Raw genomic sequence first — 57,671 nt, 5'->3', positions numbered from 1 at the left:
GACCTGGTGGCGGCCAGAGCGCCGCTCGAAAGCGTGAGCGCGCCCGAGACCGCGCCCAGGTTTCGGTCGTCCACGATCACCACGGCCGCATGATCAGTGACGAGGGTCCCGCCCGAATAGGTATTGATGGCGGTGGGAAAGAAAACGCTTGAACCCGTGAGCGTCAGGGCGCCTTCCCCGGAGATGACGCCCGAGGCCGTGATCCATTTGTCTGTAGCCATTTGGATGGTGCCACCGCCAGCCTGGATCTCGATGGCACGGTCCGTGGTGACGGCGTCGACGAAATGGAGCGTGCCGCCGTTGAAGGTGAGGCCACCCGATTGGGCGCCCAATTGGCTGTCGGCGGCCACCTGCAGCGTGCCGGCGGAAAGGATGGTTCCGCCCTCATAGGTGTTCGCGCCGGTCAGGATGACGGTGCCGGCGCCGATCTTGGTGAGCGCGCCGGTGCCGGTGATGGGCGCGGAAATGGTCGCCGTCACGTCCGCGCCCTCGGCCCAGACGCGTCCGCCGGTGCCGAGATTGAGCGATCCCGCGGATCCGGCCGCAACGGTGTAGCCGGTGGTGAGGAATTCGAGGGTGTAGAAGGCCTGCGCTCCGTCGACCGTGACCGCGCCCGCCGTTCCGTCGAACACGCCGGTCTGGCCAGCCCAGGGGCCCGCGGGACCACCGGTATTGAGCCAGGGGTTGCTGGACGTCCAGGTCCCGGCGCCGCCGCGTTCGGTTCCGTTGGCGCTCCAATATTGGACGGAATTGTCGATCTGCTCCACCACCACGTCGACCGCCCGGGAGGAAACGTCGAGGGTGTTGTAATAGTCGCCGCTCACCAGGGTCCCGAGAACGAGGCCGTTGTCGGTCAGGTCGCCCGGGCTGGAGAACACGCGGTAGACGCCGACGCCGTATCCCGGAAGATCGGTGATGTTCAGCGTGCCGTTGACCGTCCCGCCAGACCCGCGCGCGAAGAACAGGCCGTTGTCGTCGGGCGCGGCGAGACTGACATTGATGACCGCGCCGCTGGCCAGCGAGAATGTCTGCGCGGTCAGTCCGCCCTCGCCGGCGACCGCCGAAAGAATGCCGCCCGCATTCACGATCACTTCGCCGCCGATGCTGCCGCCCTTGCCCGCCAACGTCGCGCCGTTTGCGACGGAGACGTTGCCGCCGAACGAGCCGGATGCCGCTTCCGACATGCCCATTGCCAGTGTTCCGGCGTTGACGGTCATGGCGCCGCTATAAGCGCCGCCGTCGCCGGTGAGCGTCAGCACGCCGGTGCCACTTTTCGTGAACGTGCCGCTGCCGCTCAATGCGCCCGCATACACGCCGTCGGCGGATTGCGAGACCTCGATATTCGTCGTGCCCCCGACAATCGACGCCGTGGCGGAAGTGCCCTCGAGAGTCTTGAGGGTCACGTCCAGTGTGGCGGCAGAGACGTCGAGCGTCCCCAGAACCTCCGTGCTGGCCGCATTCGCGAGCGCGCCGGTGCCGCTCAGGGCCAGCGTCGCGCCGTCGCCAATGCTGAGGTCTCCGCCGAACGACGTCGAGGCTCCGGTCAGCACCAGCTTTTCGGTGCCCGTCACCGAGAGATCGAACGCTCCCACCAATTGGCCGGCGAAAATGGTGATGGCCGTCTGGTTGACCGTCAGGTCGGAAGACAGGGTGATGAAACTGTCGGTGTAGCTTCCCGACAGATTCTTCACCGTGGCGGCGCTGGTGGCGGAGGTGGCGAAACCCGTCAGGGGCCCGCCCAGCGTGAGGCTGGCCTCGGCGATCGAGCCGGTGCCGCCGAGCAAGATCCCGCCCATTTGGATGATCACCGCGCCGGTCAGATCGCTGGTGCCCGTCAGCGTGAGTGTTTGCACGCCCGATTTGTTGAAGGTTCCGGTTCCGGAGATGACGCCGGCATAGGTCTTGCTCACCGATAGACTGACGGTCAGCGCGTTGGCGCCCAGCTCGATGGTGCCGGCGGCGTCCGCCCCCGACAGGTTTCTGACACTGAGGCTCGTGGTCAGCGCCGACATGTCGAAGGTGCCGGCCTCGACGGTAAGGATGGGCGTGCCGCCGAAAGAGGCGTCCGCCGCGAGCGCGAGCGTGCCGCTGGAAACTTTGAGGGAGGGCGCTCCCGTGGTGGCGCCCGCGAGGGTCCAGGTGCCCGAGCCGGAGGATTCGAGGGTTCCGAAGCCCGCGAGGAGCCCGCCGGCATTCAGATCGCCGAGCGCGAAGCTGGTGGTGCCGCTGCCGCCGAGCCGCAGCGTGTCGCCGGCATCGGCCCCGACGACGTTTCCGAGGAGAATGACGGGGCCCTGCTCACCGGCTGCGTCGCCGAGTTCGAGCGTATTGTTCCCGCCGGTAAATTTGATCGCGGGTGCCCGTGTGTTATAGCCGTCGCCGTCCCAGCCGCCGGCCACGACGGCGCCGGACGACAGGACGATGCTGAGGTTCGCGCCCTGAATACCGGCGCCCCCTGCCCCGAACGACCCGGAGGGTGTGCCGTCACCGCCCGCGCCGCCGGTGCCACCGAAGACCAGCCCGTCGCTGCCGACATTGATCGTCGTGACTTTCGAAGTCTGTGACGGGTCGACATATATGGCGACGCCGCCCGCGCCGCCCGAACCGCCGGTACTGTCGCGGGACGCCCCGCCGGCTCCCGCATCCTGGCCGCGAATCAAGGCCCCGATGGTAATCACCCACGCATCGGTGGGAACCACATAGAGCGCGACGCCCCCGTCCCCGCCGGTCCCGCCCACCGCCCCGGTCCCGTCATCGACAAAGCCGCCGTCTCCGCCTCGGCCGCCATTGAGGGCCCGGCTGATGGTGGTGGTCAGGGTCCCGGCCCCGGACATGCTCAGATAGAGCCCGATCGACCCCGCTCCGCCCGCGCCGCCGGTCGCATCCGAGCCGCCGTTCGACGCGCCGCCATTGCCACCGCTCCCGCCGTTGATGGACGTCGCGATGTTCAGCGTCTTGACGTCCGTGGTCAGGTCCAGAAGAAGGCCGAGCCCCCCCTGCCCGCCCTGGCCAGCAATGTAGCCTGCGCCGCCATCTCCGCCGCTTAAGCCCCAGATGCCGGAGGAATGATCCAGCGTGACCGTTTCGGTCGAAACCCCCGTGATGATGGCGCCATACCCGCCGGCGCCGCCGCCGCCGCCGCCGCCATAAGTGCCGGCCCCGTCTCCACCAGCGCCGCCACCGCCGCCAAAGGTGAACGATCCGGGGATGGTGGACCCGACATAGCCATGCGCGCCGCCACCGCCGCCCGATCCGTTTTGGGTACTCTGATCCGTGCTGCCGGCCTGCCCGTAGGGCGAAGCCAGGCCCGTGCTGACGCCACCGACGCCACCCGGCGTTGTGCCCGCAGTGCCGCCCGCGCCGCCGGTCACGCCGGCCCCGCCGCCGCCGGCGCCCGAACCGCTATTGCCGACGCCGCCCGTACCGGCAGGCTCGATGGAGGTGACGCCGCCGCCGCCGCCGGAGCCGCTCCCCCCGATCGTCTCATAGGGTTCGAGACCAGTGGCGCGGGCGCTCGTTCCCGCAAGCAGCGTCGAAACGACCGCCACGGAGGCGAGGAGCGCCGTCCGCGAAAAGGTTGGCTGGCTCGCGCAGACAGAGCCGCGCGCCGAGCGCTGAAAATGGATCACCGGTGCCCCCGAAAAATCACGCCCCCCCGGGGTCGGCGTCGGTCCAACTTCGGACCCGGCACCATTCTACCCCGTCTAAAACGGTTTTAGGGCGCGCAGGCCGGCCTTCGCAACGGCTGCAACCTCAGATCATTACATTAACTTGCATTCATCTGGCCTTGCGTCATTTTTGTAACAGTTCTCGGGCCGAAGCCTCTCGCAGCACCCTGGCGGAAGCCCGGCATCGCCCAGGCGGGCAGGCGACGCGCGTCTCGGCACAAAGCCGTCGGCGCCCATTCCCCCGGCCCTCTGATCGGACCGAGGGAAGGAAGCGCGGCCAGTCGCGGATTCGGGACGTGCCCCCGCCCGCATCTCAGCCTTGGATGAAGCTCAGCAGGTCGGCATTGACGAGATCCGGGTGCGTCGCGAACACGCCGTGCGAGAGACCCTCATAGGTCTTGAGCGTGCCGTTCCGCAGCAGCTTGATCGCCTTGTGGGCGGAGTCCGCGATCGGCACGATTTGGTCGTCGGTGCCGTGCAGCAGCAGGACCGGCACCGTGATGGCCTCGAGGTCCGCAGTGAAATCGGTCTCAGAGAAGGCGGCGATGCAGTCGTAATGCGCCTTGGCGCCGCCCATCATGCCCTGGCGCCACCAATTGTCGATCAGCCCCTGGCTGACGGCGGCACCGGGACGATTGAAGCCGTAGAACGGACCCGCCGGCACATCCCGGAAGAATTGCGCGCGGTTGGCGACGAGGGCGGCCCGAAAGCCGTCGAACACCGCCATCGGAAGGCCCTCGGGATTGGCTGCCGTCTGCAGCATGATGGGCGGCACGGCGCCGATCAGCACCGCCTTGGCCACACGGCCCGGTTCGGCGCGGGCGACATAGCGCGCCACCTCGCCGCCGCCGGTCGAATGGCCGATATGCACCGCGTTCCGCAGATCCAGCGCCCCGGCGAGTTCGGCGACGTCGGCGGCATAGGTGTCCATCTCGTTGCCGGTGTCGGTCTGATCGGAGCGGCCATGGCCGCGGCGATCATGGGCGATGACCCGATATCCCTTCGCGCGGAAGAACAGCATCTGGTTGTCCCAGTCGTCCGCGCTCAGCGGCCAGCCATGGTGGAAGACGAGGGGCTGCGCATCCTTCGGACCCCAATCCTTGTAGAAGAGGCGCGTGCCGTCGCGGGTGGTGATCGTGCTCATGGCGAAAATCCCTGTCTGCCGGGACGGCCCCTTGCCGCCCGACCCATGGACAGAATGGACGGACCCGCGCCATGGTACGCGTGGCGAAATAGACAATCGCAGAGGCAAAACCGACAATGACGCCCGATATGAAGATCGTCGCCGAGATCGGCCTCCTGATCTATCCGGGCGCCCAGCTCGCAGCGGTCTACGGTTTGACGGACCTGTTCCGCATCGCCGGCGAATGGGCGGCGCCCGGCGCGGGCGGGGCGCACGCCGCGGTCCGCGTCAGCCATTGGCAAGGCGGCACCGACGACGCCGAGGTCGGGTGCGTCTGGGACAGCCATCCAGGCCCACCGCACAGCCTGACCTATGCAATCGCGCCGCCGAGCATCATCATGCCCGAGAAGATGCCGCCGATGCAGGTGCCGGCGGAATGGCTCGCGCGCCGGCACCTGGAGGGCGCGACGATCTGCTCGGTCTGCGCCGGCGCTTTCGTCCTCGCCGAATCCGGGCTGCTGAACGGCCGCCGCGCCACGACCCACTGGGCCTTCGCCCAGGCGCTCGCCGCACGCTTCCCCGCCATCGACGTCGCGGTCGAGCGCATGGTGATCGACGACGGCGACATCATGACGGCCGGCGGCATCCTCGCCTGGACCGATCTCGGCCTCACCCTGGTCGAAAAGCTCATGGGGCCGAGCACGATGCTCGCCACCGCCCGCTTCCTGCTGATCGAACCTCCGGGCCGGGAGCAACGCGCCTTCGCAGCCTTCGTCCCGCGCTTCGACCATGGCGACGCCGCGGTCCTGCGCGCCCAGCATCATCTGCACGCCACCCGTGCCCAGGCCTACGACCTGACGGATCTGGCGGCGATCGCCGGGCTCGCGCCGCGCACCTTGCTGCGCCGCTTCAGCAAGGCGACGGGGCTGCGGCCCACCGAATATGCCCAGGAGGTCCGCATCGCCAAAGCGCGCGAGCAGCTCGAAGCCACCAGCGAGCCGGTGGAGCAGATCGCCTGGCAGGTCGGCTATGCCGACCCCGCCGCCTTCCGCAAGGTGTTTCAGCGCATCACCGGCATGGGACCGAGCGCCTACCGCCAGAGATTCGGGATCGCCTGAATCCAGCGGACCACGAGACGATCGGCCGGCCAATCCGCGGAATGGAGGGCTCAGAACCGGACAGCCATGCGCAAATTGAGCTCCTGATTGAGGAAATAGTCCGCGATCTGCGCCCGGTACTCGCCGCGCAGCTCATATTTGTCAGCGGACATGAGCTGCAGGCCCGCGCCCAGGTCGAGAAGCTGGTCGGGCATCGCCGACGTGGATGTGAAATTGATGCCCGTCCCGCCGCCGTCGGAGAATGAAACGTCCTGGGTGAGGGCGTTGCCGCTGACGAATGTCATGCCTACGACCGCGAAGGGACGCAGCCATGCCTGCTCCCCAAGATCGATGCGCGTGCCCAGCTCCATCGCCGCTTCGAAGGCCACGCTCGTGCCTTCCATCGAACCTGCATGGAAGGTCGCGCCATCGCCGGTCAGGGTGTAGCCGGGCATATAGGTGTAGAGCACATCCACATCGGCATATGGCCGCAGATACCAGTTCGAGAACGTGAACTCATAGGATGCGCGCAGCCGGAGGGCGGCGGTCCAGACGTCCGAGCTATTCTCGGCTTGCCACGTGTCGCTTCCCATCACGAAATAATTGTTCGAATCGAAGTTTCCGTAGCCGCCGTGGAGCGCCCCGGCGAACAACCAAGCCCCGGCCTGATGCTTGAGCGCAATGGATGCGTCGCCGCTGTCTCCATTGGTGGAGTTGAGGCCATCGGCGGTCGTGGACCAGGAATTGTTGAAAGCGGCCGTGGCCCCCACGAACCAATCGGGGGCAAACTCCCATTGCCCGCCCATGCGATAGCTCACCATGTTCTGGGTGAAGGCTTCAGAGCTCCCGCCATCGAACTGTTGCATGCGCGAGCCGGTGACGCGGGTCCACAGACACTGGGTTTCCCGGATCATGACGCCCTCGCCCTCGAACACCGGGCAGCTCAGGGCCGCGTTCAGCGATCTGCGGGCCCCCAGCGTCTGGGTCACGGCCGGCTGGCCAATGCTCTCGGTGGTGGAGAGGCTGGAGATCGCGAGCTGATACTGGGAGACCGTCGTGACGTTCGCCATATCGGCAAACGTTCCGGCCATGCTCGCGTCGGCCGAATTCCAGGCCGCCTGAAGGCTGTTGAGCGCCGAGCGTTCCGTATTGGTGATATTGCCACCCGCCTTGCCGATGAAGTTTGCCGACGGGGTGATCGAAATGGCGGTTTGGCCTTGCGAGACGGTCCAGGAGATGGGGCTCGCCGAACTCGCCCCGGAGACTGCCTGCGTCTGGTTCGAGATGTCACTCGCCGTGACGACCGTGAACGATCCCGGAAGCAGCCCTTTAACCGCATGGGGCGCGATCGCTACGCCTCGGACTTCGAGCGTCTCGGTGATCAAGAGATCGCTGTTCCGCGTCCCGGCCGCAGCAACGCTCGTGACGTCCGTCAGAAGCCTTCCGCCCAGTTCCGTTCTGCCGTTCTCGACGGTCGCGGTTGCGATTGTACCGACGCCGCCAATATCAAACGTTCCCACATTGTGGAACAGTCCCCTGTTCTTCACATTGCCCAGCCTGATCGTTCCGGTCCCGCCACTGCGATAGATGCCGCTGGACCAATTGCTGAACGAATTGAATTCGGAGGTGCGGCTGACGCTGAGGTCGATGTCGCCGACCACCGTGCCGTAGTTTCCGACCTCCTCCACACCGAACGAGGACAGGATCGCCGTTCCCGACAAAGCGCTGATCGTGGAGCCACCATAGATCGTGATCGTGTTGCCGTTGCCACCATCAACGCCGATTGCGGCACCTCCGCCCGTACCACCGACAAGCGTTCCCTCATATTCGATCTTGATGTGCTCGCCATACCGCGTCGGGTCGAGCGCGCCCTCGAGCGTCTGGAAACCGCTCTGGGCGAAAAGGCCGAAGGAACCCGGTCCGGTCGCGGAGATGTTGCTGCCCCGAAGCAACATGGTGATCGGTCCGCCCGTTCCCTGTGACGCGCTTCTCCGGTCGAGCATCTCCTTCAACGTGGCGATGGCGTCGTCGACGGTGTCCTTGTCGTTTCCGAGCAATCGCACGACGCCCTGAAGGCTCTCCGGCACCTTGTCGATGTTCTCAATGAGGGTTTTTCCCGTCTTCTCTTTGGAAATTCCCGTCAGAATTTCGGAGACCTGCTGCAAGGTCGCTCTCACGGACGGATCGGTCTTCAAAAGAGAACTCACAGACCCACCGCCACCCCCGAGCGACTGGGCGAAGATGCCATGGGACAGCACGCCAGTGGTCGAGATCGACAGGCTCGCGTCCTTGTCGGTGTAAATGTTGACGGGAGCGCCCGAACCGCTCGAACCGCCCTTGCCGCCGATCAATTGGATAGTTTGGCCCATTGCCACGGACGAGCCTCCATAGCCGCCGCCGCCGCCAATGGATTGCGCCAACACCGCTGGGGCATAGTCGCCCGCGGTTCGGACTGAAGCCTTGTTCTTGAACGTGACCTCGACCCGCCCGCCATTGCCGGCCCCGCCGCCGGAGCCGCCCATCGAGAACGCAAACTTCACGCCGCCCGTGCTGCCGGCGGCGTTGGAAATGCCGCCGCCACCGCCGATCGACTGTGCCAGGATGCCGATGGCCCCCTCGCCGGACGTCACGATGCTCCCGGAATGGATGACCCGAGCCATGTCGCCGTCGGCGCCTGTGCCCCCCGATCCGCCGAGGGTGAAATTGCCGGATTTGTTCGACGGCTTCTTGTCGGGGTCCTCAGGCAGCGCCGGAGGCACCTGCTCTATGCCCACCGCCTTCAGCAGGTTCATGGCGGTGGCTTCCGAGACCTCCTCCGACGCCTCGCCCTTGGTCGGCGCCCCGCCGTGCGCGCTGGACGTGTCGCCAGTGGCGGGGTTCATGATGAAGGCCCCGCCACCGCCGCCGACGCTCTGCACCACGATCGCATGGGCCTCGTCGCCGAACGTGGTGATGCTGCCGCTATTGGTGACTTCCGCAAGCTTGCCCTTATTGCCGCTGCCGCCTTTGCCGCCGAGGGTCGCGTTGATCACCAGGTTCTTGTTGTCGCTGCTGGTGGCACCAACCCCGATGCCGCCGCCGCCACCCACCGATTGGGCATAGAGTCCGTAGGAATCGTCCCCCAGAGTGACAATTGATCCGGTATTGGTGACCTTCACCTCGCCACCGGTATTGCCCGACCCGCCATTGCCGCCGAGCGTGCCACCAATGTTCGTCTTGTTGCTGCCTGAAGAATAAGCGAGACCGCCCTGACCGCCACCGCCGCCGATCGATTGCGCGAAGACGCCATAGGACATATCGCCTTCCGTTCTGATGAGCCCGAAATTGTCGACCTTGACCGTGCCGCCGACATTGCCGGCGCCGCCCTCACCCCCCAGCGACACCGTGAGCGAGGCATCGCCCTTGCGCTTCACCGAATTCTTGCTCTGCTCCTTCAGATAGTCCGACGCCCCCTTCCAGTAGCCGTTCATCTCCTTATAGAAGGCCGAGTTCTTGAAGGACTCCGCAAGATCCTTGTAGGTCTGCGTGTTCTGTATGTCCTTGATGAATTGTTCGAGGTTTTCCTTCGTCTCGGCATTGCCCTTGTCGGCGGCCCACTTCTGATAGGCGTCCGCGCTCACCGCCTGTTTGAGCACCCCCCACAATTTTCCGACCGGATCCGCCGGCTTCGCCTTATCCGCGGTCAGGCTGCCGCCGGTGCCACCGCCGCCGCCGACGCTCTCGGCGAAGACGCCGTGGGAGACATCGCCGTAGGTTTCGATGGTGCCTCTGTTATCGACATTCACGACGCCGCCGCTGCCGCCGCCGCCGCCTTTCCCGCCGATGGAGAGAGAAGCACTCCATTTGCCGTTCGCGGCGACGCTCCCGCCGCCCCCCGTTCCGCCGCCGCCGCCGATGCTTTGTGCAAAGACGCCATCCGCCTGTGAACCATAGGTCCGGATCACCGCACCGGCCATGATATCGGCGCGCGCTTCCCCGCCGCTGCCGCCGCCGCCGCCCTGGCCGCCGATGGCCGTGGTGGCGGTGATGGCATCCGCCAGGGGCAGCTGCTGGATCAAGCTGTTGAGGGTCTTGTCGAACGAAAGTCCGGATTTGGCCGAGGCGCTGACGGAACCACCATTGCCGCCGCCGCCGCCGATGCTCTGCACGCCGATGCCCATGGCGCCATCGCCGTCGGTCTGGATGAGGCCGTGATGCGTGACATAGGCGGTCTGTCCGTTGCCGCCGTTTCCGCCGGCACCGCCGATGGTCTGGCCATAGGCGATCGTCTTCTTGAGGCTCACGGCATCCGAGGTGGCCGTTGCCGAGCCGGCATTGCCGCCACCGCCGCCGATGCTCTGCGCCAGGATACCGAAGGCCTGATCGCCATAGGTGAAAATATCGCCCTGGTTGGTGACCTTGGCCATGTAACCGCTGCCGCCGGCTCCCCCCTTGCCGCCGATGGTCGATGTGAGCGTATAGGATTCCGCATCCGGCGCAGAGATCGCAAGACCGTAGGCAAATGCATTGCCGCCATTGCCGCCGCCGCCGCCAATGCTCTCGGCATGGATGCCGATGGACCCGGTGCCCAATGTCTCGATGGTCGCGCCGTTGACGACGATGGCAGCTCGGGCGGAGCCGCCGAGCGCACTCGCGCCGCCGAGCGCGCCGGTATAGGAGACGGACGGATAGGACTTCCCGTTCGGATCCTTCAAGGGCAGTGCGATGGCGTACGCACTGGCGTTGCCGCCATTGCCGCCGCCGCCGCCGATGCTCGAGGCGCGGATTGCGTCCGCATTCTCGCCCCAGGTCGAGATCGACGTCTGGTTCGTGATCGTGACGTCCTTGCCATTGCCGCCGCCGCCGCCGGCCCCGCCCACGGCGCTGGCCATGGCGAGGCCCGGGCTCGCAGCGATCGTGGTGGCATATCCGCCGGTCCCGCCGCCGCCGCCGACGGACTGCGCGAGGATCGCGATCGCACCCGCACCCGTGGTACGAATATGGCCTCCGGTCCCGGAGAAGGTCACGACACCGCCGTCACCGCCGCCGCCGCCGCTGCCGCCGAGCCCCACGGACAAGAAGGCCCCGAGGTTCATTCCGACGCCGCCGGTGCCGCCGCCGCCGCCGACGCTCTGCGCCAGGACGCCGTACGCCCCGGCCCCGGCGGTGGTGACGGACCCGCTGTTGAACACCTGGACGACGCCGCCGGTGCCGCCGTCGCCGCCCGTCCCGCCGCTGCTGCCCGGCCAAATTCCGGCCCTGCCGCCCGCGCCGTCCTCATGGCTCAGGCTCGCGGACGTCGCCTCGAACGCATCCAACGCATTCCCGCCACCAATGCTCTGGGCGATGATCGCCGCCGCGCCCCTTCCCCAGGTCTGGATCACGCCTTCATTGGTGAGGGTCACGCCGCCGCCGGTGCCGGCTGCGCCTCCATCCGCGCCATCTCCGAAGGCAGCGGAAGATCCGCGACCGCCGACGCCGCCGACGGATTGAGCCATGATCCCGAAGCTATAGGCACCTGCGGTCTGCACCTGATTGAAATTGACCGCCTGGATGACGCCGCCATTGCCGCCCGCGGCCCCCGGCGCCGCGGCGCTGAATGCCCCGCCGCCGCCATTGCCGCCTTTGCCGCCTACGCTCTGCAGGATGACGGCCGAGGCATTGTCGCCATATGTCGCCACGCGACCGTGATTGAGGAAAACGACTCGCCCGCCCATCCCGCCTTCTGAGGCGTAATAGGTGCTCCGGTTGCTTGTGGCGTTGCCCCCGGCACCGCCATTGGCCGCCGCGAACACCGCAGCGGCATTCGCACCCTGCGTGGTCAAGGTGGCGGTGTCGGTAAGTGTGATGCTGACCCCGCCCGAGGCGCCCCCCGCGTCCTTCTGTATTCTGGTCCGCACCGTGCCGCTGTCGCTGATAATGCCATGGGCGCCCGCATCACCGCCCTGCGACACGGCATAGACGGCTCGCGTGAAATTTCCCGTGGCGTGAACGGATCCTCCGGTCTCGAAAACGACCTGCCCCCCTCTCCCGCCGGCGCCAATTCCGCCGCCATTGCTCGAATCGTCCGGATTGAAGAACGAGCGCTCCGCCAGTCCCGCGCCGCCGATCCCGCCGCGCGAATAAAGCAAGATGAGCTGCCCCGCCGCGGTCAAGTCCACACCACCGGTGATGGATCCGTACTGGTTCAGGCTGACATAATTGCCGTCCCCGCCCGGCTTGCCGGCGATGTTGCGCACGACGAGCGCGGAATCGCCATATCCGCCCTGGCCTCCAACGGAGCCCAATTCGATCGCATTTCCCGGTCCGGCCATCACGAGGTTGGAAGAGATGGATTCGCGAATTGAGCCCGCATCGGTGCCGGCCGTGGCCTCCGTGCGGAGGTTTAATTCGACGCCGCCATTTTTACCGGCTTCGCCGGTTTTGACGATCGGTGCCAGGCCCTCGGCGCGCACTGAGCTCAGACCCGCCGACGATGCCATGAGCAGCGCCGTCAGACTGACGCCCGTCGCGAATGACCGTACGCCCCGCTCTGGGCGAGCGCGCCGAGAAAGAAATGAAGGAAATGAAATATTTGAAATTCTCCCCTCTTGCTTCTCAAACACACCGACCTCCAAATAATACGAAGCAAAATCGCATCCTTAGTGGCTTCCGGTTTAGCATCAAAATTCGAATTTATTAGGTTAAATAATACCATGCACACCAACTCGATACGCAGCGCCACGTCTCCGGGGGATGTATTGGAGCCGCCAGCAGGACAATATTTCTTCCGTGTCGGCGACATTGGGTGAAGCCTGCCCGAGAGGACCATGGGCACATCCGTGCTCGCGGCCGAGGTCGAGCGTTGCGACCAACGAACATATCGCGCCTGCTGTTCTCGACGCGGCAGCCGAGTCTGTCGGACTTCCGGACCCGTGTGGATCAGGTGCTCGCCCCGTCGGGACAGCCGCTCACGGACCCTGATCTCGATCGTTTCAGAAGCTCCTCACGCGGAAGCGTGGATCAGAGCATGGTGCCCGGCGCCGTCGACACCGGGCGCGAGCGGCCGTCCCCGGCCCATCTCGTCACCAGCCGCAGGAGGGCACCGGCGGGCAAAAGTTGCGCCATACGCTGGAGATCCCCTAAAAGGGCGCACGATTCCTTCTGCGCCGCATCTGGGGAGCCAGGCGTGACGCTGGTGCCCGACCATCAGGGCAGCCAATTCAAGGCCTTAGCTCGCAAGCTGGAATGCGACGAGGGGGAAGCCCGATGCGATGGGTGGCTGAAACACGGCGGCGAACGTGAAGCCGACGCCGGAGAAAGCCGACGAATGAAAATTCCTCTTTGGTATATCGGCCAATGGGTGATCTGGCTGTTCACCGGCTTGCCGATCCAGTGGTTTTTCACGGCGTTCAACGGCTTGTCTTTCTTAACGCTACCGGACCCCCCCAATCCAGACGGAGTGTCACTTGCCTCCTGGGGAGCATTGCTCGTTTTCCTGTATCATCCCATTCTCTCGGCACCCTTCGCCGTGTGGTGGGCTTGGCGCCGCAGCAGGGGGAACAAGCGCCCCGTCCGATGACAGTTAATTCCCGCTCGATGACGTTGCGGCGGCGGTAGAGCACTTGGTGTCGTCCAGCCAACTCTTCCTCGGCTCTCCGGAGATTCTCTGCTTCTATCCCTGGCTGCTTTTTGACGTGGGGCTGCATCAAGGGAAGATCCGAGAAGGCGCTATGTTGGAGATGTCTCGCAACGTCGAGACTCCGCCCGCGCCATCTGCAGGCCGATGCGAATTTCCGCCGCGGCTTCCTCGCGTGACGACAGGTCCCGCACGTTGACCTCCTTCACCACCTGGCCGGGGCGGCCGAATACCAGGACGCGCTCGGCCACTTCTGCGGCTTCCGGGACCGAATGGGTGATGAAGATCGTGGTGGTGCGCTGCTCGCGCACCAGCCGGAGCAGATCGACGCGGATCACGCTCGCCGTGATCTCGTCGAGCGCAGAGAAGGCCTCGTCGGCGAGCAGCACGCGCGGCTCGATCGCGAACGTCCGGGCGATCGCCACACGCTGGCGCATACCTCCGGAGAGCTGGTGCGGATAGGCGTCGGCAAACTGCGACAGGCCGAGCCGCTCGAGCCATTCGCCCGCGATCCGTCGCCGCCGGGCCTTGGGAATGCGCAGCACCTGGAGGCCGAACTGGATGTTCTGCGATGCGGTCCGCCACGGCAGCAAACGATCGGTTTGAAAGACGATGCCGACTTGCCCACGCAGGGCATCGAACTCTTTGAACGGATCACAGCCCAGGACTTGAACCCGCCCTTCGGAGGGCTGCTGGAGGCCCAGCAGCATCTGCATGGCGGTGGACTTGCCGCAGCCGGTTTCACCGACGATGGCGATGGTCTCGCCTTCGGCGACGCTAAAGTTGAGATTGCGGCAGGCGAGGAAGTCTTCATCGCGTTGCGTGTAGCGCTTCGAGACGTTTTGAAAGGTAACGGGCAAATCTGGGTTCACGCCTGCTCTCCCTTGGGCCGCCAAGCCAGCAACCGGCGTTCAATCATCATGATGATGCCTTGGTAGAAGAACAGGACGAGCACCAAACTCAGCGTCCAAGCGATCGCGGCGGCCATGTCGAGGACGGCTTGGGCATTCAAGAGCTGAAAGCCTACGCCAGTTGTCGCGCCGATCAGTTCGGCCACGACTGCCACTCGGATGGCATTCCCGAGATTGACCGACCAGACGCTGATGATGGCCGGGACGATGGCGGGCAGTAGCACCATCGCGTAGCGCTGCATCCGAGAGGCGCGGAATGCCTGTGCGAGTTGAATAAAGTCGAGATTGACCCCGCGCACCGCGGAATCCACCTGAAGCGCGAAGGTCGGAATCGTCACCATGAGAATGATGAACGCGATCCGCACTTCCACCTCGGTGAACCAGATCACCGCAAAGACGATCCACGAAAGCGCGGGAATACCCTGCATCAGGTTCAGCAAGGGCCTCATATAATCGCGAAACCAGTCGGACCCACCCATCATCAAGCCGACTGCGGTGCCGATGATGAACGCGCCGAGCAGGGACACCAGCACCCGCAGGCTCGTATAAATGAGATGAATCCGAAGATCCGGTTCGATGAATATATCCAGCAGCGCCCGGCCGATCGCGGAAAGACCTGGGGCGACGATCGGTGGAAGAAAATAGGTGCTGACCTGCCAGACGACGGCAATCAGCACCAGATCGAGAACGAGCGCCGACTGGCTGCGCCAGCGCTCGCGCAATGCGCGGGGGACCGCCACAAATGCCTCCTCAGACCGGCTTGTCGAACAGGACGTCGGGCGCGGGCATGTCCTTCAGGAAGCCGATCTCCAAAGCGGCTCGAAACATGGCTTCCGTCGCCGCGCGCTGTTCGCCCGCCCAGTACATGTTGAAGCCGAGTCTTTTAGAGCGGATGAGATCGGCCATGGTCTGAGGGTCCGTCTTGCTCGCCTTGGCAATGATGGATCCGGCCTCGTCGGGGCTTGATTCAATGAAGTCCGCTGCTTGTGCGTACATGGCGTAGAGGCGCGGAATGAGCTGCGGATTGGCCTTTACCCAGCCTTCATGGGCAGCGATTCCTTGATAGGGCATTGCCGCAACCTTGTTGGACTCGCGCCATAAGCCGATGAAATCGAGGGCACGATAATCCCCCTTCGACGCCAGGATGGAATAGGCCGGCTCCCAGAGCTGGACACCATCCACGCGCCCGGAGACCATCATCGGCACAAGCGCCGTGCTGGAGGTGTTCATCACCTCGACCGTGGAGAGATCGAGGCCGGAAAGTTTCGCGAAATAGCGAAAAATGGCGTAGTTCGATGTCGGCAGGGCCGCGGCTAGCTTCTTTCCGGAAAGATCCTTGAGCGTTTTTATTGCGCTGGCGCCGGGAACAGCCACGGTTCCCCAATAATCATTGATATTGAACAGGTAGATGATCTTGGCGCCTTTTTCGCTCACGAGGCCGACATCGATCAAAAGGCTGCCGGATCCGCCGAGGGGGCTCGCGCCGGAGGCGAAGTCGGAGCGGTAAATACCGGCGGCCTTGGGCTGGAACGTCACATCGAGCCCATTCGCCTTGTCAAAACCCTTCTCCTTGATAACGGGGGAGGGAAAGGCGCCGAGGGATGGCATTGCCAGAGAGGGGATATCGAGTGCCGCGAGCTTGGTCTGAGCGAGCGCGGGGCGGGCCAGCGGCACCAAGGGGACGGCAGCACAGGCACCGAGGCCGGCGAGGGCCCGTCTGCGCGTCAAAGGGGGAGAAAAAATGGAATTTGACATGTGCTTGCTCCACGGTCTGGAAGGACGTGCGCTTTTTGCGCTGTTCTGTTCTGGAGAAGGCGGCACCGGGTCGTTTTTTGCTCAATCCTCGGCGCGCACCGGAACGTGGTCGTAGCCTTCCCAGGGCGAATGGATCAGCAGAAACAGCATGTCGTCCGTCTCGCTGGCATTGCGCACTTCGTGGACGACATTGGGGGGCATTGCGCAGAAGGAGCCTGTGCGCAGCGGCGCCGTACGCGCCTCGCCGTCCTCCGTATAATGAACGACACCGTCTCCTTGGACGCCGAAGAAGAGGTCCCAGACCTTCTGGTGATAGTGCGACTTGATGCGACCACCCGGCTTGACGCGGAACAGGCTGGTCTCTGCGTCCGGCACCTGGTGAAGCACCGCCTTGCTGGAGAGCTGGTGTTTGGATTCGCCCTGCACCTGCGTGACATCGGAAACCGAAACGACTGGATATTGCATGCTCATGAACTCCCACAATGGTTCGAATGTCAGATAAGGGCCTCGTCCTGGGGGCCGTTGAAATTGACCGCGCGCTTTTCGGCATCATCGACATGGAGCCGAAAAACGTCGGGCCGTGCGTAGTGCCCCACGGGATCGAAATCGAAGGCGCCTCGGGTGGTGGCCGCCAGGTCGATCTCGGCCGTCAGGATGCCCTCTCGGTCCCAAAGCGGACCTGCGAGCACAGTGCCGAGCGGATCGACGATGCAGGCCCCGCCACGGCAGACGACCGCTTCGGGATCGTCGGGCAATAGGGAGGCATAATCCGCAGGATAGTCGCTTCGCCGGCAGAACTGGTTGGTGGACAGGACGAAGCAGCGGCCTTCCATCGCGATATGCTGCATGGTCGGCAGCCAAGTGGAGCGTGCGTCCGCCGTTGGGGCGCACCACACCTGCACCCGCTTGGCGTACATCGCCGTACGCAGCAAGGGCATGTAATTTTCCCAGCAGATCACCGCCCCGAGCCGCCCGAGCGGCGTCTCGGGCACCGGCATGGTGGATCCGTCGCCGAAACCCCAGATGAGGCGTTCCGAGCCGGTAGGCATGAGCTTGCGGTGCTTGCCGGTGAGCCGACCCTCGTCGTCGAAGAACAAGACCGTGCAGTAGAGCGTCAGCCCGTCGCGCTCGATCACGCCGACGACGAGATGCACCGCACTCTGCTTCGCAACGAGAGCAAGTGCCTCCACGGCTGGGCCGGGCACGTCGATTGCGGCGTCGAAATATTGGCGGAACTGATCACGTCCCTCAGGGGTGCGCACGCCGACAACGGCTCCAAAATCGGCGCCCCGCGGATAGCCGCCGACGAAGGCCTCGGGAAGCAACACCAGCTTGGCTCCGTCGGCGGCGGCCTGGGCGACCAGATCGCGGGCCTTCTGAAGTGTGCGCCTCACATCGAAGGCAACGGTTGCAGCCTGGATGCAAGCAGCCTGATAGGGCGCGACGGGGGTGTCGGTTGCGCGCCTTACCGCCTCGTCGAACGGGGAAGGAGTGGTCATGTCGCATGCCCTTTTGGAGCTTGCGGCATATTGACATGTCAGATAAGCATGTCAAATAGATATTCAATAAAATCCGATCGCCAAGGGAGAGTCGGCGTCATGCGAATTTTGAGCCTGGGAGCCGGCGCGTTGGGGGGCTATTTCGGTGGGCGCCTCGTCGAGGCCGGAGCCGACGTCACGTTCCTGGTCCGCCAGCGGCGCCGCGCGCAGTTGCAGGCGCAAGGGCTTGCCATCCGCAGCGCGGCGTGCGGAGATTTCGTGTGTTCGAGCGTGAGGGCTATCGCGCAGGACGAACTCGACGATGAGGCACCGTTCGACGTCGCCCTCCTCACCTGTAAAGCCTACGACTTGGAAGACGCCATGGCGGCCATCGAACCCGCGATCGAAGGAGGGGCCGCCATCCTTCCTTTGCTGAACGGGCTCTCGCACATGGAGGTGCTCAACGCCCGGTACGGGCGGGAGCGCGTGCTCGGCGGTCTCGCCAAGATCGCCGCCACCGTGACCACGGACGGCACCATCCTGCACCTCAACGATTGGCGCTATCTGGTGTTCGGCGAACAGGACGGCAGCATCAGTGCGCGCTGCTCGGCGCTGAAGGCCACCTTCGACGGATCAAGCGTGGAAGCGAGCCTGGTGGACAATGTCGTCGGCCGCATGTGGGAGAAATTCGTCCATTTGGCGACGGTCGCCTCTATGACCTGCCTGATGCGCGCGAGCGTGGGTGAAATAGCCCGCACGCCACGTGGAAGCGCGCAAATGACGTCGATGCTCGAGACACTCGCCGGCCTCGCGGCAGAGGCAGGCTACCCCGTCTCGGAGGACTTCAAGACCGAATATCGTCGCCTTTTCCACGATGCCAGCTCGTCTTACACGGCCTCCATGCTGCGCGACCTTGAGTCCGGAAAGCGAGTGGAAGCGGACCACATCGTAGGATATGCGGCTGACCGCATGCGGCAGTTTGGCATCGACGCACCCTTGCTGGAGGCTGCCCATACACATCTGAAAGCGTATGAAGAAAGGCGTGCGGCCGGACGCCTCTGATCGAGGCCCGTCGGCGGCGCCAATGCCGGAGACACTGGCAGTCGGAGGAAGCATGGAAGAGACCGCTCCCATGGGCGGAGCCGCCGGGGATGGGATGCCCCAGATCGGCATGCCCCACGCGCTGTCCACAGTCAAACCGCCATCGGCGGCGGAAGCCGCCTATTCCGGAATTGTCGATCTCATTCTGGCCCGTGGCCTCCGACCAGGCGAGCGCACATCGGTCAATCTCCTGGCCGCGAGGCTGGGGCTCGGGCGCATGCCGGTGAAGGAAGCGGTGAACCGGCTGCAGACGGAAGGCATGTTATCGATCAAGGGGCGCAGCGGCACCACCGTCACCACCATCGGCCCCGACGCCGCCGCGCAAATGTTTGCGTTGCGCCGTGCCCTCGAAGCATTCGCCGCCGAAGGCGCAGCGCTTCGGGCGACGGATGACGACATGGCCCGGGTGCGGGCGCTCGTCGAGGAGATGCATGCCACGTCAATCGACGATCCGTACGGCGACGGGGCCGGGCCGCGTTTTGTTCGCGCGAACAGTGCCTTTCATGCAGCGGTTGTCGGGGCGGCCCACAACCCGTTTCTTGACCGCGCATACGGACAGTTGCAATTGCAGCTTCAGATCGTGTCCTATCTCAGTTATCGCGGTCACAATCCGGATGCCGCACGTCGTCGTCAGCGCGAGCATGAGGAAATTGCCGACGCATTGGCGGCGCGCGACGCTGAACGCCTCCGGGAGGCGCTTCGCCAGCATGGAGAGACGACCGAAAGCGCTCTGATTTCCCAGCTCCCCTAGGGCGAGCGGGGCACCATAGCGGACACATCGTCCTGCATCTTCAAGCTTTGATTTCACGGGGAGAACAGGGACTCGGTTGAGCAAAGAGGATCATAAAGGTGGACCTCTCAGAGCGGGTTCGCAGGTGCCGCGGCTGTGCCAAGAGATCTACGGCGCCTTGAAGGCCTTTTTGAACCGCCCAAGCGAGAGTGACTGACCGATCGCGGATCGACGCCACCGACCTCACGGCCCGGTGCGGCCGTACCGTGTCGGTCGCCGCAATGATCACCGTCGGTGTCAACACCGACGGCGGCGCACCGACGCCTCACGCACATGACATGACGTCTCCGACACCCTCCTGCTGGCTTCGCCGCAACCGCGATTGACGGCCTTGCGGCCATCCCCGCCGCGGCGGAGGGCCGATTCGGGGCTGAGGACGAGAATGCATCTTCAGGCAGGAATTCGCGCGTCGAGATTGCACCATCAAATCACGGGATCAAACAGCCTAGGAGGTCATGCTCCGCCTTCAGCTTGGCCCCTTGCCTGCGCAGCCGATGAATCTCGACGCTCGGGCCTTAACTGCCCGTGGCCGGGACACGGATGCTGGGGATCCGCATTCGCCTCGCGGATCCATTTACGCAGCACGGTCTCGTGGACATCCGAGTCGCGGGCAGCCTGCGCAACCGCGTCGCCCCGATCCTTCACCAACCTCACAGCCTCGAGCTTGAACTCGCGGCCGAACCTCCGTCGTCGCATTCCAGCTCCCCAGTCCCGCTGAACACCTTATCTCGCTGTCCACGAAACCGGCAGCAGGCCAGAGAGCTTGTTCCCCCGGCCGGAAGACCAAGTCCTCAATCGGATCGAGCACGTATCACCGAGGAAGTATTCTGTGAAAAGTTGTCCAGGGCAGATGAGCTAAAATACCTTGGAACGCAGCGCGACCATTGCGCTGGGGGCTTGATTGACATGAAGACAGGGGCGGGCTGGTTCCAGTCTCGGCTTGTCGCGGGCCTTTGAAGCACAATCCCGCGACCTCACTGAACGCGGGGCATCCCTCGCGCCTCACAGGAAGGTGTCTGGGAGCGCGGCGGAGACGAAGTCCATCTGGACGACGAGGTCATTGAAGTCGCGGTCGCCGCCGCCGTAGACGTCTTCCCAACCCCACGTATTGAGGCCGTAGTTCCACACGTGGTTGATGCCTTGCCCATCCACCGTCTCGTTGGCATTGGCGAACATGTAGAAGTCGTGTCCGCCGGAGGTGATCCGCATGGCGATGAGATCGCCGTCATCCACCCCGGCAAGGCGGGCTTCGCCATACCTGCCGTAGCCGGCACCGGAAATCGAGGTGGCGCCGGCATCGGTCTGGTAGGCATGGACACGGCTCGCCGCATCATAGCCGGCATCCCCGGGCCGCAGCCCGTCCACGGTGCCGGAATAATCGTCAACCTTGTAGAACATGAGCTCGACATCCTGCATACCGTTCTGGCGCATGCGGATGATCGCCTGTTGGTCGTCGGCACCCCCCAGTGTGCGGGCGGTGGTGACGAGGCGCGCGACCTCCACCGCGCTGCCGCCGTCGACGGCGATGAAGTCCGCGAGACCGAACGGGCTGGAGAGGGCGATATGGGGCGTGTCGGCCTCCTGCCCGTCGATCTTCACCGCGAGCGGCGCGCCGCTGGCCATGTCGCTCTGGAAGGCCGCACCCTGGCCGCCGCGGTCAAAGGCGACGACGCTGGCGGGATCGAAATCCGGCTGAAGAACGCTCTGCGCAAATGCCCGCGACCAAGCGTGAGCCCCCGCCGTGTCGCTGGCGAAGGAGGTCGCGCTGCCGCCGGCCTCGAAAACGATGGTGCGGCCCGCCCCCGAAATCGTCTGGATGGCCAGGCTCTGGGCGGTGGTGCTGGTCAACTGGCCCGAGCCAAGGTCGGTGACGAGGTCGGTGCCGTCCGTGTCGAACCCGAGAGCGACGGTCACCAGCTTATCCAGCAGGCCCTTCGTGCCTGTCAGGAGGCTGCTTTCATCGAAGCCGTAGCCCGCCGGAGGCACATAGCCCCCACCGGGGCCGTCCGTGTTGCCGGAGCCCACCAGGGCGCCAGGGAAGATCACGGAAATGACGGGCAGGAGGGCGGCGGGATCCCTGACGGCGTTGCCATGGGTCTCCAGTGCGGTCTCGATCCGGGGCATGAGATCGGCGAGGACGGCGGAGCTGGTGACCAGGGCGGAGGCGGTGCCCCCCGCAGGGTCGGCAACGGTGTAGCTGAAGGTGACGGAGCCGGGCTGGCCTTCGTCGGGCGTGAAGAGGAGGGTTCCGTCCGTCGAAAGCGTCACCCTCCCCCCGTCCACGCCCACCGCGCCTCCCACAGTGATGGCGTGGCCGTCAATGGCGGTGACGCGCAAGGGAGCACCCTCAGGGTCGCTATCATTGGCGAGCACGTCCAGGGCCACGGGGCGGCCGTCGGCGTGGAGGGGTAAGACATCGCTATGGGCCAGCGGGGAGGCGTTCTCCCCCGTAGGGCCCAAGACGGTGCCGGTGACAACGGCTGTGGCGATCCCGCCGGTGCCGTCCGAGACGGTGTAGGTGAAGCGGACCGGCCCGTCATAGCCGGGCTTCGGGGTGAAGCGCAGGAGCCCCGCCTCGGTGAGCGTCACAGCACCGCCCTCCACCGCGAGGGAGAGGCCGCTCGCGATAGCGCCGCCATCCACCCGCACCACGCGCCAGTCGCTTGGGACGTCCCCGTCCGCATCATTGGCGAGCACGTCGATGATGACGGCCTCCCCCGCCGCGGTGGTGAAGGTGTCATCCTCCGGCGTAGGCGCGGCGGCGGGCGGCGTCACAGTGACGGACACCGTGGCGCTGGCGGTCAGGGCGCCGTCGGAGACGGTGTAGGTGAAGACGACCAGCCCCTCGACGCCCGCCGCGGGCGTGAAGCTGAGCCGGCCGTCTGCCAGTAGCGTCACCGTGCCGGTGGCGACAGTGACGGGGCTGTCGACCGAGATCGCCTGGCCCTCCACCTGGGTGATGGTGAGCGCGGCGCCCTCCGGGTCGCGGTCGTTGGCCAGCAGATTGAGGAGGGTGGCTTCGCCTCGAATGGCGACGAAGGCGTCATCCTGCGCCGAGGGAGCGGAGTTAGGAGGCAGCGACGCGGCGATGGGCGCGGTGGCGGCGCTGGCGACGGACTCGACGGCGCCCTGGCCGTCGGTGTAGCGCAGCTCCGCGCGCACGCGATGGCCGACCTCCGCCTGGGTCAGGGTGTAGGTCGTGCCGGTGGCGCCAATGATGTCCACCCAGACGGCGCCGTCCTGCCGCTGCCACTGATAGTCGACCGAGGCTGGAAAGCCGTCGGCATCCGCCACCATATGGCTCGCCGTCAGCACCGCATCCTCGCTTGCCGTGCCGCTCACCGTCACCATGCCGGTGGGGGCATCATTGACGTTGGCGATGGGGGCGGTCGGGGCGCTGGCGACGGTCTCGACGGCGCCCTGGCCGTCGGTGTAGCGCAGCTCCGCGCGCACGCGATGGCCGACCTCCGCCTGGCTCAGGGTGTAGGTCGTGCCGGTGGCGCCAATGATGTCCACCCAGACGGCGCCGTCCTGCCGCTGCCATTGATAGCCGACCGAGGCTGGAAAGCCGTCGGCATCCGCCACCATATGGCTCGCCGTCAGCACCGCATCCTCCGCCGCCGTGCCGCTGACGGTCACAGTGCCGGTGGGGGCGTCATTGACGTTGGCGACGGGGGCGGTGGCGGCGCTGGCGACGGTCTCGACGGTGCCCTGGCCATCGGTGTAGCGCAGCACCGCGCGCACCGGATGGCCGACCTCCGCCTGGGCCAGGGTATAGCTGGTGCCGGTGGCCCCGGTGATGTCCACCCAGCCGGTGCCGTCCTGCCGCTGCCATTGATAGCCGGCCGAGGCCGGAACGCCATCGGCATCCGCCACCGTGCCGGTGGCGGTCAGCACCGCATCCTCCGCCGCCGTGCCGCTGACGGTCACCGTGCCGGTTGGGGCGTCATTGACGTTGGAGACGGGGGCGGTGGCGGCGCTGGCGACGCTCTCGGCGGTGCCCTGGCCGTCGGTATAGCGCAGCTCCGCGCGCACCGCGTGGCCCACATCGTCCTGGGTCAGGGTATAGCTGGTACCGGTCGCCCCAGCGATGTCCACCCAGTTCGTGCCGTCCTGCCGCTGCCATTGATAGTCGACCGAGGCGGGAAAGCCGTCGGCATCCGCCACCGTATGGCTCGCCGTCAGCACCGCATCCTCCGCCGCCGTGCCGCTGACGGTCACCGTGCCGGTTGGGGCGTCATTGACGTTGGAGACGGGGGCGGTGGCGGCGCTGGCGACGCTCTCGGCGGTGCCCTGGCCGTCGGTATAGCGCAGCTCCGCGCGCACCGGATGGCCCACCTCCGCCTGGGTCAGGGTGTAGCTGGCGCCGGTGGCGCCGGTGATGTCCACCCAGTTGGTGCCGTCCTGCCGCTGCCATTGATAGCCGACCGAGGCTGGAACGCCGTCGGCATCCGCCACCGTGCCGGTGGCGGTCAGCACCGCATCCTCCGCCGCCGTGCCGCTGACGGTCACCGTGCCGGTCGGGGCATCATTGACGTTGGCGATAGGCGCGGTGGCGGCGCTGGCGACGCGCTCGGCGGTGCCCTGGCCGTCGGTGTAGCGAAGCACCGCGCGCACCGGATGGCCCACATCGTCCTGGGTCAGGGTGTAGCTGGCGCCGGTGGCGCCGGTGATGTCCACCCAGTTGGTGCCGTCCTGCCGCTGCCACTGATAGCCGGCCGAGGCCGGAAAGCCGTCGGCATCCGCCACCGCATGGCTCGCCGTCAGCACCGCATCCTCCGCAGCCGCGCCACTCACGGTCACCGTACCGGTGGGGGCATCGTTGACGTTGGCGATGGTCGCGGTCGGAGCGCTGGTGACGCTCTCGGCGGTGCCTTGGCCATCGGTATAGCGCAGCTCCGCGCGCACTCGATGGCCGACCTCCGCCTGGGTCAGGGTGTAGCTGGTCCCGATGGCGCCGGTGATGTCCACCCAGGTGGCGCCGTCCTGCCGCTGCCACTGATAGCTGACCGCGCCCGGAACGCCGTCGGCATCCGCCACGGTGCCGGTGGCGGTCAGCACCGCATCCTCGGCTGCCGTGCCGCTCACCGTCACCGCGCCGGTGGGGGCGTCGTTGACGTTGGCGATGGTCGCGGTGGCGGCGCTGGCGATGCTCTCGGCGGTGCCCTGGCCGTCGGTATAGCGCAGCTCCGCGCGCACCCGATGGCCGACCTCCGCCTGGGTCAGGGTGTAGCTGGTGTAGGTGGCGCCCGCGATGTCCACCCAGACGGCGCCGTCCTGCCGCTGCCATTGATAGCTGACCGCGCCCGCAATGCCGTCGGCATCCGCCACCGCATGGCTCGCCGTCAGCACCGCATCCTCCGCCGCCGCGCCACTGACCCTCACCGTGCCGGTGGGGGCGTCGTTGACGTTGGCGATGGTCGCGGTGGCGGCGCTGGCGATGCTCTCGGCGGTGCCCTGGCCGTCGGTGTAGCGCAGCTCCGCGCGCACGCGATGGCCGACCTCCGCCTGGCTCAGGGTGTAGGTCGTGCCGGTGGCGCCAATGATGTCCACCCAGACTGCGCCGTCCTGCCGCTGCCATTGATAGCCGGCCGAGGCCGGAACGCCGTCGGCATCCGCCACCGTGCTGGTCGCGGTCAGCACCGCATCCTCCGCCGCCGTGCCGCTGACGGTCACCGTGCCGGTGGGGGCGTCGTTGACGTTGGCGACGGGGGCGGTGGCGGCGCTGGCGACGCTCTCGGGGGTGCCCTGGCCATCGGTATAGCGCAGCACCGCGCGCACCGGATGGCCCACCTCCGCCTGGGTCAGGGTGTAGCTGGTGCCGGTGGCGCCAATGATGTCCACCCAGTTGGTGCCGTCCTGCCGCTGCCATTGATAGCCGGCCGAGGCTGGAACGCCGTCGGCGTCCGCCACCGTGCTGGTGGCGGTCAGCACCGCATCCTCCGCCGCCGTGCCGCTGACGGTCACCGCGCCGGTGGGGGCATCATTGACGTTGGCGATAGGCGCGGTGGCGGCGCTGGCGACGCGCTCGGCGGTGCCCTGGCCGTCGGTGTAGCGAAGCACCGCGCGCACCGGATGGCCCACATCGTCCTGGGTCAGGGTGTAGCTCGCGCCGGTGGCGCCGGTGATGTCCACCCAGTTGGTGCCGTCCTGCCGCTGCCATTGATAGCCGGCCGAGGCTGGAACGCCGTCGGCGTCCGCCACCGTGCTGGTGGCGGTCAGCACCGCATCCTCCGCCGCCGTGCCGCTGACGGTCACCGCGCCGGTGGGGGGGTCATTGACGTTGGCGATGGTCGCGGTGGCGGCGCTGGCGACGCTCTCGGCGGTGCCCTGGCCGTCGGTATAGCGCAGCTCCGCGCGCACCGCGTGGCCCACATCGTCCTGGGTCAGGGTATAGCTGGCGCCGGTCGCCCCAGCGATGTCCACCCAGTTGGTGCCGTCCTGCCGCTGCCATTGATAGCCGGCCGAGGCCGGAACGCCGTCGGCATCCGCCACCGTGCTGGTGGCGGTCAGCACCGCATCCTCCGCCGCCGTGCCGCTGACGGTCACCGCGCCGGTGGGGGCGTCATTGACGTTGGCGATGGTCGCGGTGGCGGCGCTGGCGACGCGCTCGGCGGTGCCTTGGCCATCAGTATAGAGCAGCACCGCGCGCACCTTGTAACCCACCTCCGCCGAGGTCAGGGTGTAGGCGGTGCCGGTGGCGTCCGCGATGTTCAGCCAGAAGAAGCCGATCTGCCGCTGCCACTGATAGCTCACCGCGCCAGGAAAGCCGTCGGCATCCGCCACCGTGCTGGTCGCCGTCAGCACCGCATCCTCCGCCGCCGTGCCGCTGACGGTCACCGTGCCGGTGGGGGCATCATTGACGTTGGCGATGGGGGCGGTGGCGGCGCTGGCGACGGTCTCGCTGGTGCCTTGGCCGTCGGTGTAGCGCAGCACCGCGCGCACCGGATGGCCGACCTCCGCCTGGGTCAGGGTGTAGCTGGCGCCGGTGGCGCCGGTGATGTCCACCCAGTTGGTGCCGTCCTGCCGCTGCCACTGATAGCCGGCCGAGGCCGGAACGCCATCGGCGTCCGCCACCGTGCCGGTGGCGGTCAGCACCGCATCCTCCGCCGCCGTGCCGCTGACGGTCACCGCGCCGGTGGGGAGGGCGTTGGCCGGAAGGTCGGAGTTCGTCAACTGGAACGTGGACGTCCCGTCTTCCGCGCCCAAGGCGCCGTCAGCCTCCGTCATGGCGCGCCCGATAAGATTGGGCAATTGGAAGGTCGTGACACCATCCCCGCCGTATGTGGTGCCGAGAATGGCAAAGAGCGCTTCGTTCGAACTGATTTGCAGCGTGCTTCCGTCTGCGAGCGCCCATCCATTGGGAATAGTGTTGCCGGCAAATGCCCTGATCTCGCCGAGAAACGGCATATCATCTGGAACTGAGGAATCCGAGTTCGGATAAACGCCTTCGGTGGCAACGATGAAATTCAGCGCCATAGACGGCTGATGATTGTCGAACGAAGCGGCCAGGACGTCGGTGAGTGAGTTGCCCGTGATGGTAACGGTGTCGCTGCCGATCACCGTGCCCACCGCATAGTTCACAGCGCCCTGTCCGGCGCCGATAATGGTTTTGTCGCGCAAGTCGGGCAGCATGAATGTCGAGATGCCGTCACCGCCAAACTGGTTGCCAATGGCAGCAAACAGTTCCGGAAACTCCGCGACGCTTAAAGTGGCCCCGTCGGTGGCCAGATAGCCAGTAGGCGTGAAGTTACTGAGGAACGGCACGATCTGCCCGACGGTGCTCCCTCCCGCGCCGATCACAAAGCTTACGCCGAGCGAGAGCTGATCGTTGCTGAACGGCACGTCGGCGCCGCCCAAGGCCGTCGGCAGGTTGGCGCGCACGATCGTCACCGCCGACGACCCGAACGCCTCGCCAGCTGCCGTGTCATCGCCCACGCCGACCATCAGGCGGCCGTTGAGATCCGGCAATTGGAAGGTGGTTCGGCCGTTTCCGCCGTAGGTCGTGCCGAGGAGAGAGAAAAGGGCCGTGTTTTGGTTGATTGAAAGACTCTGGCCTTCGGCGAACGCGGTGCCGCCTGCAGCGAAATTCCCCGCGAACGACCGGATCGACCCCATGAAAACAGAATCTGTGGCGCCACCCGCGTCCCGTGAGGGAAAGACTCCCTGCAGCAAAACGAGGTGATGCACCGCAAGTGTCGGCTGATTATTCGTCGGCACAACAACCTCCTCTGGCGAGAGTCAGTCAATGTAATAAATATGTAATATATATTCGCCTAAACATCTCGATGAGATAACTAAATATCTCGATGAGATAAATAAACGAGCAAGCATTATTTGCAATTACAACTTTGATTTCAGATTGTCGAGCCGAGCACGATCTTTTTCCTCAGAGCGCCGGCGATGTCGCGGTGGGCCGCCCCGCGCGCCCGCAGGAGAAGAGCGCTCTCCCGAGGTGGTGAACGCCCGGACGCGCCGCCGCAGCCGCGACACGGGGCGCGGCCGCGATGTCCGACCAGATCGTGGATCCCTGCAGCGTTTGCGTTCGAGCGCCGAAGCGCCATCCTCGCCGAAGCGGGGGGCGCCCGGCTGGCGCGCGCATCGCGCGCGCGAATGGCAGGTCAGGGACGACCTGCCCCGTCCAATGCCGGTCGGGCGCGCGGAGATCGAAGCTCTGGAGGCAGCGCATCGCCCACTCAAGGCCGACCGCGATCAGGCCAAGGCCGCTCTCGACCGCGTCCATGCAGCGCAGCGGCCGCCCGCCACGATCGCCCCCGAGTTCGTGCGAGAGTTCGGCATGCTGATGCGGACGAATAGCGCGGCAGGCTCGGTGCCGTTCCGCAAAGCCTGGCCGCAGAGCATCGTCGACAGTGTCAAGTTCGACACCGACAGCGCCTGAATTGTCGGCGACAAAGCGATCTCGAGAAGGTCATCGCCGCCGCAAGCACGGGCACGCGATAAACTTGGTGTTCGCGGTTTTGTGCGGAAGTGGCGCTCCCAAGGGGAATCGAACCCCTGTTTTCGCCGTGAGAGGGCGACGTCCTAGACCGCTAGACGATGGGAGCGTCGCGGGAAGGCGATCCGTATATCCGCGAACCGCGTGGGCATCAAGCCTTTCCGGCCGCCGGCGAGCGGCCGCCGAAGATGGCGCTGCCGACGCGCACATGGGTGGCGCCTTGGCTCACCGCGACGGCGAAATCGGCACTCATGCCCATCGAGAGCCCGGCAAGCCCGTTGCGGGCCGCGATCTTTGCCAGCAGCGCGAAATGCGGCGCCGGCACGTCCTCCGCCGGGGGGATGCACATCAGCCCGGCCAGATCGAGCCCGAGCGTATCGCGGCACGCGGCGATGAAGGCGTCGGCCGCCTCCGGCAGCACCCCCGCCTTCTGCGGTTCGGCGCCGGTGTTCACCTGGACGAAGACCGGCAGGCGCCGCCCCTGGCGCGCCATTTCCTCGGCGAGCGCGCGGGCAATCTTCGGCCGGTCCACGCTGTGGATCGCATCGAACAGCTCCACCGCCTCGCGGGCTTTGTTGGATTGCAGCGGGCCGATGAGATGCAGCGCCACGCCTGGCGTCTCGGCCCGCAGATCGGGCCATTTCGCCCGCGCCTCCTGGACGCGGTTCTCGCCGAACACGCGCTGGCCCGCGGCCAAGACCGGCCGGATCGCAGCCCCATCGAAGGTCTTGGAGACGCAGATCAACGTCACGTCGGCGCGCGCCCGCCCCGCTTTGCGGCAGGCCGCGGCGAGGGCGTCCTCGACCGCCCTCAGGCCCTGCACCTCTGCCTCGTGCTCCACGATCGCCTCTCCTTCGTGCCGGGTCCCGCCGCTCGTCGCGCCCGCCTCGTTCTGCCGCGCAACGCGGCGGGAGGAAAGCCTCAGGAGAGGGATCCCGTGGCATGCGTGCGAATTTCGTGCGCCCTGCGGTCGGCGAACAAAAAATACCGCCCTGCCCGCGGGACGGAAACCACGCGATTCGCGGTCGGAGCGGACCCGGCGCGTCGACACGGTGCGGCGGCCGGGACCGGGTACCTTCGCGGCAAACATCGTGTTTCCATCCGACCGAATCGCGCTCTAGGGTGGGCGCGCCGGGTGCGCCGGCGGCAGGCTCTTGGACGGAATGGCGGATCAGCTGCACCCGAAAGCGCAGAGCGGCCGTTGGCGGCGGGTCAGCATCCGCCGGCGCGTCATCTCGCTGATTCTGCTGCTCGCGCTTCCCATCGCGCTGGAGCGCGGCGTCGCTTTGTTGAACGCACGAAACCAGCAGATCGCGGACACCATCGACCGGCTGCGCCAGACCGTGCAGATCGTGGCGCTCGCACAGAGCGAGAACATCTCGGCGGCAACCGCCGTGGTCCAGACCCTCGGCCCCCAGGCGACCTCGCTGATGGCCGATCCCGCAGCCTGCGAGGCGCTGTTGCGGCAGATCAGCGGCGAGGTGCTCGGCGTCCAGGGCGCCTGGATTGGCACGATCGAAGGTCGCGTGAGATGCACCAATGCTCGCGCGCTGTTGAATGTCGACCTGTCCGATCGGGACTATGTTCAAAAGGCGCTCAAATCGCCTCAGCCGGCCGTGTCCGATTTCTTCGTCACCCGCAACACCGCCCGGTCGGGGATTGCGATCGCCAGCGCCGAGCGTGACGCCAAGGGCGATCCGGTCGCCCTCGCGGCGGTAGGTCTCGATCTGCAATGGATGTCGCGATCTTCGGTCCACGCCGGCCTCTCCGGCGTCCATATCTGGGTGGTGGACGGCGCGGGCGCCGTCCTGGCCCGTCATCCCGTCCCCACGACCATCCCCGAAACCATGCCGAGCGCCGCACCCTTGCTCCAGGCCATGATGGCGCACGACGACGGTACGCTCCAGGCGCCCGGCCCCGACGGGGTCACGCGCTATTTCGCCTATGTCCGCCTGCCCGGCACCGCGATCCGGGTGCTCGCGGGGATCGATCCGGCGGACGCGACCCGGGCCATCGACCAACGCATCCTTGCCACGCTCGGCCTCCTCTTCTCCGCGCTCACCGCGCTCACCTTGATCGCGATCTATGCCGCCGACCGCCTGATCGTCGCTCCGATCGATCAGATGGCCCGCGACATCCTGGCAGCCGGGCGTGACGAGACGCGGGGGCTCGGTGAAGCCGAGGTGCGCGAGTTCGAACCTGTGATGCGGGCATTCGAGGCGATGAACCGGCGGCTCGACGAACGCACCGCCGGCCTGCGGAACATCAATCGGCGTCTCACCGCCCTCGCCTCCACGGACGGCCTGACCGGCCTTGCCAACCGGCGGACATTCGACGTGCAGTTTTCCGACGAATGGGTGCACGGGGCGGATGCCGGGCGGCCCTTGGCCCTGGTGATGGCGGATGTCGACAATTTCAAGCTCTACAACGACACGATGGGGCATCTGCAGGGCGACGAGGCGCTGCGCAGCGTCGCGCGCATGCTCGCGGCTGCCGTCGCCGGCACGCCCAATCTCGCCGCACGCTATGGCGGCGAGGAATTCATCGTCCTTCTGCCGGGTTGCGATGTTGCCGCTGCGGTCGAATTCGCCGAGGACGTGCGCCGCCTCGTCGCCGCACTCGGCATCGACCATCCCAAGACCGCGATGCGCCGGCTGACCGCCAGCTTCGGCGTCGCCGCGGCCGTGCCGAGCCTGCACGGCTCGCCCGATGCGCTGCTCGCCTCCGCCGACGGCGCGCTCTACGAAGCCAAGCGGCTCGGCCGCAACCGCGTGGTCGCCGCCCGGGGACCGGCGGAGGCGGTGCGGGTGTGATGCCGGCCGGTGCGGCGCTCAAGCGTCCCGGCTGCGCCGCGCTCGCCGTGGTCCCGCGCGCGGGGCGCGTCCTCCTGGTGCGCCGGGTCAATCCGCCCGATGCCGGCCTCTGGGGCTTTCCCGGCGGCCGGATCGAATGGGGTGAGACGGCCGCCGCGGCGGCGATGCGCGAATTGTTCGAGGAGACCGGCGTCACCGCCGTGCCGGGCCCGACGCTCCAGGTGCTCGATGCGTTCGACCATGCGCCCGACGGACGCCTGCTGCATCATTATCTTCTGGTGCCGGTGATCGGTATCTGGCGCGCCGGCGAAGCGAGGGCGGCCGATGATGCGTGCGACGCCGCCTGGTTCTCCCTGGCCGACATCGCCGCTCGCACCGGGGACTTCAGCGCCTGCGTCGCCGAGGTGGCGCGGGACGCCCTCGCTTACGCGGCCCATCGGTCGGGATCGGCGGACCGCTGAGCCGGTCTCCGCACCCCGGCAAGCACCCGCCGACACCGCGGCTACAAATCCTTTGCCGATCGGAGACGCCGGGCCGACCGGGGGGCCGACATGCGGGCGAAGGCCGGTTCGAGAGGCTCGGCGGCGACCATCATATGGAAGGCGTTGGCGTGGAGCAGCGTGTCGGGGTCCGCGACGATCCCGACATGCCCGGGCCAGAACAGCAGGTCGCCGCGCACGAAGAGCCCGGACGGATCGACCGGCATCCCCAATGCCGCCTCCTGCTGATCGCTGTCCCGCGGCGCGGCAAGGCCGCAAGCGCCGAGCGCGGTCTGCACCAGGCCGGAACAGTCGAGCCCGAAAGCGGAACGCCCGCCCCACAGATAGGGTGTTCCGACAAAGCGCTCGGCCACGGCCACGGGATCCGCCGCGAGATCCGCTTCCGGCGCGAGATGGACGCCTGCAAGGCAACCGTTCGGCGTCACGGCGAAGGTCCCTCGCGTCGCTGTGACGGCAACGCGCGCGCCGAATGGCAGGGTGGCGATCGGCGGAAGCTTGATATCCGGCCCGGGAAACAAAAATGTCCGAAGCGCGCTGATCTGGTGCGTCGGCGCCGGACCGATCGGACCGAGCGCATCTTCGGGAAGATAGCCGACATAGGAATCCCGTTCGAGCTGACCCCAGCACCAACCCTCGCCGTCGGTTTCGTAGACCATGACGGTCTCGCCGCACAGCGCCTCGGTATCGAGGGGTGCGCGCGCAGAGGGCGACCGGCGCACGGGGGCGACCGGCGCCACCACGCGGCGCCGCACCCCCGCGGCATAGGACGGCGCCTCCACCCGGCCACGCAAATGTTCGGCCGCAAGATCCGGGCGTGCCGGCGTGAGACGGGGATCGCCGCTCATGCCCCGTACCGCTCCACCAACAGGGCGTCCAACGCGCGAATGGTCTGGGCCTCGCCGCCTTCCGGGCGTCCCGGCCGGGCAGACGGGTTCCAGGCATAGATGTCGAGGTGCAGCCAGGATCGGGCGGCCGCGACGAAGCGGGCGAGGAACAAGGCCGCTGTTATTGAGCCGGCAAATCCACCGGCGCCCGCATTGTTGATATCGGCACTCTTCGAGTCCAGCATCCCCGCATAAGGCTTCCAGAGCGGCATGCGCCAGAGCGGATCGTTCTGCCCGGCGGCGTGGCGGGCGAGTTCCTCGGCCAGCGCGTCGTCCTCGGTATAAGCCGGCGGCAGCTGCGGGCCGAGCGCCACCCGCGCCGCGCCGGTCAGGGTGGCGAAGTCGATCATCAGATCGGGCGCCTCGTCGTCGGCGAGCGCCAATGCATCGGCGAGCACCAGCCGGCCCTCGGCATCGGTATTGCCGATCTCGACGGTCAGACCCTTGCGGCTCCGCAGGATGTCGCCGGGCCGGAAGGCGTCGCCCGCGATCGCGTTCTCGACGGCGGGGATGAGCACGCGCAAACGGACTTTCAAGCCGCGCGCCATCACCATATGGGCAAGGCCGAGCGCATGGGCGGCACCGCCCATGTCCTTCTTCATCAGCAGCATGCCGGCCGAGGGCTTGATGTCGAGGCCGCCGGTATCGAAGCACACGCCCTTGCCGACCAAAGTGAGCTTGGGATGGGAGGGATCGCCCCACGTCATGTCGATGAGACGCGGTGCGCGCGCCGCCGCGCGGCCGACCGCGTGGATCAGCGGAAAATTCGCCGCGGCCAGCGCCGGCCCGACGATGCTGCGCATCTGCGCGCCATGGCGCGCCGAAAGCCGGCGTGCGGCCTCTTCCAGCTCGGCCGGTCCGAGATCGTTGGCCGGCGTGTTGACGAGGTCGCGTACCAGCGTCACGGCCTCGACCGTGCGGCGCAGACCCTCTGCGTCGTCGGCGGGGTCCAGGCGCAGCCTGGGCAATTCCCCTGCCTTCTTGGCGCGGTACCGGTCGAAGCGATAGGTGCCGAGGCCGAAGGCGAGGGCCGAGAGCGGGTTTTTCTCCCCCGCAAGGTGAAACGTCCCCGGCGGGAGAAGACCCGGCAGCGCCCCGGCAGCGAACGGATCGCCGTTCGCCGGCAGTCCGAACAGGAAGCCTGCGAGCCTTTCGGCTCCCTCCGGCACGGCCAGGAGCTTGCCGGCGTCGGCCTTGAAGCCGGCCGCTTGCGCGAAGGCCCTGACCGCGGCCGGCAGATCCTGCGTTTCGAAGCCGGATGCGGTGACGCACCAGATGGGCAGGCTCGGGTCGGACGGGGGCGCGAAGCAGTCGGCCATAGGGATCTCCTCGATGCGCGGTAGCATGGCGGGGCCGCGCGACAAAGGCCAGAGCAGCCGCGGGACGTCTGTCCCTCCTTGCGTCGGCCGCTGGTTAAAGAAGGCCCGCCATCAGCGACGAATGGGGAAACAGAAGAAGGCCCGCACCGGCCAGCGCGACGCCGTAGGGCAGGCTCGGCGGCAGCGGATAGGCGCGCGCGCGCAGCGTCGCCCAGAGAACGAGCAGCGCCCCGAGCCCGCCGCAGATGGCTGCAAAGAGAGGGAACTGAGCCGGGTCGAGCCACAAGGCCAGAGAGGCGGCGAGCTTCGCGTCTCCGGCGCCGATCACGTCCTGCCAGAACAGCGCGAATCCGGCGGCCAGAACACCCGCGGCGAGGCCGAAGCGCGCCGGCAGTTCCGGCACCACCCCTGCCGCCGCCAGCGCGGCGAAGCCGGCGAGCAGCAGCACGATGACGGCGTTCGGGATGACGCGCCCGAACAGGTCGGCGACGATCGCCAGTGCCAGCGCGGCCGGAAACAGACCGAGCACCACCATGTCGCCGAGCGTCGGGATCATGAAAATCGGCCCGTCAGTTGCCGGCGGCGGCGCCCGCCGCTTTCAGGCGCACCAAGGTGAAGCCGACCTGCGTGATGACGGTGATGATGGCGATCGACAGACCCGCGGCGATCAGGCCGTATTCCAACGCAGTGGAGCCCTTTTCTTCCTTCACGAAGCGGGTCAACAGAAGCTTCATCGCCCATTCCTCGGCCGCGTGGCCCGAAGGCCACCCCGCCCGGCCCTCCACGGCCCGGACCTCGCAAGGCTAGATCCCGGCCGTTGCGCGCTGGTAAAGATCGCGCACCGCGCGCTGGTCGTCGCGCATCAGCGTGCCCGAAACGTTAACGCGCGAGATCTGCATCCGCCGCCCCGCCCCTCGCCATCGCGCCGCGGTCGAGGCGGAAGGAGAGGCCGGCCAGGCCCAGAGCGGCGAGCGCGAGGGCGGCGCCGACCAGCGGGAGATGCTGGTAGGACAGACCCCAGGTGATTGCCAGCGCGCCGACCCAGGCCCCGATGGCATTGCCGAGGTTGAACGCCCCCTGATTGAGCGTCGAGGCGAGCCCCGGCGCCCGGGCGGCGGTATCGACAACCCGCAATTGCAGCAGCGGCACGAGGGCGAAGGCGAGAATGCCCCACACCAGCAGCATGGCCAGAGCCGGAGCCGGAGCCCGGCTGGCCGGTACCAGCACGAGAAGCACCCCCACCAGGACGACGAGGACAGCGAGCAAGGACGGCATGAGGCGCCAGTCCGCGAGGCGCCCGCCGAGCATATTGCCGGCCGTGAGGCCGACCCCGAACACCAGCAGCGCGCCGGTCACGGCGGTCGGTGCGAGCCCGGTCACCTCGCCGAGCAGCGGCGCGATATAGGTGAACACGCTGAACAGGCTGGCCGAGCACAGCACGCTGATCACCATGGCGAGCGCGACCTGCGTCTCGCCGAGCACCCGGAACTCGGCGATCACCCCTCCCGCCGGGCGCGCCAGGCGCGCGGGGAGAAGAACGACCAGCGCTGCCAGTGCAGCAAGGCCGATCACCGCGACGGCCCAGAAGGTCGACCGCCATCCGAGCCATTGGCCAAGAGCGGTTCCGGCCGGCACGCCGAGCACATTGGCGAGCGTCAGGCCGGCGAACATCAGCGCGATCGCCTGCGCGCGCCGCGACCGCGGCACGAGATCGGCCGCCACCACGGAGCCGATGCCGAAAAATGCCGCGTGGCAGAAGGCGGTGACGACGCGCGCCGCCATCAGCAGCCCATAGCCGGGGGCGAGCGCACACAACACGTTGCCGAAGATGAACAGGGCCATCAGGCCCGCCAACGTGGCCTTGCGCGGCAGACGTGCGGTCGCGACCGCCAGCACAGGCGCTCCGACCACGACACCCAGCGCATAGCCCGTAACCAGCAACCCCGCCGCGGGGATCGAGACACCGAGGTCCCGCGCGACCTCGGGAAGAAGGCCCATGATGACGAATTCCGTCGTGCCGATCCCGAATGCGGCGACGGCGAGCGACAAGAGAGACAGCGGCATCGGAGCATCCGGTCGAGGCGAGGCGCGGCAGCCTGCCGTTTGCGCTGCACCGCAGCAAGGGTCTTCCCCGCAGCCCTGCCATGCGGGTTCCCCGCCGCCGCGGCACCGGCGCGACCGGCACGTCGCATTTCCGTTGCCGCCGCTCCCGGCCTAAAGTCCTGAGATTGCACGCCGGAGACCGCGACCGTGGGCCAGTTCTTCAAGGACGAGATGTTCGACGCCCAGTTCTATCGGGCCTTGGGCATGACCTATTACGGTGCTGCCGACATCGGCGAATGCCTCGCTTTGGCCCGCCGGATTCCCGACCGCGACCCCGAACGCTGGTACGTGGAATGGACCGCCTTGGCAGAGCGCATCTACGATGCCGGGCAAGCGAGCCTCGTCGCCGGGCACCGGGTCAGCGCGCGCGACGCCTTCTTCCGCGCCTTCAATTATTTCCGTGCCTCCTACACGTTCCTGTTCCAGGCCCCGCTCGACCCCCGCGCGGTGCGCGCCTATGAGCGGCAGGAGGAGGCCTTCGCACGCGGCATGGCGCTGATGGAGACGCCGGGAGAGGCGATGCAGATCCCCTTTGCAGGCAGCCCGTTGCGGGGTCTGTTCTTCCGCCCCGACATGTCGGGAAAGGCGCGCCGCACCCTCATCATCAATAACGGCTATGACGGCACGGCCGAGGAAGTGTTCTTCTACAGTGGTCCCGCCGCTCTGGCGCGCGGCTACAATGTCCTGGTTTTCGATGGACCGGGCCAGGGCCGCGCCTTGATGAAGCACGCAATTCCGCTGCGGCCGGATTGGGAAAACGTCATCCGGCCGGTGATGGATTGTCTTCTGGCCCGGCCAGACGTCGATGCGCAGCGGGTGGCGCTGCTCGGAGTCAGCCTCGGCGGCTATCTCGCGCCGCGCGCCGCGAGCGGCGAGCCGCGCCTTGCCGCCTTGGTCGCGGATCCCGGGCAAATGTCGGTGCTGGAGGAAGGCCGCGCCCAGATGCCCGGCTGGATCGCCCGCCAAGTGCCGGACGGCAACCGGCTGATCCTCGCCCTTCTCGGGCGCATGCTCGAAAAGCGGGCGAAGGACGTGTCGGGCGGATGGGGCCTTCGACGCGGCATGCTGGTCCATGGCTGCGCCACGCCGCTCGCTTATCTGAAGGATACCGCGACCTATACGGTCGCAGGCCGGGCGCACGAGATCGCCTGCCCGACCATGATCTGCGTGACCGAAGGCGAGGGCATCGGCCGGACCGCCAAGCGCCTCTTCGATGCGCTCACCTGCGAAAAGCGCTTCCATGTCTTCGCTGCGGCCGACGGCGCCGCCGCCCATTGCGAGAGCGGCGCGCGGGCGCTGTTCAACCGCGAAATGTTCGACTGGCTGGATACGGTCCTCGACCGCTGAACGGCGGGGCAGCGTCCCCCCGATCGCGCCGCGCTAGCGCACGATGATGTTCTTGAACTGCCAGGGATCCTCGAGGTCGAGGTCCTCGGGGAACAGGCGCACGCGTTCGGTGAGGGGTGTCCAGTCGGTATAGGTGCCGATCACCGGACCGAGATAGGGCATCTGGATCTCGAGGCAGCGGCGGAAATCCATCTCGTCGGCCTCGACGATGCCGGCGGTGGGATTTTCCAGCGCCCACACCATGCCCGCGAGCACGGCCGAGGTCACCTGCAGGCCGGTCGCATTCTGATAGGGCGCGAGCTTGCGGGTCTCTTCGATGGAAAGCTGCGAGCCGAACCAATAGGCGTTCTTGGCGTGGCCGTAGATCAGCACGCCGAGCTCGTCGATCCCGTCGACGATTTCGTGCTCGTCGAGAATCTTCCAGTCGCTCTGCATGCGCCCGCCGGATCCGAACATTTCGTGCAGCGAGAGAACCGCGTCGTTGCTCGGATGGTAGGCGTAATGGCAGGTGGGCCGGTAAATCACCTGGCCGCCGTCGCGCACCGTGAGATAATCCGCGATCGAGATCGACTCGTTGTGGGTGACGAGGAAACCGAATTGCGGCCCCGGAGTCGGCGTCCAGCTGCGCACCCGCGTGTCGGCACCAGGATGCATCAGATAGATTGCCGCGCCGCAGCCGGAGGCGTGCGTACGCCCGTCCGGCGGCACCTGCTTTTCGTGCGTGCCCCAGCCGAGTTCGGCGGGCTGGAGCCCCTCCGAGACGAAACCTTCCACCGACCAGGTGTTGACGAAGACGTCGTGCGGCTTGGGATCGCGGGCGCGCTGCGTGTCGCGCTCGGCGATGTGGATGCCCTTGACGCCGAGCGCACGTGCGAGCTGCGCCCATTCCTCGCGGTTGCGCGGCTCCGGCCGGTCGAGGCCGGTATCGGCGGCGATGTTGAGCAGCGCCTGCTTGACGAACCAGGAGACCATGCCGGGATTGGCGCCGCAGGTCGACACGGCGGTCGGACCGCCGGGCGCCCGGCGGCGCGCATCCAGCAGGCCCTCGCGCAAGGCATAGTTCGACCGCGCCTCGGGCCCGAGCCGGTCGTCGAAATAGAAGCCCTTCCAGGGCTCGATCACGGTGTCGATATAGAGGCAGCCGAGCTCGCGGCAGAGTTCCATCACCGCCACGGAGGACACGTCGACCGACAGGTTCACGCAGAACCCCTGTCCGCCACCCGCGGTGAGGAGCGGCGTCAACAGATCGCGATAGCCTTCGGCGGTGACCTCGGCCTGGATGAAGCGGATTCCGCGCGAATCGAGCAGGGCGCGGTCGTCGTCGACCGGATCGATGACGACGAAACGGGAGCGATCGAAGCTGAAATGGCGCTCGATGAGCGGCAAAGTCCCCCGGCCGATCGACCCGAAGCCGATCATCACGATGGGGCCGTCGATGGTCGCGTGAACCGGCCATTCGCTCATGATTGCGTCACTCCTCGGCAAAGCCCCCGCTCTCGTAGGGCGGGCGCACCATGAGGACGGCCGGCGGCGGCGTCAACACGCACGGCATCGAAATGGTCGCGTGCGGGGTAGAGAGCGGGTCGACGCAGGGCAATCTCCCGCCGGCCGAGGGAAGCCGACACATAAGCTTCACATTTCGCAGCAGAAGCCTGGGCTTAAATCGCAGACTGCGGGAGATTGGCGCCCGATACCCGCTTCGACATCCTGCCGCGATCGGCCGATGTCATGCCCGATCGCCGGATCTGCTTTTCGATGCTGCCGTCAACGCGCCGGGTTCCACGGCCTCGCTTGGATCAGCGCCGCGTCGTCGATCGCGACCGGCGAACCGGGCGACGGCCGGGTCGGCAGATCGAGCGCCGCGCGCCCGTCAGTCGCTGGCGAGGATGTGGTTCTTGACCAGGGGATAGACCTGCCCGGCCCATTTCTTCCCGCTGAAGACGCCATAATGGCCGACACCCGCCTGCATGTGATGGCGTTTGCGGTGCGGGCGCAGATTGGCGCAGATTTCCTGCGCCGCGACCGTCTGGCCGAGCGAACAGATGTCGTCGCGCTCGCCCTCGACTGTCAGGAGCGCGGTGCGGCGGATCGCACCGAAATCGATCTTGCCGCCGCGATACGTCAATTCGCCCTTCGGCAGCCGGTATTCCTGGAACACGTACTGCACAGTCTCGAGATAGAATTCCGCAGCGAGATCGAGAACGGCGAAATATTCGTCATAAAACGTCTTGGCGGTCTGCGCCTTCTCCGCCTCGCCGTTGGCGAGATTGTCATAGAGTTCGAAATGCGCCTTCATATGGCGCGTCATGTTCATGGACACGAAGGCCGAGAGCTGGACGAAGCCGGGATAGACCCGACGCCCCGAGCCCTCGAAGCCCATCGGCACCCGCGAAATCAGATTGCGCTCGAACCATTCGATGGGTTTCGACTGCGCGAGCTGATTGACCTTGGTGGGATTGATGCGGCAATCGATCGGCCCGGCCATCAAGGTCATGCTGCGCGGTTGGGCGGGATTTGATTCCTGCGCCATCACGGCTGCGGCCACCAAGGCCTGCACACAGGGCTGGCACACCGCGACGAGATGCGCGCCCGGCCCCATCCATTCGAGAAATTTGATGACGTGCTCGACATAATCGTCGAAGGCGAAGGGCCCGTGCTCCAGGCTCACGTCGCGGGCATTGTGCCAATCGGTGATGAAGACGTCGTGGTCCGGCAGCAGGGTGCGCACGGTGCCCGCGAGCAATGTGGCGAAATGGCCGGACATCGGTGCCACCACCAGCACGCGCGGCTGGGGCACGTCGACATCCTTCTTGAACCGCAGAAGGGTGCCGAACGGAAGCCGGTAGACCGGATCCTCGGTGACTTCGAGTTCCCGATTGCCCACCAACGTGCTCGCGATCTCGAATGGCGGGCGGCCATGGCTGAGGCCGGCGCGCTCCACCATTTCGTAGGCTGCGGCAAGATGGCGCAGCCCGCGGTTTTCGAAGGCTGCCATCAGCGGGTGATCGAGCATCCGACGCGCAAGGCGCGCCCCGAACCGGACGGGCTCCATCAGATCGGCTTGGGTCTGGTAGGCGAGGTACATCATAGGGTCCAGCGCCGGATGGTGGGCTTGATCCCGAAGGGCGGGACCGGTTCGGTCAGTGTCGCGTCCGCCCCGAAGCCACTCAGATTGTGCATCCTTCACCCTTCGAAAGGCGCCCGCAAGTGAGAGCGGCAGCCGCCCCGTCGCGTCACCGCGGCGCCTGCCCCGCTGGGTTCGAGGCCCGGCTCCAGGCCGGACGGAAAGTGGCAAGAACTTGATGGCGCGCGGACTCCGCACCTTTCCCCGCGCCCACCGGTCACACCCCTTGCGAGAGATATTGGAACGGGGGGTGGTGCATTGCAACACGCAACAGCTAAGATTGGGCGACGCCGCATCGAAATTCGGTGATGTCCATGACCACGCTGACCATTTCCAGCAAGAACTATTCGTCCTGGTCCCTGCGCGGCTGGTTGCTGTGCCGGATGGTTGGCCTGGCGTTCGAAGAGGAGCGGGTTCCAGTCGACGATCCGGCGGCCCGCGCGGAGCTTCTCCTGCTCTCGCCCTCCTTCCTGGTGCCCCGTCTGGTGCACGAAGGGGTGACTGTTTGGGACACGCTGGCCATCGCCTCCTATCTCAACGAGCTGTTTCCGGATGCCGGCCTCCATCCGGCCGACCGCGCCGCCCGGGCGCATTGCTGGTCGATAGCAGGCGAGATGCATTCCGGCTTCGCCAATATGCGCTCCGCGCTGCCGATGAACATCAAAGGCAAATATCCTGGGTTCAAAGTCTGGGCCGGCGCCCAGGCCGACATCGAACGCATCGTCGCGATCTGGCGCGGTTGCTTCGCCGCCCATGGCGGCCCGTTTTTGATGGGGCGGAACTTCACCCTCGCGGACGCGATGTACGCCCCGGTCTGCTCCCGCTTCACGACCTATTCCGTTCCCCTTGACCCCGCCTGCGATGCTTACCGCGCCATGATCATGGCCCATCCGCTCATGCAGGAATGGATCGCCGGCGCGATGGCGGAGCCCGAAGAGATGGAAGAGCTGGACGTCGAATTCTAACGACCGCCCCGATCGGACCGCGATCCCCTCTGGTCCGGGAAGTGTATTTTTAGAATTGCGTCAGGACGGATCGCCGGCTTTGACGGGAGGCCGGTGGCGGACGTTCGCCGCGTGCCGCAAGAGCACTGCATCCGTCGTCGGCACGTCCCGGCGACGGAGCCCGGTGCAGCCAGCCCGGACCCGAGCAGCACGGGCGCGAACGTTTCTCTCGCACCTCGCACGACCCAGACGGCCCGTGGCGCACGGCCGTCAATCCTCGACGCGGTGAACGTCGTGCACCACAATGGCGGTGTGCTTGGTGGGCTTCGTCAGCCAGTCGCGGCGGCGCAGCGTCTTGAGCGTGTCCTCGTAGCCCGACTGCCAATGGTCGCGCATCGAGGTGCCGGAGAATTCGTAATCCTTGAAATCGCGCTCGTAGGTCTTTTCCTGGTAGATCAGGTGGCAGATATTAACCGGCCCTGAGCGCTCGTATTCTTCAAGGATCTGGCAATCCTCATCCGTCCGAAGCTGCTCGGGAATGCGCTGAAGCGCCTCGGCATGCTTGGAGCGCAGCATCTGCACCCGGCGGAAGAAGTCCGTCATGGACCGCGTGCGGCTGGAATAGCCGATATCCTTCTGCCGCTCGATCACGTCGAACATGTCGCGCGGCAGGTCGCCGCGCGCGGAGAACAGATCGACCTGGAAGACCAGCGCGCTCGGATGCTCCGGCTGGTCGAGCAGCCATTGCAGCGGGGTGTTGGAGACCACGCCGCCGTCCCAATAAAATTCGCCGTCGATGCGCACCGGCGGAAAAGCCGGCGGCAGGGCGCCGCTCGCCATGACGTGTTCAGGGCCGATCCGATGCGTGGTGTTGTCGAAATAAACGAAATTCCCGGTGCGCACGTTCACCGCACCGACCGAGAAGCGCTTCTGCCCGCTATTGATCAGGTCGAAATCGACCAGCCGCAGCAATGTGTCGCGCAGCGGCGCGGTGTCATAGAAGCTGGTCGCCCCGTCCGCACCGCGCGGCATCATCCACGGGGTAGGAAAGCGCGGCTTGAAGAAGCCGGGCTGGCCGAGATTGATCGTGGCGAACGCACTCATCTGGTTTCGCAGGGTGCGGTAAATGTCGCCTTCCGGCGTAAACGCCCAGATCTTACGGCCTGAGACGGTGTCCCAGAACTCGCGCAGGCGGGGAACCCTGTTTTCCGGAAGGTTGCCAGCGATGAGGGCACAATTGATCGCGCCGATGGAGACCCCCGACACCCAATTCGGCTCGGCACCGGCCAGAGACAGGGCCTCATAGACGCCTGCCTGATAGGCGCCCAGCGCTCCACCACCTTGGAACACCAGCGCGACCCGGTCGTAGTCCGATACGACGTCGCGGATGTCGTCGGGAACCTCGCTCAGCAGCGTGCTCATTTGCCCCCCTCAACCGCTCGCGGCGAACCTCGCGCCGCAGAAACATGACGCCGGGCCGCGCGGGGTGCAATCCGCCGTGCGGCCCGGCAGGTGATCATTTGGCCTCGGCGAGATAGTCGTACATGACCTCGCCCATGCCGAGCGTCAGGTCCGCCCGCAAATGCAGGGCCGAGACGACTTCGAGAACCGGAAGCCGCGCGACGTCGCAGATCACGTGCGGGTAGAGACCGAGGGCGCCGGGGCCGACCCAGCATTCCTTCAGATCGATGTCCTCGAGATAATACCGCACCAGCTCGCAGATGCGCGGCGTGGCGTCGACATGCGGGATGATCTTGATCATGAAATTGGGCGCCTTCAGCGCGGTCATGACCGCATCCTTGTCGGCGGCGACATGCTTGTAGCCCATCGTGGCTTCGGCGCAGAGCGTCTTGCCGTAATGCAGGCGCCCGACGAGGACGTCCTTCTCCACTTCCATCTTCGGATGGGCATACTTCTTGGGGAAGCCCCACAGCTCGCGCCCGCCGGCGATCGGCGCCTCGTCGTCGAGGTACATGGAGTGGACATAGCCACCCTCCACGCCCTGGTATTTCACCGGGATGACCTGTCCGGTCTCGGTGTAATCGCCGAAGCCTGTGGAATCCGGCATGCGGATGAACTCGTACTTCACCAGCGGCTCGAACACTTCGAGCGGTTCGGGGACGACCCGGCGCAGCGCCTCGATGTCGGTCCGGTAGGTGATGATCATGAATTCGCGATCGAAGAAGCGGTAGGGTCCGCGCGGATAGGCGGGATTGGTCAGCGGCATCGAATAAGCCGTACGCCGCACGTCTTCGATCTTCATGGGAGGCTCCCCCTCTTCCGGTCGACGATCCATCTCGCGCTTGCGAGATGATTACGTTAGCCCATAGCCCTGCGTGGTGACAGCCCTGCGACGTGCCGCCGCGCGCGCCGGGTCAGAACTCCAGCAGGCCCGCGCCCCCCTTGACCGTGCCGAACGCCACCGCGCCGCCGTCGGCTCGCCACGCCGCGCAAGACACCGCCGCGCCGTCGGGTGCCCGCAGCAGGATTTCGGCGCCGTCGGAGATCCGCGCCATCAGAACCATGCCGTCCTCATAGCCGACAGCGACAACGGGATCCTTCGGATGGCAGGCGACCTGCGTCACGCGGCCGGTCGAGGACGGGGCGAGCATGCCGGGCTGTTTGCCCATGGGTCCCTCCTTGGTGGCGAACGGCCAAAGGATCACTTCGCCGGAGCCCGAGGAGGCGAGCCACTTCCCATCGCTGGTGAAAGTGAAGGATTTGACCCGCGCCGGATAGCCCGTCATGCGCATGTGCTTGGCATCCACGAGGCGCCAGCCGTGCAGCGCGGGCTCCTGCATCGTGGTGATCACGAACCGGCTGTCGGGGCTGAACACGATGCCGAGATGCGAGCCCTTCCAGACGAGCGTTTCCGGCTTTACCCCCTGGGCATTCGGGAACCACAGGGTCGCGCCGCCATAATGCGCGATGCCGAGCCGCATGCCCTTCGGGGCGAAGGCGAGCCCGCCGACCGTCGACGGCAGATCCAGGCTCTTCGGCTCTCCCTTAGCCGGCACCATATAAGCTGTCTTGCCGACCGAATAGGCGAAGCTGTCGTCCGGACCAAGCGCGACATGGTCGACCCAGCGGCCCTTCTGAGAGGCGCGGATCGTTACCGTTCCATCGGCGTCGAGCTGGCGCACGGTTCCATCATCGCCGCAGGTCAGCAGCCGCCGGCCGTCGCCCGCGGTCTCCAGGACCACGCCGTCATGCAACGCGAAACGGCCGCCTCCGTTGCCGGCAATGGTCGCCGTGCCGGCTTCCTCGATAAAGGCGCACGCGGCCCCGATGAAGCGGACCGCCGCGAGCCCGTCGTCGAAGGAGAAGGTTTGAACCCGATCGGTGAGAGAGGACGGAGCGGAAGACATGGGATACCCGTGAACGCATGCATCGAGGGTTGAGCGCCCCGGGAGGCGGCCGGGCGCTGCCCCCGTAGATACGGCAAGCGGCCGGCTTTGTCGCCCGGCCCCCGTTGCCCGACGCCTGGAGGGCGGACCGCGCGATGTGCTACCGCCGGGGTCTGGACGAGATGGGGCCATGTCGGCCCGGGACCCTTAAATGATGCACGACGCGCCGCTGCCGATCGACGACGCCCTGCCGGCCCTACGCGCGGCCCTCGCGGCGCAGCCCTGCGCCGTGCTCGTGGCGCCGCCCGGCGCCGGTAAGACGACACGCGTCCCGCTCGCGCTGATGGACGAGGCCTGGGTCGGCGGCGGCAAGATCCTTGTGCTGGAGCCCCGCCGCCTCGCCGCCCGCGCCGCCGCGGCCCGCATGTCGCAAAGTCTCGGCGAAGCCGTCGGCGGGCGCGTCGGCTATCGGGTGCGGCTGAAGTCCGAGGTCTCGCGGCACACCCGCATCGAGGTCATCACCGAGGGCGTGTTCACCCGCATGATCCTCGACGATCCGGAACTGTCCGGCGTCGCCGCGGTGCTGTTCGACGAATTCCACGAACGTTCGCTCGATGCCGATCTCGGGCTCGCCCTGGCGCTCGATGCGCAGCGCGGACTGCGCGAGGACCTGCGGCTGCTCGCCATGTCGGCGACGCTCGACGGCGCGCGCGTCGCCGCCCTTCTCGGCACGGCGGGCGCGGCGGCGCCGGTCATCGAAAGCGCCGGCCGGGCGTTTCCAGTCGACACGCGCTATCTCGGCCGCGATCCGCGCACCGGCATCGATCGGCAGACGGCCGACGCCGTGCTGCGCGCGCTGTCGGCGGAGACCGGATCGGTTCTCGTCTTTCTGCCGGGCGCAGGGGAAATCCGGCGGGTCGAGAGCCTGCTGCGCGAGCGGGTCGGCGACCCCGCCATCGACATCGTGCCATTGTTCGGGGCGCTCGACGCCGCGGCGCAGGACCAGGCGGTCGCCCCCGCGCCGCCCGGTCGCAGGAAAGTGGTGCTCGCCACCTCGATCGCCGAGACCAGCCTCACCATCGCGGGCGTGCGGGTCGTGGTGGACAGCGGCCTTGCGCGCGTCCCGCGCTTCGAGCCGGACGTGGGGCTGACGCGGCTCGAAACGGTGCGGGTGTCGCGCGCCGCCGCCGACCAGCGGCGGGGACGCGCCGGCCGAACCGAGCCGGGCATCTGCTATCGGCTCTGGACCGAGGGCGAGACGGCGAGCCTCGCACCATTCGCTCCCCCGGAAATCCTCGCGGCCGACCTGTCCGGCCTGGTGCTGGACCTCGCCGCATGGGGTGTGCGCGACCCGCGCAGCCTCGCCTTCCTCGACCCGCCGCCTCTGCCTGCACTCGGCGAGGCGCGTGCGCTCCTCACGCTGCTCGGCGCGCTCGATGCAGGGGGCGCGGTGACGCCACTCGGACGCCGGATGGCGCTGTTGCCGCTGCCGCCGCGCCTCGCCCACATGGTGGTGATGGGGGCGGATGCGGGGGCCGGCCTGCAGGCGGCCGAGATCGCCGCCGTTCTGGTCGAGCGTGGGCTGGGCGGCGATAGCGTGGACCTCGCCCACCGGCTGGAGGATTTCCGCCGCGACCGCTCCCGCCGCGCCGACGAAGCCCGCCGGCTCGCCGCGCGGTGGTCGGAAGCGGCCGGAGGCGCGGCGCGCAGGACCGCTCCGCCTTCGCCCGCCGCTTTGCTGGTCCGCGCCTTTCCCGATCGCGTGGCGCGGGCGCGCGGCGACGGGACGCGATTCGTTCTCGCCAACGGGCGCGGTGCGGTGATGGATGCCGCGCTGCCGCTTGCCCGCGCCCCATATCTGGCGGTCGCGGAACTGTCCGGCCGGGCGGACGCCGCGCGCATCCTGCTCGCCGCCGCACTGCCCGAGGAGGATTTGGAGCGTCTGTTCGACTCGCAGATCCACACCACGACCGAGATCGCGTTCGACCGCGAGGCGGCGGCGGTACGGGCGCGCGAGACGCGGCGGCTCGGCGCCCTCGTCCTCGCCGAGCGCCCCCGGCCGGTGGCGGCCGACGCGACCTGCGCGCAGGTTTTGGCACGCGGCATCGCGGACCTCGGCCTCCATCGGCTGCCGTTCACGGCCGCCCTCTGGCAATGGCGCGACCGCGTCGGCTTCCTGCGCCGCGCCGAGGGCGAACCCTGGCCCGATCTGTCGGACGCGGCCTTGACCGCAAGCCTGGAAGACTGGCTCGCGCCTTTCCTGCTGGGCAAGTCCGCCCTCGCCGAAATCGGCGCCGACGATCTCTCAAACGCGCTGCGCGCGCTGTTGCCCCACGGCCTGTCGGCCCGCCTCGAGGCGGAGGCCCCGACCCATTACGAGGCGCCCACGGGATCGCGCCTGCCGATTCACTATGGCGAAGACGGACCGGTCCTGCCCGTACGGGTGCAGGAAATGTTCGGCCTGAAGACCCATCCGACCATCGCCGGGGGGCGCGTGCCGCTCACTTTGGCGCTGCTCTCGCCCGCCCACCGCCCGATCCAGGTGACGCGGGACCTGCCGCAATTCTGGCGCGGCTCGTGGCGCGACGTGCGCGCGGACATGCGCGGCCGCTACCCCAAGCATCCTTGGCCCGAGGATCCGGAAGCCGCACCGGCGACCAACCGGGCGAAGCCGCGCACCCGCTGAGGGGATGCGGTCGGACCGCGGATCCACACCCCTGCCGCCCGCCCGAAGCGGCGCTCCGGCCTTGCCCTTTAAGAAGGGCGCCTTATTGTCCCGCTCCAGCCCCCCCCTCGGGAAAACGCCTCATGTCCGCTTTGTTCACGCCCTGGTCCCTGCGGTCGCTCACCCTCGCGAACCGCATCGTCATCGCGCCAATGTGCCAATATTCCGCCAAGGACGGCACCGCGAGCGACTGGCACCTCATCCATCTCGGCACGCTCTCGCAGTCCGGCGCCGGCCTGCTGATCCTGGAAGCCACCTCGGTAGAGCCGGAGGGGCGCATCTCCCCCGAGGATCTCGGCCTGTGGTCGGACGAGAACGAGGCCGCCCTCGCCGAGGTGATCGCCCGGGTCCGCGCCTGGTCGCCGATGCCGATCGGCGTCCAGATCGGCCATGCCGGCCGCAAAGCGTCGACCTATGCGCCCTGGAAGGGCGGCGGGCAGGTGGCCGAGGCGGACGGCGGCTGGGTTCCGGTCGCGCCGTCGGCCCTGCCGTTCCGCAATGCCGACGTCGCCCCGATCGCGCTCGATGCAGACGGCCTCGCGCGCGTTAAAGCGGGCTTCGTCGCGACGACCGAGCGCGCCATGCGCATCGGCTTCGACATGGTGGAGATCCATTCCGCCCATGGTTACCTTTTGCATCAGTTCCTGTCCCCGCTCTCCAATGCCCGAACCGACGCCTATGGCGGGTCGCTGGAAAACCGGATGCGCTTTCCGCTCGAAGTATTCGATGCGGTGCGCGCCGCGGTGCCGGACGACAAGCCGGTCTTCGTCCGTGTCTCGGCGACCGACTGGGTCGAGGGCGGCTGGGATGTCGAGGAGTGCATCGTCTATGCCAAGGCGCTCCAGGCGCGCGGGCTCGATGTGATTCACGTCTCATCCGGCGGCCTCTCGCCGGCGCAGCAGATCGCCGTCTCGGCCGGCTATCAGGTGCCGTTCGCGGACCGCATCCGGCAGGAGACCGGGCTGCCGACTTTGGCGGTCGGCCTCATCACCGATCCGGCCCATGCCGAGGAGATTCTCACCTCCGGCAAGGCGGACGCGATCGCTCTCGCCCGCGGCATTCTCTACGATCCGCGCTGGCCTTGGCATGCGGCGGCCGCACTCGGCGCCTCGGTCCATGCCGCTGACCAATATCTGCGCTGCCAGCCGTCGGGACTGCGCCAATTGTTCAAATGAGCGCGGCAGAGCGGGACGCCGCCGGGCCCGCTTGCCGATCGGCGCGCATCCGGCAATATCCCGGCATGCGCGCCGCCGCCGATTCGACCCCGCCCCCCGCCATCCCGCTGAACGGCGCCGAGATCCTTCTCGATCCGTTGGGCGCCCTGGTGTGGCCGGCGGAGCATTTGGTCGCGATGTCGGACCTGCATCTCGAAAAGGGATCGTCCTTCGCGCGCCGGGGGCAGATGCTGCCGCCCTACGACACCGAGGACACGTTGGCGCGCGCCGAGCAGGTGATCGCCCGGTGGCGTCCGCGCATCGTGATCGCACTGGGCGACAGTCTGCATGACCGGACCGGGGCCGAGCGCCTCCAGCCATCGGCCTTCGCCCGGCTCCGTACAATTCAGGCGAGTCGGACCTTCATCTGGATCGCCGGCAATCACGATCCCGATCCCGCGCCCCTGCTCGGGGGAGAATGGGCGCGGGAGGTCACCATTGGTGCCCTCACCTTCCGCCACGAGCCCAGCCGCACAGCCCAGGCCGGCGAAGTCGCCGGACATCTGCATCCATCCGCGCGACTGGTGGTGCGCGGCCGCTCGATCCGCCGGAAATGCTTCGCGACCGATGAGCGGCGGATGGTTCTGCCGGCGCTCGGCGCCTATGCCGGAGGCCTGAACGTGCGCCACCCGGCGCTGTCCGGTCTGTTCGCGGGTGCGTTTCAGGCGCACATGCTCGGCGCGGCGCGAACCTATCGGATGGAGGCCCGCGCCTGCCTGTCGGATTGAGACCTACCGGGCGCGCGCACCGAATTCGGCACGCGCGACGGGTTCAGGCCCAGCTGGAATCGTCGCCGCCGCTGTCCCAGCCGGAATCGCCGTCGTCGAAGCTGGCATCCTGCGGCGCGGCGCCCCATTGGTCGGCACCGCCGCCGAGCGCGTCCTGCGCCTGGGAGCCGAGATCGCCGGTATCGGCGACCGGTGTCTCGACCGCCGGCAGTTCGGCAGCGGCCGCCTGCGCGACCGGGCCTTCCCCGCCGGACATCAGGTTGCGGATCCCGTCCGCGAGCAGCATGCCGCCCGCGACGCCGGCCGCAGTCGCCATCGCGCCTTGCAGGAAGCCGCCGCCGCCGAAGCCGCCACTCCGCTGCTGGCCGCCCCACGGGCTCGCGCCGGGCGCGCCCTGCGGATAATTCGGCTGCTGGCCATAGCCCTGCTGCCCGTAACCTTGCTGCCCGGATTGCGCCGGCAGCGCCATCCCGGTGCCGCGGCTGCCGGAGGTGGGAACCGAGGTCCCGCGCCCGCCGCCGAACAGGCCGCCCAGAAAGCCGCCGCTCTGCGGCTGCGGCGCGGCCTGCTGGCGCGCCTGGTCTTCCAGTTCCTCGATGCGGGCAGCGGCCTGCTTCAAGGCATGCTCCTGCACCAGGACCGTCTGCGACAGCGCATAGGGTGCGAACGGCATCTCCGCCACCCGGCGCGCGATCAGCGCCTCGGCGTCGGCGTCGCGGGGCTGGCTGGCTGCGCCGCGCATGCGGTCGAACAGGCCGTCGATGAGGGCACGCTCTTCGGGGGTCATTTCCGTCTCCGGTCTCGTGACGCGGAGGCATATGAGCATGACCGTGCGGCGCAAAAAGGGGCGGGCAGATGAAATTTTATTAAAGTTTACGTTACGGCATTACGCCACTCCCCCGACCCTCTTCAAAGGGGCCGGGGAAATGGCTGGCCGTGCCCTCAGGCCACGAGTTCGTACGCCGGAAGGGTCAGGAACTCCGCGAAATCCTTGGCCAAAGTCATGTCGGAGAACAGCCTGATGGCTTCCGGAAAGCGCCCGGCACCGAACACCGTCGGCCCCAGCGTGTCCCGCAGCTTCGCCATCTCGTCGTCGAGCAGGTCGCTGAACAACGCCGCCGTCATGGTGCGGCCATCCTCCAGTTCGGCGCCGAGATGGATCCACTGCCAGAGCTGGGCCCGGCTGATCTCGGCGGTGGCGGCATCCTCCATCAGGTTATAGAGCGGCACGGCGCCGCGGCCGCGCAGCCATGCCTCGATATATTGCACCCCGACGCGGATATTCTCCCGCACCCCGGCCTCGGTACGCGCGCCCTGATGCACGACCAGAAGGTCGTCGCGCGTCACCTTCACGTCGTCGCGCATGCGGTCGCGCTGGTTGGGGCTGGGCATGAGGCGGTCGAACACCTCCCTGGCGACCGGGACAAGGTCGGGATGCGCCACCCAGGTCCCGTCGCAGCCGTCGCCGGCCTCGCGCTCCTTGTCGGCACGCACCTTGGCGAAGGCGGCATCGTTGGCCGCCTTGTCGCCCTTCACCGGGATCTGCGCCGCCATGCCGCCCATGGCGAACGCCCCGCGCCGGTGGCAGGTCTTCACCAGGAGCGCGCCATAGGCCTTCAGGAAGGCCTCGCTCATGACCATGCGGGCGCGGTCCGGCGTGAGGAAGCGGGCGTTCTTGCCGAGCCGCTTGATGAAGGAGAAAATATAGTCCCAACGACCGATATTGAGCCCGGCCACATGGTCGCGCAATTCGTAGAGGATCTCGTCCATCTCGAAGACGGCCGGCAGCGTCTCGATCAGGACCGTCGCCTTGATGCTGCTCGCCGGCAGGCCGAGCCGGGTCTCCGCCAGCACGAACACCTCGTTCCAGAGGCGCGCTTCCTGGTGGCTTTCGGTCTTGGGGAGGTAGAAATAGGGGCCGGACCCCTTCTCCAAGGCCAGATTGGCGTTGTGATAGGCATAGAGGCCGAAATCGAACAGCGCCCCCGCGACCGGCGCGCCGTCCACTTCGACATGCGCCTCAGGCAGATGCCAGCCGCGCGGCCGGATGATCAGCACCGCGGGCGTGTCGCCGAGCTTGTAATCCTTGCCGTTGGACGGGTCGTGGAAGTCGATGCTGCCGGCCCAGCGGTCCTTCAGATTGAGCTGGCCCTCGATCATGTTCGCCCAGAGCGGAGACGAGGCGTCCTCGAAATCCGCCATGAAGACCTTGGCGCCGGAATTCAGCGCATTGACGATCATCTTCCGGTCCACCGGCCCGGTGATCTCGACCCGCCGGTCGAGCAGATCCTGCGGCAGCGGCGCGATGGTCCAGTCCGCTTCGCGCACCGCCAGCGTCTCGGGCAGAAAATCGGGCAGTTCGCCGGCATCGAAGCGCGCCTGCCGGGCGGCGCGCGCCTCGAGCAGCCGCTTGCGCGTCGCATCGAACGCGCGATGCAGCTCGGCGACGAAGGCGAGGGCGTCGAGGGTGAGGATTTCGTCGTAGCGCGGGCCGAGCGGCCCCTTGATGACGACCCCTTCCGGGGTGGCGAGCGTCGACATGATGCCGGTCTCCTTGGCTGAACTGACGATGAGGCGAAGCGAAGGCCGAGGCCGCCTGCGGCGGCGCTTCGGCTAAATCCGGGCGGCGGCGATCTCCTCCCGCAGGCGCCGCGCCGCCGTTCGGGCATCGGGCGCGGCGCAGATCGCGGAAACCACCGCGATGCCGTCGGCGCCGGACCGGATCACGGCCGCGGCGAGGGAGAGATCGATGCCGCCGATGCCGACCACCGGAACCGGGAGGTGCGGCCGCAGAGCGGCGAAGCCCGCCACGCCGATGGCCGCTCCGGCGTCGGTCTTGGTGCCGGTCGCCCGCACCGGGCCGGTTCCGACATAATCCACCGCGGCGAGGTCGGAGGCGGCGAGTTCGTCGAGCGTTCCGACGGACAGGCCGACGATGCGCTCCGGCCCCAGCATCGCCCGCGCATCGGCGGGCGCGAGGTCGTCCTGCCCGAGATGCACGCCGTCGGCATCGGCGGCGAGCGCGACGTCGATCCGGTCATTGACGATCAGGGGAATGCCGCGCGGCCGCAGCAGCGCGACGAGGCCGCGCGCCTGTTCGGCGAGGTCACGCCCCTTGGCGTGCGGATCGCGGAGCTGGACCAGGGTGACACCCCCAGCGACGGCTTCCTCGACCGTCCGCAACAAACCCCGTGCCGCCGTCTGCAGCGGGTCGGTGACGAGATAGAGGGTGAGGTCGAACGGACGAGGCATGGGCGGTTCCGTGACCGATTGCGGCGGGCGCCCCGTGTTAGCCCAAGGCATGCCGTAGGGTTTATATCAGCTTCGGGCAACAAAGCTTCGTCCGCAGCGAAAGAGCCGCCTCACGCCGCCTGCTGCCGCGCGGCAACCGGGCCGGGAATCGGCCCGCCCGTCGCCCAGTCCAGCAATTCCACCGTGTGCACGACCGGCAGATCTGTGCCGCTGCCGATCTGGGTGATGCAGCCGATGTTTCCGGTGGCGATGATCTGCGGCGCCAGGGCCTCCAGATGGCCGACCTTTCGGTCGCGCAGGCGCCGGGCGATCTCGCTCTGAAGCATATTGTAGGTGCCGGCCGAGCCGCAGCATAGATGGCTTTCGAACGGCTCGACCACCTCGAAGCCGGCCGCCTTCAGGAGCGCGACCGGCGGCGCCTTGATCTTCTGGCCGTGCTGGAGCGAGCAGGCGGCGTGATAGGCGACCTTGCGCCCCATCGGCACCTCCACAGGCGGCAAGCCGAGCGTCGCCAGGAATTCGGTGACGTCCTTGGCGATCGCGGAGACCCGCGCCGCCTTCTCGGCATAGGCCGGATCGAGGCGAAAGCCGTGGCCGTAATCCTTGATGGAGGTCCCGCAGCCCGAGACGGTGACCAAAATGGCGTCGAGCCCCTCGCCGTCCATCTCGCGGATCCAGGCATCGATATTGGCCTTGGCCAAGGCGCTCGCCTGCGCCTCCCGGCCCATATGGTGGACGAGAGAGCCGCAGCAGCCCTCGCCCGCCACCCGCACCACCTCGACGTCGAGCCGATGCAGCAGGCGCATCGCGGCTTCGTCGATCTCCGGCCGCAGCGCCGGCTGGGCGCAGCCGCCCAGCAGCGCGACCCGCGCCCGGCGCGGCCCGGCGGCGGGGCGCACCCCCGGCGCCTCGCTCGCGCTCCGCCCGTGCGGCATGCGCGCAAGCCGCAGCATCGCCGCGAGCGGACGCAACGGCTTGGCGAGCGCGAAGAGCGGCGCGAGCGGCTTCGCCAGCACAGCGCCGAACAAGGCCAGCCGGAACCGCTCGCGATAGGGCAGGATCGCGGCCAGGAGCGCGCGATTCAGGCGCTCCATCGGGGGCCGGCGATAGGTTTCCTCGACATGCACACGCGCCTGGTCGACGAGGTGCATGTAATGGACCCCGGAAGGGCAGGTGGTCATGCAGGAGAGGCAGGAGAGGCAGCGGTCGATGTGCTTCGCCACGTCCTCCGTCGCCGGCCGGTCATTCTCCAGCATGTCCTTGATGAGGTAGATGCGCCCGCGCGGGCTGTCGAGCTCGTCGCCGAGCAGGACATAGGTCGGGCAGGTGGCGGTGCAGAAGCCGCAATGCACGCAGGCGCGGAGGATCTTGTCCGCCTCCTGGATGCGCGGATCGGCGAGCTGCGCGAGGGAGAATTCGGTTTTCATGTCACGCCTTCGCCTCGACCGCCGGACCCGCCGCGATCCGCCCTGAACGCGGGCGCCTGCGTCTGTCACATGCCCGCATGCATCCGCCCCGGATTGAGGATCGCAAGTGGGTCGAAGCCCGCTTTGACGCGGCGGGTGAGCGCGTCGAGGGCCCCTTCCAGAGGCTGGAATACGGCGCCGGCGCGTTCCGCCGGCGTGCCGCGGATCAAAGTCGCGTGCCCGCCATGCGGCCGCAGCATCTCGCGCACCGCATCCGGCTCGGCCGCCTCGGCCGGCATCAGCGCCCAGACGAGCCCGCCGGCCCAGTCGCAATAGGCTTCCGCGTCCAGCGCCCGCATCATGGCCTCCGCCAAGACCGGCCCCGCCATGGGTGACGTGGAGAGGCGCCAGACGGCCCGCATCCCGGTGCCGGCGAACGGCAGCGCGTTCCGCACCATGTCCCAGAGCGCGGCGGAGGCGTCCGCTTCGAGCACTTCCACGGCGCCGAACGAGCTCATCGCCGTGATCAGCATGGCGCGCCGCGCCCGCACCGAGGGCTCGAACCCTTCCAGCCGGAACGCCACCACCGAGACCTCGGCGGGGATCTCCGGGCATCGGCGCACGATCGATGCCGGCAGCGCGGCGGCGCCGGACACCTCGCACGAGGAGCCCATCGCCGCGCTCATCGCCCGCGCCGCGGCATCGGGGCCGAGCCCGAACACCAGCAGGGTCTCCTGCATAGCGGGCCGCGGCAGGACCTTCAGCGTGATCTCGCTGAGCACCGCCAGCGTGCCGAACGACCCGGCGAGCAGACGCGGCAGGTCGTAGCCGGTGACATTCTTTACCACCCGTCCGCCCGACTTGAAGAGCTCCCCCCGGCCGGAGACCGCGCGCGCGCCGAGCGCATGGTCGCGCACCGCGCCATGGCTGAGACGGCGGGGGCCGGAAAGATTGCAGGCGAACATTCCGCCGACGCTTCCCGCACCGCTCGGGCCGCCATACAGGGGCCCGAGATCGACCGGCTCGAAGGCGAGCATCTGCTGGTGCCGCGCCAGAAGATCCTCGATGTCGGCGAGCGGCGTCCCCGCTTTGGCGGAGAGGACGAGCTCCTCCGGCTCATAAAGCGTCAGGCCGGACAGGCCCGAGACGTCGAGGGTGCGCGCGGTCTGCCCGGCCCGGCCCAAAGCCCGCTTCGATCCGCCCGCGACGATCTCGAGAGTCGCAGCCTCGGCGGCGGCGGCGGACACGGCCTCGGCCAGTTCGGTCTCGTCGGTGATGCGCGCAAGCTCGGGCATGGACATTCCGGGCCTCAGAAGCGCGGCAGATCGGGAAACGGCAGCGCGCCGCCGCCGACATGCATGCGGCCGAGTTCGGCGCAGCGGCGCAGCACCGGAAAGACCTTGCCCGGATTGAGCAGGCCCTGATCGTCGAAGGCGCATTTCAAGCGCTGCTGCTGGGCGAGGTCCACCTCGTTGAACATGGTCGGCATGAGATCGCGCTTCTCGACGCCGACGCCGTGCTCGCCGGTGAGCACCCCGCCGACCTCGACACAGAGTCTCAGAATGTCGGAGCCGAAGGTCTCCGCCTTCTCCATCTCGCCCGGCAAGGCGGCGTCGTAGAGAATGAGGGGATGCAGATTGCCGTCGCCGGCATGGAATACGTTGGCGACCCTGAGGCCGTGCTGGGCGGACATGTCGCGCATGCGCGAGAGCACCAGCGGCAATTGCTTGCGCGGGATCGTGCCGTCCATGCAGAGATAATCGGGCGAGAGCCGTCCCACTGCGGGGAAGGCCGCCTTGCGGCCGGCCCAGAAGCCGAGGCGCTCCTCCTCGCTCGCCGACACCCGCAGCGTGCTGGCGCGGCAGGCCGCGGCGATGGTTCGGACCTCTTCGAGCAGATGGACGCATTCGGCCTCCGGCCCGTCCAGCTCGACGATCAGCAGCGCCTCGACATCGAGGGGATAGCCGACATTCACAAAGGCCTCGGCGGCGGCGATGGCGTCGCGGTCCATCATCTCGATGGCGGCGGGAATGATCCCCGCGCCGATGATCCGCGCAACGCAGTCGCCGGCATCCTCCGAGGTCGGAAAGCCGACGAGGACGGCGCGCGCCACGTCCGGCTTCTTCAGGATGCGAACCGTCACCTCGGTCACGACGCCGAGCAGGCCTTCCGAACCGACCACGGCCGCCAGCAGGTCGAGCCCGCCGGCATCGAGATGCTTGCCGCCGAGCCGCACCACCTCGCCGGTGATCAGCACCAGTTCGACCCCGAGCACATTGTTGGTGGTGAGGCCATATTTCAGGCAGTGCACCCCGCCGGAATTCTCCCCGACATTTCCGCCGATGGTGCAGGCGATCTGCGAGGAGGGATCGGGGGCATAATAGAAGCCCTCGTGCTCGACCGCCTTGGTGATGCCGAGATTGGTCACGCCCGGCTGCACCACGACGCAGCGATTGGCGAAGTCGACGTCGAGAATGCGGTTGAACTTGCCCATCGCCAGCAGCACGCCGTCGGCGAGCGGCAGCGCGCCGCCGGACAAAGACGTCCCGGCGCCGCGCGGCACCACCCGCACGCCGGTGTCGTGGCAATATTTCAGAATCCGACACACCTGCGCGGTGGTCTCGGGCAGCACCACGACGAGGGGCATCTGCTTATAGGCCGTCACCCCATCGGATTCGTACGGCCGCATTTCCCGCTCGCGGGAGATGACGCCCTCGCCGGGGACGATGGCCGAGAGGTCGGCGATGATCTGCGCCCGCCGCGCGAGCACGCTCTCGTCCGCAGCCGGAAGCCTGAGGCTCATTGCGGCGTTCCTGACCCTGTTTTCAAACCTTGGGAAATGTCTTTCCGGTTGCGACTATAATCGTTCCAGATCGAAAAGCTGTCGCGCATTATTTCCCTTTCGGCTAAAAATCATCCCGCCCATGGAAACAATGCGCCGCGATCCCGCCCGCCCAGCCCCGCGCCGTCAGATGCCGGAGAGCCGGCCGATGCTCGGCAATCTGGGCGACCTGGAAATCTTCGCGCGGATCGTCACAGCGGGCTCGCTGTCGGCGGCGGGGCGGGAACTGGGCCTGTCCCCGCCCGTGGTCTCGAAGCGGGTCCAGCGGCTGGAGGAGCGGGTCGGCGCCCGGCTGTTCCAGCGCACCACGCGCAAGGTCACGCTGACCGAGGCCGGCCAGGGTTTCTACGAACGGGTGGTTGCCATCCTCGCCTCTCTGGAGGAGGCAGAAAGCCAGCTTTCGCGGCGCTCCTCTGAAGCCCGCGGCCTGTTGCGGGTGGCGGCGCCGACCTCATTCGGGCGGCTGCACATCGCCCCACACCTCGGCCCGCTGCTGGACGCCAACCGCGAACTGACCGTCGACCTCGAACTGTCCGACGCGTTCGTCGACATCGTCGGCGAGGGCTTCGACCTCGCCGTGCGCATCGCCGACCTCTCGGATTCCAGCCTCGTCGCGCGGCGTCTCGCTCCGGTCCACCGCGTGCTCT

At 67.5% G+C, this 57,671-nt stretch carries 39 protein-coding genes, 1 tRNA gene and 1 pseudogene (2 of these 41 cut by a window edge); 13 read left to right on the top strand and 28 right to left on the bottom strand.

Annotated elements, in window-relative coordinates; all coding sequences use genetic code 11:
* Positions 1-3,629: the 5' portion of an autotransporter domain-containing protein gene (locus EDC64_RS05480; RefSeq protein ID WP_165933647.1), read on the bottom strand. 3,220 nt of this gene lie to the left of the window's left edge; only the first 3,629 of its 6,849 coding nucleotides appear in the window; it begins with the start codon at positions 3,627-3,629; the stop codon falls past the left edge of the window.
* Positions 3,630-3,981: 352 nt separating this feature from the next.
* Complete coding sequence (locus tag EDC64_RS05475; RefSeq protein WP_132030243.1) at positions 3,982-4,812, bottom strand: alpha/beta fold hydrolase; 831 nt, start codon at positions 4,810-4,812, stop codon at positions 3,982-3,984.
* 116 nt (positions 4,813-4,928) lie between these two features.
* Here EDC64_RS05475 and EDC64_RS05470 point away from each other — a divergent pair, with 116 nt between their 5' ends.
* Positions 4,929-5,909, top strand: a complete 981-nt coding sequence (locus EDC64_RS05470; protein ID WP_132030242.1) for a GlxA family transcriptional regulator — start codon at positions 4,929-4,931, stop codon at positions 5,907-5,909.
* A gap of 50 nt (positions 5,910-5,959) precedes the next feature.
* Here EDC64_RS05470 and EDC64_RS05465 read toward each other — a convergent pair whose 3' ends face one another.
* Positions 5,960-12,181: an autotransporter family protein gene (locus tag EDC64_RS05465; protein ID WP_132030241.1), complete on the bottom strand. Its 6,222-nt coding sequence runs from the start codon at positions 12,179-12,181 to the stop codon at positions 5,960-5,962.
* 854 nt (positions 12,182-13,035) lie between these two features.
* Between EDC64_RS05465 and EDC64_RS05460 the strand changes: the two genes are divergently transcribed.
* Entirely contained in the window at positions 13,036-13,428 is a 393-nt protein-coding gene (locus tag EDC64_RS05460; RefSeq protein WP_132030240.1) for a hypothetical protein, read from the top strand.
* 149 nt (positions 13,429-13,577) lie between these two features.
* Here the strand turns inward: EDC64_RS05460 and EDC64_RS05455 are convergent, their stop codons facing one another.
* The 5 genes from EDC64_RS05455 to EDC64_RS05435 form a co-directional block, all read right to left on the bottom strand.
* Positions 13,578-14,357: an ABC transporter ATP-binding protein gene (locus EDC64_RS05455; RefSeq protein WP_132030239.1), complete on the bottom strand. Its 780-nt coding sequence runs from the start codon at positions 14,355-14,357 to the stop codon at positions 13,578-13,580.
* Positions 14,354-15,136 (bottom strand): ABC transporter permease, encoded by a 783-nt coding sequence (locus EDC64_RS05450; RefSeq protein ID WP_132030238.1) that lies wholly within the window; start codon positions 15,134-15,136, stop codon positions 14,354-14,356. Before EDC64_RS05450 ends, EDC64_RS05455 begins: the two co-directional genes overlap by 4 nt.
* A 10-nt stretch (positions 15,137-15,146) precedes the next feature.
* Positions 15,147-16,151 carry an ABC transporter substrate-binding protein gene (locus EDC64_RS05445; protein ID WP_132030237.1) on the bottom strand — a complete coding sequence of 335 codons (1,005 nt, stop codon included), beginning with the start codon at positions 16,149-16,151 and terminating at the stop codon, positions 15,147-15,149.
* Between the two features lie 81 nt (positions 16,152-16,232).
* Positions 16,233-16,616: a cupin domain-containing protein gene (locus EDC64_RS05440; RefSeq protein WP_132030236.1), complete on the bottom strand. Its 384-nt coding sequence runs from the start codon at positions 16,614-16,616 to the stop codon at positions 16,233-16,235.
* A 29-nt stretch (positions 16,617-16,645) separates the two neighbouring features.
* Positions 16,646-17,650, bottom strand: a complete 1,005-nt coding sequence (locus EDC64_RS05435; RefSeq protein WP_132030235.1) for a nitrilase-related carbon-nitrogen hydrolase — start codon at positions 17,648-17,650, stop codon at positions 16,646-16,648.
* 99 nt (positions 17,651-17,749) lie between these two features.
* On the opposite strand from EDC64_RS05435, the gene EDC64_RS05430 reads away from it, so the two are divergent.
* Positions 17,750-18,691, top strand: coding sequence for a ketopantoate reductase family protein (locus EDC64_RS05430; protein WP_132030234.1), 942 nt, complete (start codon positions 17,750-17,752; stop codon positions 18,689-18,691).
* A gap of 52 nt (positions 18,692-18,743) precedes the next feature.
* The gene (locus tag EDC64_RS05425; protein ID WP_245504547.1) at positions 18,744-19,481 is read left to right on the top strand and encodes a GntR family transcriptional regulator; all 738 of its coding nucleotides are present in this window, start codon (positions 18,744-18,746) and stop codon (positions 19,479-19,481) included.
* Between the two features lie 485 nt (positions 19,482-19,966).
* Here EDC64_RS05425 and EDC64_RS05420 read toward each other — a convergent pair.
* Both EDC64_RS05420 and EDC64_RS05415 read right to left on the bottom strand, forming a co-directional pair.
* Positions 19,967-20,216: pseudogene (locus EDC64_RS05420) on the bottom strand (transposase); the annotation flags it as partial.
* A gap of 306 nt (positions 20,217-20,522) precedes the next feature.
* On the bottom strand, positions 20,523-27,638 hold the full coding sequence (locus EDC64_RS05415; protein ID WP_132030233.1) for a tail fiber protein: 7,116 nt from the start codon (positions 27,636-27,638) through the stop codon (positions 20,523-20,525).
* A 526-nt stretch (positions 27,639-28,164) separates the two neighbouring features.
* On the opposite strand from EDC64_RS05415, the gene EDC64_RS05410 reads away from it, so the two are divergent.
* The gene (locus EDC64_RS05410; RefSeq protein ID WP_132030232.1) at positions 28,165-28,419 is read left to right on the top strand and encodes a hypothetical protein; all 255 of its coding nucleotides are present in this window, start codon (positions 28,165-28,167) and stop codon (positions 28,417-28,419) included.
* A 90-nt stretch (positions 28,420-28,509) separates the two neighbouring features.
* Here EDC64_RS05410 and EDC64_RS05405 read toward each other — a convergent pair.
* A tRNA-Glu gene (locus tag EDC64_RS05405) sits at positions 28,510-28,585 on the bottom strand.
* 42 nt (positions 28,586-28,627) lie between these two features.
* The gene (locus EDC64_RS05400; RefSeq protein ID WP_245504546.1) at positions 28,628-29,317 is read right to left on the bottom strand and encodes a YggS family pyridoxal phosphate-dependent enzyme; all 690 of its coding nucleotides are present in this window, start codon (positions 29,315-29,317) and stop codon (positions 28,628-28,630) included.
* A 322-nt stretch (positions 29,318-29,639) separates the two neighbouring features.
* Here EDC64_RS05400 and EDC64_RS05395 point away from each other — a divergent pair, with 322 nt between their 5' ends.
* Positions 29,640-31,289, top strand: a complete 1,650-nt coding sequence (locus EDC64_RS05395) for a sensor domain-containing diguanylate cyclase (RefSeq protein ID WP_132030230.1) — start codon at positions 29,640-29,642, stop codon at positions 31,287-31,289.
* A complete protein-coding gene (locus EDC64_RS05390) occupies positions 31,289-31,750 on the top strand; it encodes an NUDIX hydrolase (RefSeq protein ID WP_132030229.1) in 462 nt (153 codons plus the stop codon). Before EDC64_RS05395 ends, EDC64_RS05390 begins: the two co-directional genes overlap by 1 nt.
* A 41-nt stretch (positions 31,751-31,791) precedes the next feature.
* On the opposite strand, the gene EDC64_RS05385 is transcribed toward EDC64_RS05390, so the two are convergent.
* The 5 genes from EDC64_RS05385 to EDC64_RS05365 form a co-directional block, all read right to left on the bottom strand.
* Positions 31,792-32,634 carry a C40 family peptidase gene (locus tag EDC64_RS05385; RefSeq protein ID WP_132030228.1) on the bottom strand — a complete coding sequence of 281 codons (843 nt, stop codon included), beginning with the start codon at positions 32,632-32,634 and terminating at the stop codon, positions 31,792-31,794.
* A complete protein-coding gene (locus EDC64_RS05380) occupies positions 32,631-33,992 on the bottom strand; it encodes a leucyl aminopeptidase family protein (RefSeq protein ID WP_132030227.1) in 1,362 nt (453 codons plus the stop codon). The genes EDC64_RS05385 and EDC64_RS05380 overlap by 4 nt, the downstream gene beginning before the upstream one ends.
* A gap of 94 nt (positions 33,993-34,086) precedes the next feature.
* Positions 34,087-34,548 (bottom strand): prepilin peptidase, encoded by a 462-nt coding sequence (locus tag EDC64_RS05375; RefSeq protein ID WP_132030226.1) that lies wholly within the window; start codon positions 34,546-34,548, stop codon positions 34,087-34,089.
* Positions 34,549-34,561: 13 nt separating this feature from the next.
* On the bottom strand, positions 34,562-34,726 hold the full coding sequence (locus tag EDC64_RS05370; RefSeq protein ID WP_132030225.1) for a Flp family type IVb pilin: 165 nt from the start codon (positions 34,724-34,726) through the stop codon (positions 34,562-34,564).
* 145 nt (positions 34,727-34,871) lie between these two features.
* Positions 34,872-36,056, bottom strand: coding sequence for an MFS transporter (locus tag EDC64_RS05365; RefSeq protein ID WP_132030224.1), 1,185 nt, complete (start codon positions 36,054-36,056; stop codon positions 34,872-34,874).
* A 186-nt stretch (positions 36,057-36,242) separates the two neighbouring features.
* Here EDC64_RS05365 and EDC64_RS05360 point away from each other — a divergent pair, with 186 nt between their 5' ends.
* Positions 36,243-37,442, top strand: coding sequence for an alpha/beta hydrolase (locus tag EDC64_RS05360; RefSeq protein WP_132030223.1), 1,200 nt, complete (start codon positions 36,243-36,245; stop codon positions 37,440-37,442).
* Between the two features lie 33 nt (positions 37,443-37,475).
* Here the strand turns inward: EDC64_RS05360 and EDC64_RS05355 are convergent, their stop codons facing one another.
* Both EDC64_RS05355 and EDC64_RS05350 read right to left on the bottom strand, forming a co-directional pair.
* Positions 37,476-38,906 carry a homospermidine synthase gene (locus EDC64_RS05355; RefSeq protein WP_132030222.1) on the bottom strand — a complete coding sequence of 477 codons (1,431 nt, stop codon included), beginning with the start codon at positions 38,904-38,906 and terminating at the stop codon, positions 37,476-37,478.
* A 406-nt stretch (positions 38,907-39,312) separates the two neighbouring features.
* On the bottom strand, positions 39,313-40,530 hold the full coding sequence (locus EDC64_RS05350; RefSeq protein ID WP_132030221.1) for a polyhydroxyalkanoate depolymerase: 1,218 nt from the start codon (positions 40,528-40,530) through the stop codon (positions 39,313-39,315).
* Between the two features lie 344 nt (positions 40,531-40,874).
* On the opposite strand from EDC64_RS05350, the gene EDC64_RS05345 reads away from it, so the two are divergent.
* Positions 40,875-41,531 carry a glutathione S-transferase family protein gene (locus EDC64_RS05345; RefSeq protein ID WP_132030220.1) on the top strand — a complete coding sequence of 219 codons (657 nt, stop codon included), beginning with the start codon at positions 40,875-40,877 and terminating at the stop codon, positions 41,529-41,531.
* A 249-nt stretch (positions 41,532-41,780) separates the two neighbouring features.
* On the opposite strand, the gene EDC64_RS05340 is transcribed toward EDC64_RS05345, so the two are convergent.
* The 3 genes from EDC64_RS05340 to EDC64_RS05330 form a co-directional block, all read right to left on the bottom strand.
* Complete coding sequence (locus tag EDC64_RS05340; RefSeq protein WP_132030219.1) at positions 41,781-42,932, bottom strand: patatin-like phospholipase family protein; 1,152 nt, start codon at positions 42,930-42,932, stop codon at positions 41,781-41,783.
* A 94-nt stretch (positions 42,933-43,026) separates the two neighbouring features.
* Positions 43,027-43,773 carry an acetoacetate decarboxylase gene (locus EDC64_RS05335; RefSeq protein ID WP_132030218.1) on the bottom strand — a complete coding sequence of 249 codons (747 nt, stop codon included), beginning with the start codon at positions 43,771-43,773 and terminating at the stop codon, positions 43,027-43,029.
* A 112-nt stretch (positions 43,774-43,885) separates the two neighbouring features.
* Positions 43,886-44,878: a WD40 repeat domain-containing protein gene (locus EDC64_RS05330; protein WP_132030217.1), complete on the bottom strand. Its 993-nt coding sequence runs from the start codon at positions 44,876-44,878 to the stop codon at positions 43,886-43,888.
* A 190-nt stretch (positions 44,879-45,068) separates the two neighbouring features.
* Here EDC64_RS05330 and hrpB point away from each other — a divergent pair, with 190 nt between their 5' ends.
* The 3 genes from hrpB to pdeM all read left to right on the top strand — a co-directional run bounded on the left by hrpB (position 45,069) and on the right by pdeM (position 49,524).
* A complete protein-coding gene (gene hrpB, locus EDC64_RS05325; protein WP_420808946.1) occupies positions 45,069-47,543 on the top strand; it encodes an ATP-dependent helicase HrpB in 2,475 nt (824 codons plus the stop codon).
* Positions 47,544-47,665: 122 nt separating this feature from the next.
* Positions 47,666-48,757 carry an NADH:flavin oxidoreductase/NADH oxidase gene (locus EDC64_RS05320; protein ID WP_132030216.1) on the top strand — a complete coding sequence of 364 codons (1,092 nt, stop codon included), beginning with the start codon at positions 47,666-47,668 and terminating at the stop codon, positions 48,755-48,757.
* Between the two features lie 65 nt (positions 48,758-48,822).
* Positions 48,823-49,524 carry a ligase-associated DNA damage response endonuclease PdeM gene (gene pdeM / locus EDC64_RS05315; RefSeq protein WP_132030215.1) on the top strand — a complete coding sequence of 234 codons (702 nt, stop codon included), beginning with the start codon at positions 48,823-48,825 and terminating at the stop codon, positions 49,522-49,524.
* A gap of 43 nt (positions 49,525-49,567) precedes the next feature.
* Here pdeM and EDC64_RS05310 read toward each other — a convergent pair whose 3' ends face one another.
* The 6 genes from EDC64_RS05310 to EDC64_RS05285 all read right to left on the bottom strand — a co-directional run bounded on the left by EDC64_RS05310 (position 49,568) and on the right by EDC64_RS05285 (position 56,985).
* On the bottom strand, positions 49,568-50,311 hold the full coding sequence (locus EDC64_RS05310; RefSeq protein WP_132030214.1) for a DUF2076 domain-containing protein: 744 nt from the start codon (positions 50,309-50,311) through the stop codon (positions 49,568-49,570).
* A gap of 155 nt (positions 50,312-50,466) precedes the next feature.
* Positions 50,467-52,065, bottom strand: coding sequence for a malate synthase A (aceB, locus tag EDC64_RS05305; RefSeq protein WP_132030213.1), 1,599 nt, complete (start codon positions 52,063-52,065; stop codon positions 50,467-50,469).
* A gap of 72 nt (positions 52,066-52,137) precedes the next feature.
* Complete coding sequence (gene thiE, locus EDC64_RS05300; RefSeq protein WP_132030212.1) at positions 52,138-52,776, bottom strand: thiamine phosphate synthase; 639 nt, start codon at positions 52,774-52,776, stop codon at positions 52,138-52,140.
* 110 nt (positions 52,777-52,886) lie between these two features.
* Complete coding sequence (glcF, locus tag EDC64_RS05295) at positions 52,887-54,203, bottom strand: glycolate oxidase subunit GlcF (protein ID WP_132030211.1); 1,317 nt, start codon at positions 54,201-54,203, stop codon at positions 52,887-52,889.
* A 65-nt stretch (positions 54,204-54,268) separates the two neighbouring features.
* Positions 54,269-55,483 (bottom strand): glycolate oxidase subunit GlcE, encoded by a 1,215-nt coding sequence (glcE, locus tag EDC64_RS05290; protein ID WP_207915905.1) that lies wholly within the window; start codon positions 55,481-55,483, stop codon positions 54,269-54,271.
* Positions 55,484-55,491: 8 nt separating this feature from the next.
* A complete protein-coding gene (locus EDC64_RS05285) occupies positions 55,492-56,985 on the bottom strand; it encodes an FAD-linked oxidase C-terminal domain-containing protein (RefSeq protein ID WP_132030209.1) in 1,494 nt (497 codons plus the stop codon).
* Between the two features lie 187 nt (positions 56,986-57,172).
* Here EDC64_RS05285 and EDC64_RS05280 point away from each other — a divergent pair, with 187 nt between their 5' ends.
* Positions 57,173-57,671 carry the 5' portion of a LysR family transcriptional regulator gene (locus EDC64_RS05280; protein WP_132030208.1) on the top strand. Its footprint extends 437 nt past the window's final position, so only the first 499 of its 936 coding nucleotides appear in the window; the start codon lies at positions 57,173-57,175; its stop codon lies beyond the right edge, outside the window.

This window comes from Aquabacter spiritensis, assembly GCF_004346185.1.
Lineage (GTDB): Bacteria > Pseudomonadota > Alphaproteobacteria > Rhizobiales > Xanthobacteraceae > Aquabacter > Aquabacter spiritensis.
The sequence above is the reverse complement of the archived record's forward strand: the minus strand, read 5'-3'. Positions and strand labels throughout refer to the sequence as shown.

Bases quoted from the DNA above. Each gene is read 5' to 3' on its own strand.
- EDC64_RS05475 (WP_132030243.1), bottom strand. From the start codon at position 4,812: ATGAGCACGATCACCACCCGCGACGGCACGCGCCTCTTCTACAAGGAT.
- EDC64_RS05470 (WP_132030242.1), top strand. From the start codon at position 4,929: ATGACGCCCGATATGAAGATCGTCGCCGAGATCGGCCTCCTGATCTAT.
- EDC64_RS05465 (WP_132030241.1), bottom strand. From the start codon at position 12,181: ATGGCCGGACCGGGAAATGCGATCGAATTGGGCTCCGTTGGAGGCCAG.
- EDC64_RS05445 (WP_132030237.1), bottom strand. From the start codon at position 16,151: ATGTCAAATTCCATTTTTTCTCCCCCTTTGACGCGCAGACGGGCCCTC.
- EDC64_RS05440 (WP_132030236.1), bottom strand. From the start codon at position 16,616: ATGCAATATCCAGTCGTTTCGGTTTCCGATGTCACGCAGGTGCAGGGC.
- EDC64_RS05435 (WP_132030235.1), bottom strand. From the start codon at position 17,650: ATGACCACTCCTTCCCCGTTCGACGAGGCGGTAAGGCGCGCAACCGAC.
- EDC64_RS05430 (WP_132030234.1), top strand. From the start codon at position 17,750: ATGCGAATTTTGAGCCTGGGAGCCGGCGCGTTGGGGGGCTATTTCGGT.
- EDC64_RS05425 (WP_245504547.1), top strand. From the start codon at position 18,744: ATGGAAGAGACCGCTCCCATGGGCGGAGCCGCCGGGGATGGGATGCCC.
- EDC64_RS05415 (WP_132030233.1), bottom strand. From the start codon at position 27,638: ATGGGGTCGATCCGGTCGTTCGCGGGGAATTTCGCTGCAGGCGGCACC.
- EDC64_RS05410 (WP_132030232.1), top strand. From the start codon at position 28,165: ATGCCGGTCGGGCGCGCGGAGATCGAAGCTCTGGAGGCAGCGCATCGC.
- EDC64_RS05395 (WP_132030230.1), top strand. From the start codon at position 29,640: ATGGCGGATCAGCTGCACCCGAAAGCGCAGAGCGGCCGTTGGCGGCGG.
- EDC64_RS05390 (WP_132030229.1), top strand. From the start codon at position 31,289: ATGCCGGCCGGTGCGGCGCTCAAGCGTCCCGGCTGCGCCGCGCTCGCC.
- EDC64_RS05385 (WP_132030228.1), bottom strand. From the start codon at position 32,634: ATGAGCGGCGATCCCCGTCTCACGCCGGCACGCCCGGATCTTGCGGCC.
- EDC64_RS05380 (WP_132030227.1), bottom strand. From the start codon at position 33,992: ATGGCCGACTGCTTCGCGCCCCCGTCCGACCCGAGCCTGCCCATCTGG.
- EDC64_RS05375 (WP_132030226.1), bottom strand. From the start codon at position 34,548: ATGATCCCGACGCTCGGCGACATGGTGGTGCTCGGTCTGTTTCCGGCC.
- EDC64_RS05370 (WP_132030225.1), bottom strand. From the start codon at position 34,726: ATGAAGCTTCTGTTGACCCGCTTCGTGAAGGAAGAAAAGGGCTCCACT.
- EDC64_RS05365 (WP_132030224.1), bottom strand. From the start codon at position 36,056: ATGCCGCTGTCTCTCTTGTCGCTCGCCGTCGCCGCATTCGGGATCGGC.
- EDC64_RS05355 (WP_132030222.1), bottom strand. From the start codon at position 38,906: ATGAGCGAATGGCCGGTTCACGCGACCATCGACGGCCCCATCGTGATG.
- EDC64_RS05350 (WP_132030221.1), bottom strand. From the start codon at position 40,530: ATGATGTACCTCGCCTACCAGACCCAAGCCGATCTGATGGAGCCCGTC.
- EDC64_RS05345 (WP_132030220.1), top strand. From the start codon at position 40,875: ATGTCCATGACCACGCTGACCATTTCCAGCAAGAACTATTCGTCCTGG.
- EDC64_RS05340 (WP_132030219.1), bottom strand. From the start codon at position 42,932: ATGAGCACGCTGCTGAGCGAGGTTCCCGACGACATCCGCGACGTCGTA.
- EDC64_RS05335 (WP_132030218.1), bottom strand. From the start codon at position 43,773: ATGAAGATCGAAGACGTGCGGCGTACGGCTTATTCGATGCCGCTGACC.
- EDC64_RS05330 (WP_132030217.1), bottom strand. From the start codon at position 44,878: ATGTCTTCCGCTCCGTCCTCTCTCACCGATCGGGTTCAAACCTTCTCC.
- hrpB (WP_420808946.1), top strand. From the start codon at position 45,069: ATGATGCACGACGCGCCGCTGCCGATCGACGACGCCCTGCCGGCCCTA.
- EDC64_RS05320 (WP_132030216.1), top strand. From the start codon at position 47,666: ATGTCCGCTTTGTTCACGCCCTGGTCCCTGCGGTCGCTCACCCTCGCG.
- pdeM (WP_132030215.1), top strand. From the start codon at position 48,823: ATGCGCGCCGCCGCCGATTCGACCCCGCCCCCCGCCATCCCGCTGAAC.
- EDC64_RS05310 (WP_132030214.1), bottom strand. From the start codon at position 50,311: ATGACCCCCGAAGAGCGTGCCCTCATCGACGGCCTGTTCGACCGCATG.
- aceB (WP_132030213.1), bottom strand. From the start codon at position 52,065: ATGTCGACGCTCGCCACCCCGGAAGGGGTCGTCATCAAGGGGCCGCTC.
- thiE (WP_132030212.1), bottom strand. From the start codon at position 52,776: ATGCCTCGTCCGTTCGACCTCACCCTCTATCTCGTCACCGACCCGCTG.
- glcF (WP_132030211.1), bottom strand. From the start codon at position 54,203: ATGAAAACCGAATTCTCCCTCGCGCAGCTCGCCGATCCGCGCATCCAG.
- glcE (WP_207915905.1), bottom strand. From the start codon at position 55,483: ATGTCCATGCCCGAGCTTGCGCGCATCACCGACGAGACCGAACTGGCC.
- EDC64_RS05285 (WP_132030209.1), bottom strand. From the start codon at position 56,985: ATGAGCCTCAGGCTTCCGGCTGCGGACGAGAGCGTGCTCGCGCGGCGG.